At 60.9% G+C, this 56,603-nt stretch carries 54 protein-coding genes (1 of these 54 only partly in view); 29 read left to right on the top strand and 25 right to left on the bottom strand.

Annotated features, from left to right (window positions below; genetic code table 11):
* Together AC1Z24_RS10970 and AC1Z24_RS10965 are read left to right on the top strand one after the other, a co-directional pair.
* On the top strand, window positions 1–834 hold the 3' portion of the coding sequence (locus AC1Z24_RS10970; RefSeq protein ID WP_483745658.1) for an HlyD family secretion protein. The gene continues 222 nt to the left of window position 1, outside the view; only the last 834 of its 1,056 coding nucleotides appear in the window; its start codon lies off the left edge, out of view; the stop codon is at window positions 832–834.
* The gene (locus AC1Z24_RS10965) at window positions 824–2,374 is read left to right on the top strand and encodes an MDR family MFS transporter (protein ID WP_483745657.1); all 1,551 of its coding nucleotides are present in this window, start codon (window positions 824–826) and stop codon (window positions 2,372–2,374) included. Before AC1Z24_RS10970 ends, AC1Z24_RS10965 begins: the two co-directional genes overlap by 11 nt.
* Before the next feature lie 162 nt (window positions 2,375–2,536).
* Here the strand turns inward: AC1Z24_RS10965 and uvrB are convergent, their stop codons facing one another.
* Window positions 2,537–4,552: an excinuclease ABC subunit UvrB gene (gene uvrB, locus AC1Z24_RS10960; RefSeq protein ID WP_483745656.1), complete on the bottom strand. Its 2,016-nt coding sequence runs from the start codon at window positions 4,550–4,552 to the stop codon at window positions 2,537–2,539.
* Between the two features lie 356 nt (window positions 4,553–4,908).
* On the opposite strand from uvrB, the gene AC1Z24_RS10955 reads away from it, so the two are divergent.
* The 4 genes from AC1Z24_RS10955 (at window position 4,909) to AC1Z24_RS10940 (ending at window position 8,420) form a co-directional block, all read left to right on the top strand.
* Entirely contained in the window at window positions 4,909–6,105 is a 1,197-nt protein-coding gene (locus AC1Z24_RS10955) for an amino acid aminotransferase (protein ID WP_483745655.1), read from the top strand.
* Window positions 6,106–6,523: 418 nt separating this feature from the next.
* Complete coding sequence (locus AC1Z24_RS10950; RefSeq protein WP_483745654.1) at window positions 6,524–6,769, top strand: helix-turn-helix domain-containing protein; 246 nt, start codon at window positions 6,524–6,526, stop codon at window positions 6,767–6,769.
* A 191-nt stretch (window positions 6,770–6,960) separates the two neighbouring features.
* A complete protein-coding gene (locus AC1Z24_RS10945; RefSeq protein ID WP_483745653.1) occupies window positions 6,961–7,311 on the top strand; it encodes a hypothetical protein in 351 nt (116 codons plus the stop codon).
* A gap of 263 nt (window positions 7,312–7,574) precedes the next feature.
* The gene (locus tag AC1Z24_RS10940; RefSeq protein WP_483745652.1) at window positions 7,575–8,420 is read left to right on the top strand and encodes a hypothetical protein; all 846 of its coding nucleotides are present in this window, start codon (window positions 7,575–7,577) and stop codon (window positions 8,418–8,420) included.
* Between the two features lie 36 nt (window positions 8,421–8,456).
* Here AC1Z24_RS10940 and AC1Z24_RS10935 read toward each other — a convergent pair whose 3' ends face one another.
* On the bottom strand, window positions 8,457–9,419 hold the full coding sequence (locus AC1Z24_RS10935; RefSeq protein WP_483745651.1) for an isopenicillin N synthase family dioxygenase: 963 nt from the start codon (window positions 9,417–9,419) through the stop codon (window positions 8,457–8,459).
* 225 nt (window positions 9,420–9,644) lie between these two features.
* Between AC1Z24_RS10935 and AC1Z24_RS10930 the strand changes: the two genes are divergently transcribed.
* From AC1Z24_RS10930 to AC1Z24_RS10890, 9 genes are all read left to right on the top strand, one after another.
* Complete coding sequence (locus AC1Z24_RS10930) at window positions 9,645–10,826, top strand: alpha-hydroxy acid oxidase (RefSeq protein WP_483745650.1); 1,182 nt, start codon at window positions 9,645–9,647, stop codon at window positions 10,824–10,826.
* Between the two features lie 4 nt (window positions 10,827–10,830).
* Window positions 10,831–12,207, top strand: a complete 1,377-nt coding sequence (locus tag AC1Z24_RS10925) for an FAD-binding oxidoreductase (RefSeq protein WP_483745649.1) — start codon at window positions 10,831–10,833, stop codon at window positions 12,205–12,207.
* Between the two features lie 146 nt (window positions 12,208–12,353).
* Complete coding sequence (locus AC1Z24_RS10920) at window positions 12,354–13,193, top strand: transporter substrate-binding domain-containing protein (RefSeq protein ID WP_259100442.1); 840 nt, start codon at window positions 12,354–12,356, stop codon at window positions 13,191–13,193.
* A 68-nt stretch (window positions 13,194–13,261) separates the two neighbouring features.
* Complete coding sequence (locus AC1Z24_RS10915; RefSeq protein WP_483745648.1) at window positions 13,262–13,921, top strand: amino acid ABC transporter permease; 660 nt, start codon at window positions 13,262–13,264, stop codon at window positions 13,919–13,921.
* On the top strand, window positions 13,918–14,589 hold the full coding sequence (locus tag AC1Z24_RS10910) for an amino acid ABC transporter permease (protein ID WP_483745647.1): 672 nt from the start codon (window positions 13,918–13,920) through the stop codon (window positions 14,587–14,589). The genes AC1Z24_RS10915 and AC1Z24_RS10910 overlap by 4 nt, the downstream gene beginning before the upstream one ends.
* Window positions 14,590–14,695: 106 nt before the next feature.
* A complete protein-coding gene (locus AC1Z24_RS10905) occupies window positions 14,696–15,496 on the top strand; it encodes an amino acid ABC transporter ATP-binding protein (RefSeq protein WP_259100827.1) in 801 nt (266 codons plus the stop codon).
* On the top strand, window positions 15,493–16,248 hold the full coding sequence (gene hutC / locus AC1Z24_RS10900) for a histidine utilization repressor (protein WP_483745646.1): 756 nt from the start codon (window positions 15,493–15,495) through the stop codon (window positions 16,246–16,248). The genes AC1Z24_RS10905 and hutC overlap by 4 nt, the downstream gene beginning before the upstream one ends.
* 361 nt (window positions 16,249–16,609) lie before the next feature.
* Window positions 16,610–16,822 carry a DUF6124 family protein gene (locus AC1Z24_RS10895; protein WP_483745645.1) on the top strand — a complete coding sequence of 71 codons (213 nt, stop codon included), beginning with the start codon at window positions 16,610–16,612 and terminating at the stop codon, window positions 16,820–16,822.
* A gap of 596 nt (window positions 16,823–17,418) precedes the next feature.
* Window positions 17,419–18,732, top strand: coding sequence for an MFS transporter (locus AC1Z24_RS10890; protein WP_483746595.1), 1,314 nt, complete (start codon window positions 17,419–17,421; stop codon window positions 18,730–18,732).
* Window position 18,733: 1 nt separating this feature from the next.
* Here AC1Z24_RS10890 and AC1Z24_RS10885 read toward each other — a convergent pair whose 3' ends face one another.
* From AC1Z24_RS10885 to mqo, 3 genes are all read right to left on the bottom strand, one after another.
* The gene (locus tag AC1Z24_RS10885; RefSeq protein ID WP_483745644.1) at window positions 18,734–19,393 is read right to left on the bottom strand and encodes a hypothetical protein; all 660 of its coding nucleotides are present in this window, start codon (window positions 19,391–19,393) and stop codon (window positions 18,734–18,736) included.
* Between the two features lie 76 nt (window positions 19,394–19,469).
* Window positions 19,470–19,901 (bottom strand): universal stress protein, encoded by a 432-nt coding sequence (locus tag AC1Z24_RS10880; RefSeq protein ID WP_483745643.1) that lies wholly within the window; start codon window positions 19,899–19,901, stop codon window positions 19,470–19,472.
* Between the two features lie 146 nt (window positions 19,902–20,047).
* On the bottom strand, window positions 20,048–21,700 hold the full coding sequence (mqo, locus tag AC1Z24_RS10875) for a malate dehydrogenase (quinone) (RefSeq protein WP_483745642.1): 1,653 nt from the start codon (window positions 21,698–21,700) through the stop codon (window positions 20,048–20,050).
* Between the two features lie 488 nt (window positions 21,701–22,188).
* On the opposite strand from mqo, the gene AC1Z24_RS10870 reads away from it, so the two are divergent.
* Entirely contained in the window at window positions 22,189–23,313 is a 1,125-nt protein-coding gene (locus AC1Z24_RS10870) for an AIM24 family protein (RefSeq protein ID WP_483745641.1), read from the top strand.
* A 164-nt stretch (window positions 23,314–23,477) separates the two neighbouring features.
* Window positions 23,478–24,731, top strand: a complete 1,254-nt coding sequence (locus AC1Z24_RS10865) for a VWA domain-containing protein (protein ID WP_483745640.1) — start codon at window positions 23,478–23,480, stop codon at window positions 24,729–24,731.
* Between the two features lie 198 nt (window positions 24,732–24,929).
* On the opposite strand, the gene AC1Z24_RS10860 is transcribed toward AC1Z24_RS10865, so the two are convergent.
* From AC1Z24_RS10860 to AC1Z24_RS10770, 19 genes are all read right to left on the bottom strand, one after another.
* The gene (locus AC1Z24_RS10860; protein WP_259100460.1) at window positions 24,930–25,508 is read right to left on the bottom strand and encodes a TerD family protein; all 579 of its coding nucleotides are present in this window, start codon (window positions 25,506–25,508) and stop codon (window positions 24,930–24,932) included.
* Window positions 25,509–25,543: 35 nt separating this feature from the next.
* Complete coding sequence (locus tag AC1Z24_RS10855; protein ID WP_259100462.1) at window positions 25,544–26,119, bottom strand: TerD family protein; 576 nt, start codon at window positions 26,117–26,119, stop codon at window positions 25,544–25,546.
* Between the two features lie 31 nt (window positions 26,120–26,150).
* Window positions 26,151–27,149, bottom strand: a complete 999-nt coding sequence (locus AC1Z24_RS10850; RefSeq protein WP_483746594.1) for a TerC/Alx family metal homeostasis membrane protein — start codon at window positions 27,147–27,149, stop codon at window positions 26,151–26,153.
* Window positions 27,150–27,193: 44 nt separating this feature from the next.
* Window positions 27,194–27,643, bottom strand: a complete 450-nt coding sequence (locus tag AC1Z24_RS10845; protein WP_259100464.1) for a tellurite resistance TerB family protein — start codon at window positions 27,641–27,643, stop codon at window positions 27,194–27,196.
* A gap of 48 nt (window positions 27,644–27,691) precedes the next feature.
* On the bottom strand, window positions 27,692–28,852 hold the full coding sequence (locus tag AC1Z24_RS10840; RefSeq protein WP_483745639.1) for a TerD family protein: 1,161 nt from the start codon (window positions 28,850–28,852) through the stop codon (window positions 27,692–27,694).
* A complete protein-coding gene (locus AC1Z24_RS10835; RefSeq protein WP_259100468.1) occupies window positions 28,849–29,436 on the bottom strand; it encodes a TerD family protein in 588 nt (195 codons plus the stop codon). Before AC1Z24_RS10835 ends, AC1Z24_RS10840 begins: the two co-directional genes overlap by 4 nt.
* 2 nt (window positions 29,437–29,438) lie before the next feature.
* Window positions 29,439–30,194, bottom strand: a complete 756-nt coding sequence (locus AC1Z24_RS10830; protein ID WP_483745638.1) for an HAD family hydrolase — start codon at window positions 30,192–30,194, stop codon at window positions 29,439–29,441.
* The gene (locus AC1Z24_RS10825; protein WP_483745637.1) at window positions 30,191–31,138 is read right to left on the bottom strand and encodes an HpcH/HpaI aldolase/citrate lyase family protein; all 948 of its coding nucleotides are present in this window, start codon (window positions 31,136–31,138) and stop codon (window positions 30,191–30,193) included. Before AC1Z24_RS10825 ends, AC1Z24_RS10830 begins: the two co-directional genes overlap by 4 nt.
* Window positions 31,138–32,229 (bottom strand): cysteine protease StiP domain-containing protein, encoded by a 1,092-nt coding sequence (locus AC1Z24_RS10820; protein WP_483745636.1) that lies wholly within the window; start codon window positions 32,227–32,229, stop codon window positions 31,138–31,140. Before AC1Z24_RS10820 ends, AC1Z24_RS10825 begins: the two co-directional genes overlap by 1 nt.
* Window positions 32,222–32,980 carry an HAD family hydrolase gene (locus AC1Z24_RS10815; protein ID WP_483745635.1) on the bottom strand — a complete coding sequence of 253 codons (759 nt, stop codon included), beginning with the start codon at window positions 32,978–32,980 and terminating at the stop codon, window positions 32,222–32,224. Before AC1Z24_RS10815 ends, AC1Z24_RS10820 begins: the two co-directional genes overlap by 8 nt.
* Window positions 32,970–34,106 (bottom strand): phosphoribosyltransferase domain-containing protein, encoded by a 1,137-nt coding sequence (locus AC1Z24_RS10810; RefSeq protein WP_483745634.1) that lies wholly within the window; start codon window positions 34,104–34,106, stop codon window positions 32,970–32,972. The genes AC1Z24_RS10815 and AC1Z24_RS10810 overlap by 11 nt, the downstream gene beginning before the upstream one ends.
* 59 nt (window positions 34,107–34,165) lie before the next feature.
* The gene (locus AC1Z24_RS10805; protein ID WP_483745633.1) at window positions 34,166–35,311 is read right to left on the bottom strand and encodes a trypsin-like peptidase domain-containing protein; all 1,146 of its coding nucleotides are present in this window, start codon (window positions 35,309–35,311) and stop codon (window positions 34,166–34,168) included.
* Between the two features lie 67 nt (window positions 35,312–35,378).
* Window positions 35,379–36,380, bottom strand: a complete 1,002-nt coding sequence (locus AC1Z24_RS10800; protein ID WP_483745632.1) for an ATP-grasp domain-containing protein — start codon at window positions 36,378–36,380, stop codon at window positions 35,379–35,381.
* 257 nt (window positions 36,381–36,637) lie between these two features.
* Window positions 36,638–37,825, bottom strand: a complete 1,188-nt coding sequence (locus AC1Z24_RS10795) for an MFS transporter (protein WP_483745631.1) — start codon at window positions 37,823–37,825, stop codon at window positions 36,638–36,640.
* Between the two features lie 308 nt (window positions 37,826–38,133).
* Window positions 38,134–38,880: a class II aldolase and adducin N-terminal domain-containing protein gene (locus tag AC1Z24_RS10790; protein ID WP_483745630.1), complete on the bottom strand. Its 747-nt coding sequence runs from the start codon at window positions 38,878–38,880 to the stop codon at window positions 38,134–38,136.
* A 58-nt stretch (window positions 38,881–38,938) separates the two neighbouring features.
* The gene (locus AC1Z24_RS10785) at window positions 38,939–39,772 is read right to left on the bottom strand and encodes an ABC transporter substrate-binding protein (protein WP_483745629.1); all 834 of its coding nucleotides are present in this window, start codon (window positions 39,770–39,772) and stop codon (window positions 38,939–38,941) included.
* A 27-nt stretch (window positions 39,773–39,799) separates the two neighbouring features.
* Window positions 39,800–40,672: a phytanoyl-CoA dioxygenase family protein gene (locus tag AC1Z24_RS10780; protein WP_483745628.1), complete on the bottom strand. Its 873-nt coding sequence runs from the start codon at window positions 40,670–40,672 to the stop codon at window positions 39,800–39,802.
* A 34-nt stretch (window positions 40,673–40,706) separates the two neighbouring features.
* On the bottom strand, window positions 40,707–42,230 hold the full coding sequence (locus tag AC1Z24_RS10775) for an amino acid ABC transporter permease/ATP-binding protein (RefSeq protein WP_483745627.1): 1,524 nt from the start codon (window positions 42,228–42,230) through the stop codon (window positions 40,707–40,709).
* Between the two features lie 417 nt (window positions 42,231–42,647).
* A complete protein-coding gene (locus AC1Z24_RS10770; RefSeq protein ID WP_483745626.1) occupies window positions 42,648–43,622 on the bottom strand; it encodes a LysR family transcriptional regulator in 975 nt (324 codons plus the stop codon).
* A gap of 319 nt (window positions 43,623–43,941) precedes the next feature.
* Here AC1Z24_RS10770 and AC1Z24_RS10765 point away from each other — a divergent pair, with 319 nt between their 5' ends.
* The 8 genes from AC1Z24_RS10765 (at window position 43,942) to argE (ending at window position 51,040) form a co-directional block, all read left to right on the top strand.
* Window positions 43,942–45,192, top strand: coding sequence for a flavin-containing monooxygenase (locus AC1Z24_RS10765; protein ID WP_483745625.1), 1,251 nt, complete (start codon window positions 43,942–43,944; stop codon window positions 45,190–45,192).
* Between the two features lie 135 nt (window positions 45,193–45,327).
* Window positions 45,328–45,753 (top strand): RidA family protein, encoded by a 426-nt coding sequence (locus AC1Z24_RS10760; RefSeq protein WP_259100488.1) that lies wholly within the window; start codon window positions 45,328–45,330, stop codon window positions 45,751–45,753.
* Between the two features lie 28 nt (window positions 45,754–45,781).
* Entirely contained in the window at window positions 45,782–46,906 is a 1,125-nt protein-coding gene (locus AC1Z24_RS10755; protein WP_483745624.1) for an ABC transporter ATP-binding protein, read from the top strand.
* 13 nt (window positions 46,907–46,919) lie between these two features.
* The gene (locus AC1Z24_RS10750; RefSeq protein WP_483745623.1) at window positions 46,920–47,951 is read left to right on the top strand and encodes an NAD(P)H-quinone oxidoreductase; all 1,032 of its coding nucleotides are present in this window, start codon (window positions 46,920–46,922) and stop codon (window positions 47,949–47,951) included.
* A 27-nt stretch (window positions 47,952–47,978) separates the two neighbouring features.
* A complete protein-coding gene (locus AC1Z24_RS10745; protein ID WP_483745622.1) occupies window positions 47,979–48,593 on the top strand; it encodes a glutathione S-transferase in 615 nt (204 codons plus the stop codon).
* Window positions 48,594–48,608: 15 nt separating this feature from the next.
* Entirely contained in the window at window positions 48,609–49,055 is a 447-nt protein-coding gene (locus tag AC1Z24_RS10740; protein ID WP_483745621.1) for a type II 3-dehydroquinate dehydratase, read from the top strand.
* A gap of 164 nt (window positions 49,056–49,219) precedes the next feature.
* Window positions 49,220–49,894 carry a DUF1028 domain-containing protein gene (locus AC1Z24_RS10735; protein ID WP_483745620.1) on the top strand — a complete coding sequence of 225 codons (675 nt, stop codon included), beginning with the start codon at window positions 49,220–49,222 and terminating at the stop codon, window positions 49,892–49,894.
* Window positions 49,895–51,040, top strand: coding sequence for an acetylornithine deacetylase (gene argE / locus AC1Z24_RS10730; protein ID WP_483745619.1), 1,146 nt, complete (start codon window positions 49,895–49,897; stop codon window positions 51,038–51,040).
* Between the two features lie 221 nt (window positions 51,041–51,261).
* On the opposite strand, the gene AC1Z24_RS10725 is transcribed toward argE, so the two are convergent.
* A complete protein-coding gene (locus tag AC1Z24_RS10725; protein WP_259100502.1) occupies window positions 51,262–52,176 on the bottom strand; it encodes a LysR family transcriptional regulator in 915 nt (304 codons plus the stop codon).
* Window positions 52,177–52,376: 200 nt separating this feature from the next.
* Here AC1Z24_RS10725 and AC1Z24_RS10720 point away from each other — a divergent pair, with 200 nt between their 5' ends.
* From AC1Z24_RS10720 to AC1Z24_RS10705, 4 genes are all read left to right on the top strand, one after another.
* A complete protein-coding gene (locus AC1Z24_RS10720) occupies window positions 52,377–53,552 on the top strand; it encodes a M20 aminoacylase family protein (RefSeq protein WP_483745618.1) in 1,176 nt (391 codons plus the stop codon).
* A gap of 37 nt (window positions 53,553–53,589) precedes the next feature.
* The gene (locus AC1Z24_RS10715; RefSeq protein ID WP_483745617.1) at window positions 53,590–54,369 is read left to right on the top strand and encodes an ABC transporter substrate-binding protein; all 780 of its coding nucleotides are present in this window, start codon (window positions 53,590–53,592) and stop codon (window positions 54,367–54,369) included.
* Between the two features lie 5 nt (window positions 54,370–54,374).
* A complete protein-coding gene (locus AC1Z24_RS10710) occupies window positions 54,375–55,214 on the top strand; it encodes a phytanoyl-CoA dioxygenase family protein (protein WP_483745616.1) in 840 nt (279 codons plus the stop codon).
* A gap of 69 nt (window positions 55,215–55,283) precedes the next feature.
* The gene (locus AC1Z24_RS10705) at window positions 55,284–56,387 is read left to right on the top strand and encodes a DUF2817 domain-containing protein (protein ID WP_483745615.1); all 1,104 of its coding nucleotides are present in this window, start codon (window positions 55,284–55,286) and stop codon (window positions 56,385–56,387) included.
* Window positions 56,388–56,603: the final 216 nt, after the last annotated feature.

The following is a 56,603-nucleotide window of genomic DNA, read 5'->3' as shown; positions in this document are numbered from 1 at the left end:
GTGCGGCTTGAGCCCGATGATTTTCGCCTGACCCTGGAACGGGCCCAGGCCGCTCTGGCGACTCGCGAGGCTGAGCGCCTGCAAGCCCAGAGCAAGCTGGAGCAGCAGGCCAGCCTGATTACTTCGGCCCAGGCCCAGGTGGCGGCCAGCCAGGCGACATTGGGTCGCACGCAACTGGACCTGTCCCGGGTCGAGGCCCTGCGCAAGCCGGGCTTCGTCTCCGAAGAGCGGGTCAGCACGCTCTCCGCGGACAGCCATATCGCCCGCTCGCAAGTGACCAAGGCCCAGGCCGATGCGCAAAGCCAGCGCCTGCAGGTCAATATCCTCAGCGCCGACGTCAAGCGCCTGGACACCCTGGTCGCCAGTGCCAAGGTGGACGTGGCCCAGGCCGAACTGAACCTTACACGCAGTGAAATCCGTGCGCCCATCAGCGGCCTTATCGGCCAGCGCGCAGCCCGTACCGGGCAATACATCGCAGCCGGTGCCTACCTGCTGTCCATCGTCCCCGATGAGGACATCTGGATTCAGGCCAACTTCAAGGAAACCCAGATCGACCATATGCAGATCGGACAAAGCGCCGAGCTGACCTTCGACGCCTACTCCGATACACCGATCCAGGGCCGTATCGACAGCCTGTTCGCCGCTTCCGGTGCGCAGTTCAGCCTGCTGCCACCGGACAACGCCACCGGCAACTTCACCAAGGTGGTGCAGCGCATTCCGGTCAAGCTGACCTTTGCCGCCGATAACCCCCTGCGCGGGCGCATTCGCCCCGGCATGTCGGTGACCGCGAAGATCAATATCAAGTCTGATCGCGACGCTGCCAGTGGCCGGTGACGAACTGATCCGGCCGGTCGACGAGCCGAGCCGACGCGACTGGATCGCCGTGATGAGCGCCATGCTCGGCGCCTTCATGGCGGTGCTGGATATCCAGATCACCAACTCGTCGCTCAAGGATATCCAGGGCGCGCTGTCGGCCACTCTGGAAGAAGGCTCGTGGATTTCCACTTCCTACCTGGTGGCGGAAATCATCATGATCCCCCTCACCGCCTGGCTGGTGCAGCTGCTGTCGGCGCGGCGCCTGGCGGTGTGGGTGTCCCTGGGATTCCTCGCCGCCTCCCTGCTCTGCTCCATGGCCTGGAGCCTGGAAAGCATGATTGTGTTCCGCGCCTTGCAGGGGTTTACCGGCGGTGCACTGATCCCGCTGGCCTTCACCATGACCCTGATCAAGCTGCCGGACCGCCACCGCGCCAAGGGCATGGCGCTGTTCGCCATGACCGCCACCTTCGCACCCTCCATCGGTCCCACTCTCGGCGGCTGGCTGACGGAAAACTTCGGCTGGGAATACATCTTCTATATCAACGTACCGCCCGGCCTGTTGATGATTGCCGGGTTGCTCTACGGCCTGGAGAAAAAGGCGCCGCACTGGGAGCTACTGAAAAGCACCGACTACGCGGGGATCGTCACCCTCGGCGTGGGCCTGGGCTGCCTGCAAGTGTTTCTCGAAGAAGGTCACCGCAAGGACTGGCTGGAATCCGACCTGATCGTCACCCTGGGCAGCACCGCCCTGCTCTGCCTGATCGCCTTCGTGATCATCCAGCTGTCCAAGGACAAGCCGCTGATCAACCTGCGCATCCTCGGCACGCGCAACTTCGGTCTGTCGAGCATCGCCAGTGTCGGCATGGGCGTGGGCCTGTATGGCTCGATCTATCTGCTGCCGCTGTACCTGGCGCAGATTCAGGGCTACAACGCCCAGCAGATCGGCGAAGTGATCATGTGGATGGGCGTGCCGCAGCTATTCCTGATCCCTCTGGTGCCGCAACTGATGAAATTCGTGCCGCCCAAACTGCTGTGCGCCCTGGGTTTTGCCCTGTTCGGCTTTGCCAGCTTCGCCTCGGGGGTGCTCAACCTGGATTTCGCCGGACCACAGTTCAACCATATCCAGCTGGTCCGGGCGCTGGGCCAGCCGTTGATCATGGTGACCATCTCGCTGATCGCCACCACCTATATCCAGGCCCAGGACGCCGGCTCCGCCTCGAGCCTGTTCAACATCCTGCGCAACCTCGGCGGCGCCATCGGCATCGCCCTGTTGGCGACGCTACTGGATGCCCGGACCAAGACCTATTTCGACTACTTGCGCGAATCCATCGTGCCGTCCAACCCTCAAGTGGCCGAACGCCTGTCTCAGCTCGGCGAGCGCTTGGGCAATGACACGGCGGCTTTGGGCAGATTGAGCCAGATCGTCCACGAACAGGCATCGATCATGGCCTATAACGATGCGTTTCATTTTGTTGGACTGACGCTGGGGATCAGCATGCTTGCGGTGTTGCTGACCAAGGCGTTGCCGTCAGGCGCCAAAGGCACCGCCGGGCATTGATGCAAATGCACATAGGGGAGCGGTTTGTGGGACCGGCTTTAGCCGGGAAGAGGCCGGTGAAGTAGATACATCGCTATCGTCTGTACCTGCGCCTTCCCGGCTAAAGCCGGTCCCACAAAATCCGCACATTGGATATCACCGCGCCAGATGGCAGGTAATCCGCTACACAGCCAACAACCGCTCGCGCAATTTGCTGATCTCGTCCCTCGTCTGCGCCGCCGCTTCGAACTCCAGGTCCCGGGCCAGTTGGTACATCTTCTCTTCCAGCTGGCGGATACGCTTGCTGATCTCGCTCGGTGAACGCAGTTCGTTTTCGTAGCGTGCCTGTTCCTCGGCGGCCTTGGCCATGCCTTTGCGCTTGCGGCTGTTGGAGCCGGGGACGGTGGCGCCTTCCATGATGTCGGCAACGTCCTTGAACACCCCCTTGGGGATGATGCCGTTAGCGGTGTTGAAGGCGATCTGCTTGTCACGACGGCGTTCGGTTTCGCCAATCGCCCGCTCCATGGAGCCGGTGATGCGGTCGGCGTACAGGATCGCCCGGCCATTGAGGTTACGCGCCGCGCGGCCAATGGTCTGGATCAGCGAGCGCTCGGAACGCAGAAAGCCTTCCTTGTCGGCATCGAGAATCGCCACCAGGGACACTTCGGGCATATCCAGGCCTTCGCGCAGCAGGTTGATCCCCACCAGCACATCAAAAGTGCCCAGACGCAGGTCGCGGATGATTTCCACCCGTTCCACGGTGTCGATATCCGAGTGCAGGTAGCGCACGCGCACGTCGTGGTCGGCCAGGTAATCGGTGAGGTCTTCGGACATGCGCTTGGTCAGGGTGGTAACCAGCACACGCTCTTCCAGGGCCACGCGCTTGCGGATCTCCGACAGCAGGTCATCGACCTGGGTCAGGGCCGGGCGGATCTCGATCTGCGGGTCGACCAGGCCGGTAGGCCGCACCACTTGTTCCACCGTGCGCCCGGCATGTTCGGCTTCGTAGTTGCCGGGGGTTGCCGAGACAAAAATGGTCTGCGGGCTGACCGACTCCCACTCATCGAAACGCATAGGCCGGTTATCCAGTGCCGACGGCAGGCGGAAGCCGTACTCCACCAGGGTTTCCTTGCGCGAGCGGTCGCCCTTATACATGGCGCCGACCTGGGGCACGCTGACGTGGGATTCGTCGATGACCAGCAAGGCATCTGGCGGCAGGTAATCGTAAAGCGTTGGCGGCGGCGCCCCGGCCGGGCGGCCAGACAGGTAGCGCGAGTAGTTTTCGATGCCGTTGCAGTAGCCCAGCTCGAGGATCATTTCCAGATCGAAGCGGGTGCGCTGCTCCAGGCGTTGAGCCTCGACCAGTTTGTTCTGCCCGCGCAGGTACTCCAGGCGCTCCTGCAACTCGACCTTGATCCCCTCCATGGCGTCGAGCAGGGTTTCCCGCGGCGTCACGTAGTGGCTCTTGGGGTAGAAGGTAAAGCGCGGCAGCTTGCGGATGACCTCCCCGGTCAGCGGGTCGAAGGCCGAGAGGCTTTCCACTTCGTCGTCGAACAGCTCAATGCGGATGGCTTCCAGATCCGATTCCGCCGGGTAGATATCAATGACATCGCCACGCACACGGAAGGTTGCCCGGGCAAAATCCATGTCGTTGCGGGTGTATTGCAGGTCCGCCAGACGGCGCAGCAGCGCCCGCTGGTCGAGCTTGTCGCCGCGATCGACGTGCAGGACCATCTTCAGATAGGTTTCGGGGCTGCCCAGACCGTAGATGCACGACACCGTGGTGACGATGATGGCGTCCTTGCGCTCCAGCAGCGCCTTGGTCGCCGACAGGCGCATCTGCTCGATATGGTCGTTGATCGAGGCATCCTTCTCAATGAAGGTGTCCGACGACGGCACATAGGCTTCGGGCTGGTAGTAGTCGTAATAAGAGACGAAGTATTCGACGGCGTTGTTGGGGAAGAACGCCTTGAACTCGCCGTACAACTGAGCAGCCAGGGTTTTGTTCGGCGCCAGTACCAGGGTCGGGCGCTGCACCTGGGCAATGACGTTGGCGATGCTGAAGGTCTTGCCCGAGCCGGTCACGCCGAGCAGGGTCTGGTGCGACAACCCGGCCTCGATCCCCTCGACCATCAGGCGAATGGCTTCCGGCTGATCACCGGCAGGCTGGAAACGGGTTACCAGTTGAAACTCGGACATAACGGACCTCTTTTTTCGTCGCCGTAAACGCCGTCGAAGGACGTAGGAAAACGAGATGACCACTCCGTCGCCTCGGCTCCTCATGGGGAGCAGGCTTACAAGATGGGAGTGTGGTGGACTACAAATGGTGCCGTCATGTTCACCTTTCAAGCGACGCATTGCACCCGTTGATCGAAAGCTGCGGCGCAATCTGCCCAGTGATCGACAAATAAACCGAAAAACCCGGAAAAAACGCCCTCTGCCCTGTCGCCCCCACCGCCGATGCTCTCTATACTAGGTCCCCGTTTGCGCACCGCTCTAGTGCATTCGGCCGGAGCGTTGCCCCCCTTCACTCCCCCACTCAGAGCCGCCGCAAAATGAGCCTGTTCTCCGCTGTCGAAATGGCACCTCGCGATCCTATCCTTGGCCTTAACGAAGCATTCAACGCTGACACCCGAACAACCAAGGTCAACCTTGGCGTTGGCGTTTACTGTGACGAAGCCGGGAAAATCCCGCTGCTGCGCGCCGTTGCCGAAGCCGAGAAGATTCGCGTCGCTCAACACGCACCCCGTGGCTACCTGCCGATCGACGGCATCGCTGCCTACGATCTGGCTGTACAAAAACTGCTGCTGGGTGCTGATTCGCCGCTGATCGCTGCCGGTCGTGTGCTGACCACCCAGGCGGTGGGCGGTACTGGCGCACTGAAGATCGGTGCCGACTTCCTCAAGCAACTGCGTCCTGATGCCGTCGTCGCCATCAGCGACCCAAGCTGGGAAAACCATCGCGCACTGTTCGAAACCGCCGGTTTCCCGGTGCAGAACTACCGCTACTACGATGCCGCCAGCCACGATGTGGACCGCGCCGGCATGCTCGCCGACCTGCAGAACCTGCCGGACGGCTCCATCGTCGTACTGCACGCCTGCTGCCATAACCCGACCGGCGTCGACCTGACCGCCTCAGACTGGAAAAAAGTCCTGGAAGTGGTCAAGGCCAAGGGCCATGTGCCGTTCCTCGACATGGCTTACCAGGGCTTTGGCGATGGCATCGACGAAGACGCCGCAGCCGTGCGCCTGTTCGCCGACTCCGGCCTGACCTTCTTCGCCTCCAGCTCGTTCTCCAAATCCTTCTCGCTGTACGGCGAACGTGTCGGCGCCCTGTCGATCATCACCGCCTCGAAGGAAGAGACCGGCCGCGTGCTGTCCCAGGTCAAGCGCGTGATCCGTACCAACTACTCCAACCCACCGACCCACGGTGCAACCATCGTCGCCGCCGTGCTCAACAACCCTGAGCTACGTGCCACCTGGGAAGCCGAGCTGGGCGAGATGCGCACCCGCATCAAAGCCATGCGTGAAGCCATGGTAGAGCGCCTGGCGAACAACCCGAAAGGCCAGGACTTCAGCTTTGTCGGCCGTCAGTGCGGCATGTTCTCCTACTCCGGCCTGACCACCGCCCAGGTCCACCGCCTGCGTGACGAGTTCGGCATCTACGCACTCGACACCGGCCGTATCTGCGTTGCCGCGCTGAACAACAGCAATATCGACGTCGTGACCAAGGCGATCATTCAGGTGATCTAATCGGTACTTGCTGGACGAGAGGGGAAGCCGATGGCAATCGGCTTCCCCTTTTTATTAGTGTGGGATTTATCAGGCGTAACTAGAGCATGCCGAAACTGGATCCAATATTACCTCCCTGCCTATACAAACCTTATACGAACCCCACCCGCTCAGGGTGCATACCCCGCTGTTGCAACTAACAATCATTATCCCATTGAAATACCTGAAAAAAACAAATCCGGCAATTGTCGACTCAGCTATAAACAGATACCAAGCCTACCTTGAAATTTCAGATTTATTTGACCATTTTCACCGGCAATGGCAGATTAATAAACCGTTGGCATACCAGTCACGACTATCACACAGTAACGCTTCGCCGTTGCTTTAGTTATAGGTGCGACTATCGGCATCTAATAAATGAACACAGGTAAGATTGATCATGGCGACGCTGGGTGCTCGTTTAAAATCTGAACGGTGCAGGCTCGGTCTATCCCAGCGTGCACTGGCGGAAATAGGAGGCGTCAAACCCAATGCCCAAGGACACTACGAACAGGGCCTGCGAGTGCCCCGTGCCGACTACCTGGCGAGGGTACATAGAGTGGGGATAGACATAGTTTATGTACTGGTGGGCATAAACGCTGCGGTCCGCACGGGAGAAAGCCTGCTGCACCGCTGGCACCCTTAGCCAGCCTCCTTCTGCCGCTCGTGCGCGACAAAAATTCACCCAATCGAATATCACCCGCAAAACAGTGCATCCATTCGAATTGATTCGTATTTGTGCAATCTGACGAGCGACCGCCTCCCTCGCTGAACTAAAAGCGGGCGCCTGGCTTCAAACAAAAACAACAACCAGCCGTACCGTTGTCGGGAGAAGAAATGAAGTATGTATTATTTCCCAAGGAGCTCATTGAAAGGATTCTAAAAGAAGACATCACGTCATTTAATCCATCGACGCTGGAGGAACTGCAAAGAACAATTATAAAATCGCCAAACATGGAACTGACCAACGACCTCAGATTTATTCTGGGCAGGCCAAGTTATGAGTGCATGAGCACCGCACAGGTGTTGCGCCACATGGGCTATGAAATTGCCGAAAGAGCCGAAGACGAACAGGCCGCCAGCCTATTCTGGATGCTCAATCATTACATCAATGACCCCAAAAACTGGAGAGCCAACTCTCTCGACGAATTCACCAAGGCGGCCCAATCAGACAAACCATATACTTGATAACGACGCATGGACTTTCAGGGCCGACGCTTTTCACACGCCTCGCCCAATGCTTCTTTCTTGACGCCAGGAAAACAGTACGCTTTATCTCCCCTATAGAAAAACATCAACTTCCTCATCATTGAAACACCCTTCGCCCACTCGTCTAATACTGTATATTTTGATCATTACCGATTGACGCCATGCGCTCTATCAATAACCCTTCGAAGAAATACTCACAGTCAGTTTCTTGATGGATTACCCCTACTATTGAGGTTCGAGACATGGAAGACTTGGCAACCAATTATTCAGCCATCGCCCTGGCGCAACACAACGAGTTATCTGAAAGAGCGTTCTTTGCTGCCTCCGGCAAGGGCGAACTCAAACTGGTCAAGGTAATCAAGGATATCGATACGCGCGGCTTCGCCTGCCTGGAAGATGTCATTACAGCGGCTGAGTTGAGTGAACTGGTGTCGTTTGCCGATATCAGTGCCCAGCGATACCAGGGTGAGTATTTTGCCCTGCATGGCAAGGAACTGCTGAACACAAGCCTGCTGGCAAAGCTCTGGGACAACCCGCACCTTGTGCAAGTGCTCTGCGGGCTGTATGAACATGCCGCAGGCCGTAAGCCAACCAGCGATACGATCTGGCCCGTACTCAGGTGTGTGCAAGGCAATCAGGGCGAGCGTGAGTCTGGCTGCTTTCACTACGACGCAAGCCTGGTGACCTTATTGATTCCGATCATTATTCCTGCTGAGGGCGAAGAACGCGGCGACTTGATGGTCTTTCCCAATATAAGAAAGACGCGCCGCCTGGTAGTGATCAACCTGCTTGAAAAAATGCTTTTGCAAAACGCCTTCAGCCGCAAACTGATTAACTTCGCGATCAAACACAGACTCCTTGCGCCCAAACAACTTCAGCTGAAGCCCGGCAATTTATATATTTTCTGGGGCTATCGTTCATTGCATGCCAATAAGCCGTGCAGTCCGGATATAAAAAGAGCCACCGCGATCTTTCACTTCGGCGACCCCCATGAAGGCAGTACGGTGACCAAACTCATCTTGAAGTTCAATCAACGGCGAGCGCGGCGCACCAGCAACAAGGCCATGAACATTCCAAAAACCAATTAAACCCGACAGGAGCCCGCATCGCGAGCCCCTTCGATCCTAGGCTTTTTTCCGATAGGCCATCGAGTCATCTATCCGTTTGAGGATGTAGTCCCCTGCCGCTACCGCCGGATATTGGCTGTCGGCGGCGTCTATCCCCAGATCACAGGGATCTACGACCGCACCATAGGTCGGGTCATAAAAGGTCGCAATGGAATAGCGCGCGTGCCCGGACTTGTTGATCACCCGGTGCAGGGTCGAACGAAAACGATCGTTGGACCAGCGCGCCAGCAGGTCGCCGACATTGACCACCAGGCTGCCAGGGATGGGCGTCGCGTCAATCCAGCGGTTACTGGCCAGTTCGCGCACCTGTAAACCGCCGCTGTCGTCCTGATAGAGCAGGGTGATGCAGCCGTAGTCGGTATGGGGCGCGACTCCGAACTGGTCGGCTTCGGCAGTCGGCGGGTGCGGCGGGTAATAGACCATCTGCGTGCGCTGCAGGCGCTTGGTGTATTTACTGACGAAGAAATCCTGCTCGATACCCAGGCCCACCGCTACCGCTTGCAGCAGGTCAGCACCGGCCTTGCCTATTTCGCTGTAGTAAAGCTCCAGTGCCTCACGCAGTTCGGGCATGAAGTCCGGCCACTGATTCGGCCCGCGCAGTGCCTCGCCTGCCAATACGGCCGGATCGTCTTCGGGCAGCTCCAGGCCCATGCTGAAGAACTCTTTGTGATCGGGCTTGGTCGCTTCATACATCAGCGCACCGCCCAAAGCATGCCAGCCACGATGACGCTTGTTCACCGCCACCTGACGCTTGGTTTCAACAGGGTGCGCGAAAAAGCGCCTGGCCGCCGCCATGGCCCGATCTATCACCGCCTGAGGCACGCCGTGATTGACGATATAGAAGAAGCCGGTCTCGCAGCAGGCAAGGCGGATGGCCTCGCCAACTCGCTGGATACTGGCCGGATCACCCTCCCGGACACCGGTCATATCAATCAAGGGCAGATTTGCGCTGGCAGTCATGCTGACTCCTGAAGGGCTGAAGCAAGTGGTCTATACAGGCACAAGCATTTCCTGTGCCGTGCTGTTTTTACGGCATGCTGCTTGCTGGGTGTGGAAGTATTATCGCCTAGTCCTGTTGGAGCGAGGCTTGCCCGCGAAAGATTCAACGCGTGCATCTGACATACCCCATCGTCTGCGCCGCCCGCTCGCTCCAACAGCTCACCTCAATCCATTCAAGGACACTCAATGCGCCGCTACCACCCAGGCCCCGACTTTCGCCACGCCCACAGCATCGCTGAACTGGCGGCGATGGCGCAGCGGCGGTTGCCGAATTTCGCCTGGGAATACCTGGCCGGTGGCGCCGAAGAAGAAATCACCCTCACGCGCAATCGCCAGGCCTTTGCCGATATCAGCCTGCTGCCGCGCACTTTGGTGCCCTGTACCGGCGTGGATACCCGCCGCACCCTGCTCGGTCAGGATCTGCCGCTGCCCATGGCCATCGGCCCCACCGGCTACAACGCCATGCTCCATCGCGACGCCGACGTTCATCTGGCCCGGGCTGCCACCGAGAGGGGCCTGCCGTTTACCTTGAGCACGGTGTCCACCAGCTCCCTGGAACAAGTGGTCGCTGCGGTGCCCGAGGTCAATCTGTGGTTCCAGTTGTATTGCCTGCGCGACCCCAAGGTTCAGGAAGACCTGTTGCAACGCGCCAGCGCCGTGGGCTGCACGACGCTGCTGCTGACCAGTGACGCGGTGTTGCTGGGCAATCGCGAGTGGGACAGGCGCAACTTCGTCCGCCCCCGACAGTTGAGCCTGCGCAACAAGCTCGATGTGCTGTGCCATCCGCGCTGGCTGCGGCAGGCGCTGTGGCCTCAGGGCATGCCGGGGGTGGCCAATGTCGAGCGTTACCTGCCAAAGGATCAACGCAATGCTGCGGGCGCCGCGCACTTTATTGGTGCGCAAATGGACACCGCGCTGGATTGGGACGCACTGGCCCGCTTGCGTGAGCGTTGGCCGCATAAACTGTTGCTCAAGGGCGTGCTGCACCCGGCGGACGCGGAAAAGGCCGTGGGCCTGGGCCTGGACGGCATCGTGATCAGCAACCATGGCGGCCGCCAACTCGACGGGGTTCCGGCCACTGTCGACTGCCTGCCCGCCATCGCTGCCGTGGCCAAAGGCAAGCTGAGCCTGCTTTTGGATGGCGGTATCCGTCGCGGTACGGATATCCTCAAGGCTTGCGCATTGGGCGCCGACGGCGTGTTGCTTGGCCGGGCGACCCTGTATGGCGTCGCCGTCGGTGGCGAGGCCGGAGCCGGGCATGCCCTGGACCTGTTGACCAACGAGTTGCGCCTGGCGCTGTCCTTGCTCGGCCAGCCGCAGCTGGATGCCTTGCGTGCCGACTTTTCTACTTCTTTGACCGTGAGCTGAATCGATGAGCGATTTGCAACAGACCCTCGACCAATTGCGCGCAGCCCTGGGTGACGCCCAGGTGCTGACCGGCGAGGCCATCGGCCAACGGCATTACAGCGACTGGACCGGCCACGCCCCGGCCTGCCCCGCCGCCCTGTTGCTGCCCCGCAGCACCGAGCAGGTCAGCATCGCCCTGGGTATCTGCCACGATGCCGGGCAATCGGTGGTGCCGCAAGGCGGGATGACTGGGCTGGCCGGGGGTGCCATTCCCACGACAGCGGATATCGCCTTGTCCGTGGAACGCCTGCGCGGCATCGAGGAAATCGACGCCGCCGCCGCGACCATCAGTGTCTGGGCCGGTACTACGTTGCAGGAGATTCAACAGGCCGCCAGTGACGCAGGCTTTCTCTTTCCTCTGGACCTGGGCGCCCGGGGTTCCTGTCAGATCGGCGGCAATATCGCCACCAATGCCGGTGGCAACGCGGTAATTCGCTACGGCATGACCCGCGAGCTGGTGCTGGGCCTGGAAGTGGTCCTGGCCGATGGCCGCGTGCTGAACCTGATGAACAAGATGATCAAGAACAACTGCGGCTATGACCTGAAACAGTGCTTCATCGGCAGCGAAGGCACTCTTGGGGTGATTACCCGCGCCGTTTTGAAGCTCGCCCCGCAACCCGGCGAGACCACTACCCTGCTCTGCGCCCTGCCCGACTACCCCAGCGCGGTAAGCCTGCTGCGCCGGGTGCAGCGCGACGTTGGCACGCCCCAGGCCTACGAGCTGATGTGGCAGGACTTCTTCCGCATGGGCGTGTCCTGGCTGGAAACCCCCGTGGCACCGATGCCCGACGATTACCCACTGTATGTGCTGCTTGAGTGCGCCGGCAGCCGCCAGGCCCTGGAACAGACCCTGGAAGCCGCCATGCAGGCCGGGGAAGTGGCCGACGCCATCCTCGCCGCCTCCCATACCCAGGCCCGGGCCCTGTGGAAAATCCGCGAAGCCACCGGCGAGTTCCCGGTGCGCCTGGCCCCGCTGAACTTCGATATCAGCCTGCCCATCGGCCAGATCGGTGATTTCGCGCAGATGTGTCGCCAGCGCCTGGATCAGCGCTGGCCGGGCAACCACAGTGTGTATTTCGGCCACATCGGTGACAGCAACCTGCACCTGACCGTGGACTGCAACAGCCTGCCGCAACCGGCACCGATCCTGGAAATCGAAGAACTGGTCTATACCGCCGTAGGTGAACTGGGCGGTGCGGTGTCGGCTGAACATGGCATCGGCCTGCTCAAACGCGAGTTCCTGCACCATTCGGTGAGCGCCGAGGCCCTGGCGGTGATGCGTCAACTCAAGGCCAGCTTCGACCCCAAGGGCATTCTCAATCCGGGGAAAATCCTCGGTTGATGGCAAAAGCCCAGCTTGTATATACCGGTATGGCACGCTAACTGCTTCATATCACCCGCCAGAAGAATCCTTGCGAGTCAGATCCAGCTTCAACAGGCATGACCCCACACAATTTGAGCCTCACTGAGACGAAGGAGTTACCGCATATGCAACTCGATTCCCTGTTCAGTACCAAAGCTGTCAAAAGCCTGAGTATCGCCGTGGCCATGGCCATCCTGCCGCTGGCGGCCCACGCCGATCAGTTGGCCGATGTGAAGAAAGCCGGTGAGCTGGTGGTGGGCACTGAAATGCAGTTCGCGCCGTTCGACTACCTTGAAGCAGGCAAGCAAAAGGGTCTGAACGCCGAGCTGTTCGAACAGCTGGGCAAGGAACTGGGGGTCAAGATCAAGTTCCTCGACCTGCCATGGCCGAGCGTGCTGCCGGGCCTGGAAGCGAAGAAATTCGACGTGGTCGCCGGCCCGATCATCGAAACCAAGGCGCGTCAGGAACGCTACCACTTCGTCCTGCCTGTAGCCGAAGCCACCGTCTCGCTGATGGTCGGCGCCAAGGACGACAGCATCAAGAAACCTGAAGACATCTCCGGCAAGACCGTCGGCGCAGGCAAAGGCTCGGCGCAACTGGAAGAGCTCAAAGCCTTCGCCAAGACCCTGCCCAAAGAAGTCACTATCAAGGAATACGTCGACAACAACCAGGCCTACGCCGACCTCGCGGCCAAGCGCATCGTCGCCGTGGCAAACTCGCTGCCGAACATCTCCTTCGTCGCCAGCCAGAAGAGCAACCTGTACCGCGTGGTCGAGCCGCCATTCGGCAAGAAATCCTACTTCGCCTACCTGGGCCGCAAGGACGCCGATGCCGACAGCCTGATCGCCGCCCTGGACGCCGCCATGCTGAAAATGCACGCCGACGGCCGCCTCGCCGCCCTGCAGAAGAAATACCTGGGCGCCGAAATGGACGTACCGAAAGCTGACTTCACCCCGACCTGGTAAGCAAGCCTTGACCCGCGATCGGCAGCGCCTGGCCCTGGGCCGCTGCCGGTCGATGCTGGAGTAACCCCATGTTCGATTGGCCCTTGCTGCTGCAAAACCTGCCGCTGTTGGTCGACGCCTTGCTGGTGACCCTCAAGGTCTCGGTGGCGGCCCTGGCCTGCGGTTTTGTCATCGGCATACTGGTGGGCAGCCTGCGGCTGTCGCCTTCGCCACTGCTCAGACGTCTGGGCGGGGCCTACATTTTCGTGTTCCGCGGCATTCCGCTGCTGGTGCAACTGCTGTTGATCTACTACTTCCTGCCGCGTATCGGCCTGCCCAACGTGTCCCCGGAAGTGGCGGCCATTACCGGCCTGTCCCTGGCGGCCGGGGCCTATATCGCCGAGATCATGCGCGGCGGCTTCCTCGCCATCCCCGGCGGGCAACTGGAAGCGGCCGGCCTGCTGGGCCTGAGCGCCGGGCAGATGCTGCTGCGCATCCGCGTGCCCCAGGCCGTGCGCCTGACCCTGCCCGCGCTGATCAATGAAATGATCCTGCTGATCAAGGCCTCGTCCCTGGTCTCGGTGGTAGGTCTGGCCGACCTGACCCGTACCGCGCAGAACCTGGCGGCCAGTGACTACATGTTCGTACAGGACTACCTCATGCTCGCGGGCTTCTACTGCCTGATCAATATCCCTCTGGCCTTCTTCGGTGGCGTGCTGGAACGACGCATGAAGGAGAAAAGCGCATGATCTTCGACCCGAAAATCATCACCGACCACCTTGGCGATATCGGCTCGGGCTTTCTCGTCACCCTCGGCACCTGGAGCAGCGGCGTGGCGTTGGGCCTGGCGCTGGGCATGTTGATCGCCGTCGCCCAGTTTTTCGGTAACAGCTTCATTCGCGCGCCGTTGCGGGTATTTATCGAGGTGATCCGCAGTACGCCGTTTCTGGTCCAGCTGTTTTTGCTCTACTACGGCGGCCCGTCCTTTGGACTGAGCCTGGAGCCGATTCCCGCCGGGATTCTCGGCCTGGGCGTGTATGGCAGCGTGTATTTCGCCGAAATCTTCCGCGGCGGCTTCGAGTCGATCCCCCGTGGCCAGCTGGAAGCCGCGCAATGCCTGGGCATCACGCCGATGCAGGCGATCCTGCGCATTCAGGTGCCGCAGATGCTGGTGCTGATCCTGCCCGCCCTGGTCAACATGGTGACCGTGCTGTGCAAGGAAACCGCCGTGCTGTCGATCATCACCATCCCGGAACTGACCATGGTCATGACCGGCATCGGCTCGGAAACCTTTGCCTTCGTCGAAACCCTGCTGGCCCTGTGCGTTGGCTATCTGCTGCTGGTCGAGGCGTGCTCGCGGCTGGGCATGTTCCTGGAAAAACGCGTCGGCCGCTTCATGAACCGGCAGGCGCACTGAGATGAGCAGTATCCAAACCATTTCCCGGCCGGTGCCTGTGAGCGCCGCCGTGCAACAAGGTGAAGCGATGAAAACTGGCGAGCAACTTCCCGCTGACCGTGCGCCCATGCTGACGCTGAACAAGGTCGGTAAAAGCTTCGGCACCGTGCGCGTGCTCAAGGGCATCGACCTTGAGGTGCATCCGGGCGAAGTCATGTGCCTGATCGGCCCGTCCGGCTCGGGCAAATCCACCCTGCTGCGCAGCATGGCCTTTCTCGAAGAGTACGACGAAGGCGAAATCCTGATCGAAGGCCAACTGCTGGGCTGGCTGGCGCAAGCCGGCAAAGGCCGCAAGCGCGCGCCGCAGTCGCGGATCAACCAGGTGCGGCGCAATATCGGCATGGTCTTTCAGCAGTTCAACCTGTGGCCGCACATGACCGCCCTGGGCAACGTCTGCGAGGCCCTGCGCCGGGTGCGCAAGCTGTCCGCCGCCGACGCCACGGCCAAGGGCATGGCGATGCTGGACAAGGTTGGCCTGGCGCACAAGGCGGCGTCCTACCCGGCGCAGATGTCCGGCGGCCAGCAACAGCGTGTGGCCATTGCCCGCGCCCTGGCCATGGAGCCGCACATCATGCTGTTCGATGAGCCGACCTCGGCGCTGGACCCGGAATTGGTCGGCGAAGTGCTGCAGGTCATGAAAACTCTGGCCAAAGAAGGCATGACCATGGTCGTGGTCACCCACGAAATGGGCTTTGCCGCCCAGGTTGCCGACTCGGTGGTGTTTCTCGATCAGGGCCAGATCGTCGCCCGTGGCACGCCCCAGGCGATCTTCCACAACAACGAGCACCCGCGCTTGCAGCAATTCCTGCAGAACTATCTGGACCGCAACGCGTTCTGGACCGACGCCCCCGAGGCAAGCCTGACATGAGCAGCCCGCCCGGCCTGAACAAACCCGCCCCGCAAGCCCTGTACCGGCGCGCCAAGGACTTTGTGCAGGACAAGCTGGGCCGTGGCGAATGGAAGCCGGGCGACCTGATCCCCTCGGAAAACCGCCTGGTGCAGGAGTTGGGCATGTCACGCATGACCGTCAACCGCGCCCTGCGCGAGCTGACTGACGAAGGCCAACTGGTGCGGGTGGCCGGGGTCGGCACCTTTGTCGCCGCGAGCAAGCCGCAGTCCAACCTGCTGCGCATCACCAATATTGCCGATGAAATCCTCGCCCGGGGTCATCGCTACAACTGTCAGGTGCTGCACCTGGGCCGCGAGTCGGCGTCCATGCCCATCGCCGCCGCCCTGGCCCTGCCCACCGGCGCTTCGGTGTTTCATCTGCTGTGCGTGCATTACGAAGAAGACGTGCCGGTGCAACTGGAAGACCGTTACGTCAATCCGGAACTGGTCCCGGACTTTCTCACCCAGTCGTTCGGCGACCGGCTGCAGGCCGCCAAGTACCTGCTGCAAGTCATCCGCCCGGATGAAATGGAACATATCGTCGAAGCCAGCCACCCCAATGGCGACGAAAGCCGGCAGATGCAGATCGACAGCAACGAGCCCTGCCTGGTCTTGCTGCGCCGCACCTGGAACAGCGGCAAAGTGGTGACCTACGTACGCCTGCTGCATCCCTCCTCGCGCTATCGGTTGGGCAGTCGTTTGCCGGTGACCGGGGCACATCGCGATAGCTGACTGCTCCCACAAAAGCCTATCAATTGAGCTGCCAGCCGTTACTTGAGGTCACGAAAAGGCCAATTTTCGCAGGACCTTTCTCTTTCTGCTGCGTGAAGTTTCCGAGACAATCCCGAGCGTATTGCGCTGACCCAATCACCTCTCTAGTCTGCGCCGGTCGCTGAAACTCAGTGACCGGGTTTAGCAGCCTGGATGGTTTTGACATGCAGCGTAATACCGCCTTTATGGCGGCTTTGCGTGGGGCATCTTCGGGTGCGCCGGGATATTGCATGTCTCCACCGGTCTGCTAACCCGCGACAAAGCCGCCACCCCCGATTCGATTAGCAGCGAGTTTCCGGTGGCCTAACCATTGGAGCATGTAATGACTATCGACAAAACAGCGCCAACCCTGGCCGAAATTGAAAAAGAGCTGCTGGAAATCTCCGACCTGATGCGCTACGCCTCAGCCACCGTCTATGAAAGCGGCGACAGCCTCAACGGCCCCCACCGCGACCTGGCCTTCAGCGGCGTGCACCTGATCGGCGAAGCGCGGGGCAAGGTGGATCGGTTATTGAGCCGGGTTGAGGGGGGTTAACCTGCAACACAGCCATCTGAGTTGAAATGCCCTCTGCGGGACCGGCTTTAGCCGGGAAGGCGAAGGCAGGATCACTGCATCATCATCTGCAATACAGTCTTCCCGGCTAAAGCCGGTCCCACATGAGTACGCCATCTGCAGAGTTAGCATTTCCATGGATAGCAGTATGTCTACCAAACCGACCGCGATTTACTCCATACAGGATCTAAAAGGCCTGACACATAAACCGGTCAAAACGGTGAGCATCAAGGAGATGAACCAAGCCATCGCGGCGCGAGGATTTTGTGGGAGCGAGGCTTGCCCGCGAAGAGGCCGATGCATCCGCCGCATTCTCTGGGGTTGAAAACCCGCGTTCGCGGGCAAGCCTCGCTCCAACGATCAACAACCCCCATAGGCCCGGCCAAAAATCCCGCACGGCTCGCGGCAATGGGAAATATGATTGCATCCCCCCAATCGAACCGGCACGATCGCTCTGCCACCTGCGTTTGCAGGCCACTGCCCGCGTTACATGCCCCGGAGTGTTGTCGGCCATGGCTCAACCCGCCTCACCAACCCCTATCGCCTCGCAGAAACTGACCCCACGCGAATTTCGCGGGATGGTCGCAATTCTGTTATCCATCGCCCTAGCCACCCTGGATACCGCCATCGCCAACACGGCGCTGCCGGCCATCGCTGCGGATTTGAATTCGTCCCCGGCGGCGTCGGTCTGGGTGATCAACGCCTATCAACTGGCGGCGGTCGCAACCCTGTTGCCCTTCGCCGCTTTAGGTGGAGTTGTCGGACATCGTAAGGTTTACCTTGGCGGCCTGATGCTGTTCGTGGTCTCGTCGCTGCTGTGTACCCTGTCCTGGTCGCTGCCGACCCTGACCATCGCCCGCGTACTGCAAGGCATCGGCGCCAGCGCCATCATGAGCGTGAACGCGGCGCTGATCAGTTCGATCTTTTCCCACGAACGCCTGGGTCGTGGCCTGGGCATGAATGCCCTGGTGGTCGGCACTTCCTTCGCCGCCGGGCCGACTATCGCCTCACTGGTGCTGTCGGTGGCGAACTGGCCGTGGCTGTTTGCGATCAACCTGCCCATCGGCCTGTTCGCTCTGGTCTTCGGCTGGAACTCGCTGCCTGTGACCAAACCCGGCACCCTGACCTTTGACCGACTGACGGCGGTGCTCAATGTCATCACCTTTGGCGCGCTGATCTTCGGCCTCAGTCAGGCCGCGCAACTGGGCTCCCTGAGCAGCGTGCTGATTGCCATGGCGGTGTTTCTCGTCGCGGGCGCATTGATGCTGCGACGCGAGGTTGGTCATCCGGCGCCGATGTTCCCGCTGGATCTGTTGAAGCGGCCGATGTTTGCCCTCTCCGCCCTCACCGCGTTCTGCTCCTTCGCCACCCAGGGCCTGGCATTCGTGTCGTTGCCGTTTTTCTTTGAAACCGTGCTGGGTCGCGATCCGGTACAGACCGGCTTCCTGATGACCCCTTGGTCAGTGGTAGTGGCCCTGATCGCACCGCTGGCCGGGCGTTTGTCCGACCGCTATCCGGCGGGAATCCTGGCCGGGATCGGCCTGGCGATGCTCAGTGGCGGCATGGTCTCCCTGGCACTGATGCCGGCCGACCCCAGTGCCCTGGAAATCTGCATTCGCACGATTTTCTGCGGCCTGGGCTTCGGTTTTTTCCAGGCGCCCAATCAGAAAGCCATCATGACCAGCGCCCCGCGCCATCGCGCCAGTGGCGCCAGCGGCACGGTGGCCACGGCGCGGCTGATCGGCCAGGCCACCGGGGCTGCACTGGTGGCCTTGAGCTTTGGCATTTCCGGCGAGCACGGGCCGGTACTGGCCCTGAGCATCGGCGCCTGTTTCGCCGCCGTGGGCAGTGTGGCCAGCGGCCTGCGCCTGCTGACCAAACCGGTGGTCTGAGTCAGCGTTTCTTGAGGATCTCGATGGCCTTGTTGGCATCGAGCTTGGGAAAGGAGAAGCGGATCAGCAGCGGCGTTTCCTTGGTCAGGCCAATCACCAGCAGTTCTACGGCGCGGAAATTGGCCGGGGCATCGGCAAAGAAGGCGTCCATGTCGCGGTAGCTCTTTTTCTTGTCGGCGGTGGCCAGGTCAATGTCGACAAAGCTGTAGGTCAATGAGCCCGACTTGATCGCCGTGTCTTCGAACTCCTTGAACTTGCTCGCATACACCGCGCCCGAGGTCGAGGCGGCCAGCTTGAACATGTCCAGCTGGTTGCTGGCATCGCTCAGGGCCGAGAGCCGGTAAGTCTTGCCCAGCTCGTCGAGGGTGTGGGCGTAGAGGTCCTTGTCGAAGATGCTGATCAGCGACACCATGTTCAGCTTGTCGCTGATAAAGGTCAGGGCCGCGCTGAATTTGTGGCCGACGAACTCGACGTTATCCAGGCACAGGGCCTTGATGCCCATCTGCTCGGAGCAGTCGTAATAGCCTTTGACCGACTTGAAGCTGTCGTAAGGCGCGTCATAGGCATAGTTCTGGAACAGCATGTCGGCCGCCTGGGCAGCAGGCGCGCTGAACAGCGCGCTTACACTGACGATGAGCGCCGGGATCAGTTTATTGAGCATGAATGCGGGCTTCCTGAGCGATCGAATATCGCTAATAGCCCAATGCTACCAATGAAAAACCCCGGCTGTCTCAGGATTACTTGATCAACACCACCGGCACCGAGACATCGTGAATCACCCGGTTGGCCACCGAGCCCAGCAGCAAGCCGCCGATACTGCCCAGGCCTCGGGTGCCCATGACCACGGTATCGCAGCTCAACTGGCGTATCGCCAACTCGATCTGCTCCGGCACGTTGCCAATGGCCGGGTGCAATTCATAGCTGACATTGGCCGCTTTCAGACGCGCACCCGCTTCATCGAGGGCACGCTGCGCCGTTGCCAGCAGGCCATCGTTGATCTGCTCGATGAGGTTGCCGGTAATGTAGTCGCCATAGATCACCGGGCCGTTCTGCACGTTGACCACATGGACTTCCAATGGGCGAGCCAGGCAGGCGGTGAAGTCGATGACGTACTGCAAGGCACGTTTCGAGGCTTCGGAACCGTCGTAGGCAATCAGGACTTTGCGCATGTCGCTTCTCCATAAGGGCTATGGAGTCAACATAGGGCGCTGACCAACGGTGAACTTGACCGGGATCAATTGAAGCGAGGATTTATCGAGGGGTACAGCCAATACGCCAACGCCGGGCATGAAGCCTCCGGCGTTGGCGTTACTGCTTACAGCGCCATGTCGGCCGCTGGGTTGCTTTCAGCTTTCTTGACGGGTGCGGCCGGCGCTGCACCGGCAGCCGGGTAGGCCGCTGGGTCGATCACCGGAGGCTTGCTCAGCAGCAAGACGTCAGCGGTGTAGTCCCACTCTTGCTGAACGCGTGCTGGCGAGCCATTGAGCTTGGTACCGTAGCTCGGCACGATCTGGCGCATCTTCTCCTGCCAGGCAGGCGTCGCGACTTCTTTCTTGAAGACCTTCTCCAGCACATCGATCATGATCGGTGGCGCGGTCGAAGCACCTGGAGAGGCACCCAGCAGACCTGCGATAGTGCGGTCCTCGGAGTACACAACCTCGGTACCCAGCTTCAACACACCGCCTTTCTCAGGATCACGCTTGATGATCTGCACGCGCTGACCGGCCTGCCACAAGCGCCAGTCTTCTTTCTTGGCGTGGGGGAAGTACTCTTTCAGCGCGTTGAAGCGGTCGTCATCCGACATCATCAACTGGCCTGCCAGGTACTCGATCAGCGGGTACTGCTCAACGCCTACCTGAGTCATCGGCCACACGTTATGGGTCGTGGTGGTCGACAGCAGGTCCAGGTAAGAGCCTTGCTTGAGGAACTTGGTGGAGAACGTCGCGAATGGCCCGAACAGGATCATGCGCTTGCCGTCCAGCACGCGAGTGTCCAGGTGCGGTACGGACATGGGCGGAGCGCCGGTCGACGCGATACCGTAAGCCTTGGCCATGTGTTGCATGGCGATGTCCTGATTATCGGTCACCAGGAACGAGCCACCGACCGGGAAGCCTGCGTATTCGCGGGCTTCAGGAATGTCCGACTTCTGCAGCAGCTTCAACGCGCCGCCGCCAGCGCCGACGAACACGAATTTCGCGTCTGTGGCGTGAGTGGTGCCGTCTTTCAGGTTTTTGTATTCGACGTGCCAGCCGCCGTCTTTGTTGCGGGTGAGCTCTTCGACTTCGCTCGACAGCTTCAGGGTGAAGTTAGGCTTGGTCTGCAGGGCGGCAACGTACTGGCGAGTGACTTCACCCCAGTTCGCGTCGGTGCCGAGCGGTGTCCAGGTCGCGGCGATTTTCTGGTTGGGATCACGCCCTTCCATCATCAGCGGGACCCACTGCTTGATCTGCGCCTGATCTTCGCTGTACTGCATGCCAGCGAACAATGGGCTGCGCTGCAATGCCTCGTAACGCTCTTTGAGGAACTTGACGTTATCGTCACCCCACATGAAGCTCATGTGCGGGGTGGAATTGATGAAGGAATGCGGGTTCTTCAACACGCCCGAGCGGACCTGCCAGGACAGGAACTGACGAGTGACCTGGAAGGCCTCGTTGATCTCGATCGCCTTGGCGATTTCGATCTTGCCGTCTTTACCGTAAGGGGTGTAGTTGGACTCGGCCAGAGCCGAGTGACCAGTACCGGCGTTGTTCCAGCCGTTGGAACTTTCTTCGGCGACAGCGTCGAGGCGCTCGACCATTTCCATGGTCCAGCCCGGCTCCAGCTCATTGAGCCAGACGCCCAGGGTGGCGCTCATGATCCCGCCGCCGATCAGCAGCACATCGACTTTCTTGGTTTCGGCAGCCTGCAACGGCGTAAGTGCCATCGACATCGCCAGGCCCAGCAGGGCCGTGTTCACTGTTTTAAACATGCTTGTTCCATATGATAAATCGCCATCCGCCCGCCATCAGCAGGGGCAGGAACCGTGCTGCCGGTAATCGCTACCGCCGACACATCTCCCACGCCAGCGTGGACCAAAGGATGGACATACAAGGCCGATTGGGGTTTTTTGACCTCACGGTGATGTTCCCCTGCGCTGACTTCTTATTAATCATTGGCTTCAGCTGCTTGAGTGACACTACATCGTTCTATCCCGCACGAGTGCGGCCGTGGAGTGTATAGAACCCGCCGCGGAAACGGAAACTACAGCAGAAAGCTTTCAGCAAACCTTCGATGACCGGATCTGGAAGCGGATTTGCAGTGTTGTCGGCTGTGCTCTCTATAAAGACGAACGAATGGGGGGCTTCTACACTTCCCGTCAAAGGCTGCGGTGATAAGGTGCTGAAGCAGAGAAATAGCCGATCCTTGCGAACCCGACGCCTTGCGCCGGTTCGAAAGGCAATTGCATGGAGTTGAAACATGTCTGTCTGGACCATCGTTGCTGGCAACACCGTACTCAATTCACTGGATCTGGAGAAAGCCAGGCTCGCTGCCAGGGAGAATCCGGGTGGCTGGTGCTGGCGGCCGGGCATGGCCGACTGGCAGCCGATCTACGAGAACACCGAGATTCGGCCGATGAAAAAGGATGGCATCACGCCGTTGCCCACGCCGCCGCAATCAATGATCTATCCCAAGCCCGGCGCCCTGCCCGCTGGCGCGACCAATCTTCCTGCAGCACCGCCAGTGCCCTCTGCTGCGCCAGCGGTAAGGGCCAGCAGTGACGTCGCGTCGACCGGTTTTGGCTCCGGTCAATGGACCGAAGGCCTCGACTTCAAGATCCACGGCATGGAAACCCAGTTTGTCGAGGTGGAGCTGGATCAGGGCGAAAGCGCCATCGCCGAGGCCGGGGCAATGATGTACAAGACCTCGGATGTCGAGATGGAAACCATTTTCGGCGACGGCAGCGCCAGCGCGTCAGGCTTCATGGGCAAGCTGATGAGCGCGGGCAAGCGCCTGGTCACCGGCGAAAGCCTGTTCACCACGGTGTTCACCCAACAGGCGCCGGGCAAAGGCATAGTCGCCTTCGCCGCGCCGTTCTCCGGCACCATCCTGCCCCTGCACCTGAGTGACTACAACGGCAAGCTGATCTGCCAGAAAGACAGCTTCCTGGCCGGGTCCAAGGGCGTGTCCATCGGTATGCATTTGCAGCGCAAAATCCTCACCGGCCTGTTTGGCGGCGAAGGCTTCATCCTGCAAAAGCTCGAGGGTGACGGGTTGGTCTTCGTACATATGGGCGGCACCATCCGCAAGATCAACCTGGCTCCGGGCGAGCGCCTTGATGTCGACACCGGCTGCCTCGCGGCGATGACGGCCGAAGTGGATTTCGATATCCGTAAGGCCGGCGGCCTCAAAAGCATGCTGTTCGGCGGTGAAGGCGTGTTCTTCGCCACCGTGACCGGGCCGGGCACCGTATGGCTGCAGAGCCTGCCCTTCTCGCGCCTGGCCGGCCGGATGCTGGCCGCCGCGCCGCAGGGTGGCGGACAGCGTCAGGGTGAGGGCTCGGTGCTGGGCGGGCTGGGGGACATTATTGGCGGGCGGAACTGAACATATGGGAGTACATAGGCTCTCATCAAACACAACATAACGCTCTATTTTGTGGGACCGGCTTTAGCCGGGAAGACGGTATTTCAGACCGTATCAGTGCATCGTCTGTACTAATGTCTTCCCGGCTAAAGCCGGTCCCACAATCCTGACCAAAAGGACGACCCATGCAGATTACCCAAGGACAAAGGTTGCCTCTGTCGAGCATCCTTCCGGGCGACCAGTTGAGCTTCACCCTCGCCATCACCCTGAATTCGCCCCATGTGATCGACTACGTGTGCTTTGGCGTCGATGCCGCCGGCAAGCTGTCCGATGATCGCTATATGGTCTTTTTCAATCAGCCCACCAGCCCCTGCAACAGCGTGCGACTGAGCAATGGCGGCGAGTTCGGGCTGAACCTGGCGACCTTGCCCAAGACCATCGAGCGCCTGGTATTTACCGCCTCGATTGATGGCAACGGCGCGATGAAGGATCTGGCCGCCAGCCGCTTTGCGATCAAAGGCGCCAATGGCAGCGAGCTGGCGACCTGCGAGTTCCGCGGTCAGGACTTTGCTGGCGAGAAAGCTATCATGGTCACCGATATCTATCGCAAGGACGGCGTCTGGCGCGTGCAGGCCAACCTGCAAGGCTTCAACGAAGGCCTCGATGCGCTGGTCCGGCATTTCGGCGGCGAAGTCGCTGAAGCCGCGCCTGTAGCGGCCCCTGCCCCGGCAAAGATTTCCCTGGAAAAGAAAATCGCCGCAGCCGCCCCACATCTGGTCAGCCTGGCCAAGAAGGCCCAGGTCAGTCTGGAGAAAAATCAGCTGGCGGACGTAAAGGCCCGAGTCGCTCTGGTGCTGGACGCCTCCGGCTCCATGAACGGCCAGTATTCCCGTGGCCGGGTGCAGGAAGTGGTAAACCGTCTGCTGCCCATGGCCGTGCATTTCGATGACGATGGCGAACTCGATTGCTGGGCCTTCGGTGCCAAGTCCTGCCAGTTGTCCGCAGTGTCCCTGGGCAACCATCAGGACTACATCAACACCGAGGACGGCGGCTGGCGCAACTGGAACGTCGGCCAACGGATCAATGACGAACCCAAGGTCATTCGTCAGGTCATTGACTACTACAAGCAATCAGGTGATCGCACGCCGGTGTACGTGATGTTCATCAGCGACGGTGGGGTTCACGAAAACAGGGCCATTACCAAACTGATCGTCGAAGCGGCAGCGCTGCCGGTGTTCTGGCAGTTCGTCGGCATCGGCGGCAACAGCTACGGCATCCTGGAGAAGCTCGACACCATGGAGGGCCGGGTGGTCGATAACTGTGGATTTTTTGCCCTCGACGACCTGCACGACATCAGCGAAGAAGCGCTGTATGACAAGCTGATGGCGGAGTTTCCGGGATGGCTCAAAGAGGCCAGGGCCAAGGGAATTATTTTCTAGACGCAATTCGGCAAGACACATTACAACCTGTGGGACCGGCTTTAGCCGGGAAGGCATCGGCACATTCGACACTGGGTCATCGCTTGAAATACCACCTTCCCGGCTAAAGCCGGTCCCACCAGTGCCCTCATTTCCAATCAAAAATAGTGTCACAAAAAAGCCCCTGACATGCAGGGGCTTTTTCGTCGCAGCTCGGGTTTAGCCGATTGCCACACCATGAGCTTCAGCCAGTGGCTTCAGGCCGCCGGCAAAGCCTTGGCCGATGGCCTTGAACTTGAACTCTTCGCCGTTGCGATACAGCTCGCCGAAGATCATCGCAGTTTCGGTGGAGGCGTCTTCGCTGAGGTCGTAGCGCGCCAGTTCCTTACCGTCAGCCTTGTTCACCACACGGATGTAGGCGTTGCCGACCTGACCGAAGCTCTGCTTGCGGCCTTCGGCATCGTGGATGGTCACGGCGAATACCAGCTTCTTCACCAGGGGAGCGAGGCCGGTCAGCTTGACGTTGACCTGCTCGTCGTCGCCGTCGCCAGCGCCCGAACGGTTGTCGCCCAGGTGCTCGATGGAACCGTCAGCGGATTTTTTGTTGTTGTAGAAAATGAAGCTGGCATCGTCGAGGACCTTGCCGCTTTCACCAACAACGAACACCGAGGCGTCGAGGTCGAATTCCTGACCGTCGGTAACGCGGGCATCCCAGCCCAGGCCGACAGTGACTTCAGAAAGGCCTGGTGCTTCTTTGGACAGCGAGACGTTGCCGCCTTTGGACAGACTTACAGCCATGGTCTTATTCCTTGATCGTGGGTTGGAAAGTGTGTTTAGAAATTCATGCCAAACGAGTTGGCTACTGCTTTCAGGCCGCCGGCATAGCCCTGGCCGATCGCGCGGAATTTCCATTCGCCGTTATTGCGGTAAAGCTCGGCGAAAATCATTGCGGTTTCGGTGGACGCATCCTCTGCCAGGTCGTAACGCACGACCTCGGCACCGGTTACTTCATTGACGATGCGAATGAAGGCGCCACCGACCTGACCAAAGTTCTGCTTGCGCGCATCGGCTTCGTGAATGGTCACGGTGAACACGACTTTGTCGATATCGGCCGGAACGCGGCTGAGGTCGACCTTGAGCAGTTCATCGTCGCCATCGCCGGCACCGGTACGGTTGTCACCGGTATGCTCGATGGAGCCGTCAGCACTTTTGAGCTGATTGTAGAAGATGAAGTCTGCGTCGCTGCGCACCTTGCCGCTGCTGCTCAGCAGGAATGCGCTGGCGTCGAGGTCGAACTCGGTACCGTCAGTCGCCCGTGGATCCCAGCCCAGGCCGATCAGCAGCTTGGACAGGGACGGGTCGGTTTTCGACAGGGAGAGGTTTGCACCTTTCTGAAGAGACAATGCCATTTTCAACAACTCCTTTACTTGTGATTAAGGATCAGTTCGCTTCGGTCTCTGAGTCTTCCTTGGCCGGGAAGATCAGACTGGCAACGATGCCAATGACCAGTACCACCATGACAATGAGCAGGCTGGTATTGGCACTGATGCTGTAACCATGATGGAACAAATGGTCAGTCGCATTCAGGCCCAGCTTGATGGCGATGAAGAACAGCAGCGCGATCACTGCTTTTTCCAGGTGGACCAGGTAGCGCTTGAGCGCCTCGAGAACGAAGTACATGGTGCGCAGGCCGAGGATGGCGAAGAGCATGGCCGAGTAAACGATCAGTGGCTCACGGCTCACGGCGATGACGGCGGGGACCGAGTCAAAGGCGAACAGTACGTCCGAGACTTCGGCGACCACCAGACACAGGAACAGCGGAGTGGCGAAGATCGCGCCCTTGGTTGCCAGGCTCATGCCGGCGTTTTCCGGTTTGGTGATTTCACCTTCCAGGGTCTTGCGGCTGACGAAGAACTGGTTACCGTGCAGCTTCGGCCAGACCGGGAACAACTTGGAGGCGAAGCGATAGGCCAGGTGAGTGGAATAGTCTTCCTCTTCCTCGTCATCACCACCGGCCCTGAGCATCATGATGGCGGTCCAGGCCACGATAACGGCGAATATCACCTCGACCCACGGGCCGAAGGCCAGCAGGCCGGTGCCGATGGCGACGAACACGCCTCGGAACACGATGGCGCCGATGATGCCCCAGTACAGCACGCGGTGGCGCAGGCCGTCAGGCACTTTGAACCAGGCGAAAATGGCCATGAAGACAAACAGGTTGTCGACGCTCAGGACCTTTTCCAGGGCATAACCGGTGACGAACAGGCTGGCCACTTCCGGGCCGTGCTGGACGTAGAGGAAGCCGGCGAAGGCCAGGGACAGGGCGATCCAGAAGATCGACCAGATCGAGGCCTTGGCCAGGGACACCGGCTTGTCGCCACGGTGCGTGATCATATCCAGCAACATGGCGCCAACGGCCATCCCGACGAAAACCGCCATCGTCAGAGGGGGAAAACCAATCTGCGTATCCAAGACTAAGTACCTTAAAGTTCGAAATCAGCCGGGTTCAGACCCAGCTCGAGGCATATCTGGCGGCAGGCCGCCTTTTCTTTCTGGTCGAAATTGCCATCGGATGCACCGATGGCGCAGGCGACCCGAACCAACAGACGCGCAGCGCCGTCGTTGCCTTTGATCTTGTTGATGACCTTCAACGCTTCGGCCTGACCGATCTGGTAGTCGAACTCGAACTTGCTGACTGAGTCGTTGAACGCCTTGATCACGTCGCTCAGGTTGAACACCTTGAGCTCAGGCGAATTGTTGATGAAACCGGTCATCTTCATTTTCTCGGACGAAGAGACTTCACCGTCGGCCGCCGCGATCATCGCGCAGGCCGCGGCAGTGGCTTCCATGAAGTTCTTGTTCTTGAACTTCGAGACTTCGGTGGTGAGCGCTTCACGCGCCTTTGCGGCATTGGTTTTGAGCCATTCCAACATGATGCAATCCTCGGAAAGCGAGGCAGTCTGCCTCGCGAAATCAACGGTTTATTTGGAGCCGGCAGACCAGCGCATGCCCCAGTTGTAAGCCTGGTCCATGGGCGAATGACTCTTGTGGAAATCGACCCGGCGGGTAACCTTCACGGCACCGTTGTCGTTTTCCAGCAACGCGATGGCGCACATTCCCAGACGCCCGCCCTCCTCGTTCAGACGTACTTCGATTTCCGGTTGCCCTGGCACGAAGATGGTTGCCACACCGTCGGTTTCCCGCCAGTTCGGCGCACCGTCGTAGATGAAGGCAAAGACCAGGATGCGGCGGATCTCGCTCCATTTCTGGCCGTTGATATGCAGCCACTCACCGTCGGACACCGAGCCGGTGCGGTCGTCACCCATCAACTGAATGTAGGGCTCGTTCTTCAGATCGCCGAAGGCATTGCCCAGGGCCTGCACCGCGCCCTTGTAGCCGTCCTGCAACTCGAACAGGCAACCGACGTCGAGGTCGATGGACTTGCTCTTGGAGAAGAAGCCACCGCCGGACTTGCCCCGGTTCCAGTTCAGGTTGACCTTGATTTCGCCGAAACCGGCAGCGGTCTTGGCCAGACTGATGGAGGAACGGGTCTTGTCCAGGGTGACCTTGCTCAGGCTGACCGTGGCCTTGGGTGCCACGGGTGCGGATTGCGGCGCGGCGACCGGCGTTGGCGCCGTGGCCGCGATTTCGACGCCAAAGTGCTTGGCCAATGGCTCCAGGCCACCGGCAAAGCCCTGGCCGACGCAGCGAAACTTCCAGGCGCCCTGGCGGCGATAGAACTCGCCAAGAATCAGCGCCGTTTCCTGCATGCCACTGGTAGGAATCTGCGCGTCGATATCACCGGCCACGGCGATGCTCAGGGTCGAGACACCGGCAAAACTGGCTTTGTTTTCGTGGATCGTCGCCGTCAGCGCGACACGCTCGACAGCCGCGTCGAGGCGGCTCAGGTCAACGTTGAAGGTGGCACGCCCGGCAGCAGCGTCGGTCAGCTGCACAGCCCCACCCAGCACATTGGGCTGACCGTAGAAGCACATGTCCTGATCGCCGCGAACCTTGCCGTCGGCATTCAGGGCAAACGCGGAAACGTCGATATCGGCCCCTGCAAGCGGGCTGTAGGCCACATCGACGCGCAATGAACCGGTCGCTACCGGCGCATTGCCACCCGGTACCAGGGAGGTCATGAGCGCACGGCCTCGACCGCCAGGCTGACCAGATCGTCGGCGGTACGGCCATTGGTGGTCACACCGACGGCCTTGAAGTCCCAGCCGCCCGCGCCACGGCTCAGGCTGGCCATGACGATACCGGTATGACCACCCTTCTCGGACAGGTTGAAACGGGCCAGTTCCTTGCGCGCAGCGGTATCGGAAATACGGCAGTAGGCGTTCTCGACTTTTTCGAAGTTCTGCCCGGTGAAGCTATTGACGGTGAATACCAGGTATTTGACGCTGGCCGGCAAGCGGCTCAGGTCAACGGCGATGGATTCGTCGTCGCCATCACCTTCGCCTGTGCGGTTGTCGCCGGAGTGCTGGATCGAGCCGTCCTTGGACTGCAACTGGCGGAACCAGACCAGATCCACCGGCTTGAGCTGTTCGTCGAACAGAATGCAGGATGCATCCAGATCGATTTCGCCACCGTTGCCCATCAGCTTGCCGAAGAAACCGCTTTTTGCGGCGTCCCAGCCCAGGCCGAGGGAGATTTTGCTCAGGCTGCTGCCTGCGGTTTTCTCCAGGGAAATCGTCTGGTTCTTGGTGAGTGTCAATGCCATTGTTACGCTCCTTGTTGATCATTCGGCCCCTGGCCAACGCCAGGGACACCTGTTACCGAATTCTGTGTGGCTTCCCCCGGTTTGACCCGGCTGCCGATCTTGGCGATGCGCAGGCGGCCGCGCTGCCAGGCCGGATGGAAGTGCCGCCAGTGGGCATCCTGGGCGGCGGCCAGCAGTTCGTGGTCACCGCGGGTGTCACCCCAGGCCCGCAGGCGGTACTGCGTGAGGGGGCCGTAGACCGCCTCCAGGCGCAGCACCTTGGCTTCGCAGCGGCAGTTGTTGCCGCTCAGGCGCCCGGTCAGATAGCCATCGACCACCTCCAGTTCAGTGGCGATCAGCTTGATCCCCAGGTGCTCGGCAAAGGGCTTGAGGACCAGGCTGGGCGAGGCCGAGCAAATGGTCACCTGAGCCCCTGAAGCCAACTCCCCGGCCACGGACTGCACACCCGCCGGGCGCATGAGCCGCGACCAGAAGCGTGCGCGGAACTCCACGGCTTTTTGCTCGACCCAATCGACTTTTATGCCGGTAAGGAAGTTGGCGATCAAGTTCGCTTTTAATTCATCTCGTGTCAGACCTTTCCCCAGGTAGCGTAGGGCGGAGGGCAACATGCGCACCATCCGCCAGGCAAACGCGCGATTGCCGAAGGCAAACTTGAGGAACGGGACGAAGCTGTCCCGGGTGGTCAGGGTGCCGTCGAAGTCGAACACCGACAGCACCTTCGCCCCATCGGGGCCTGCTTCAAGCATTTCTTGTGTCATCGACCTACCTCGGCCAGGCGAATGGGTTCCATAAGACTGACATCGGTTTGTTTCACCCCATGCCACTGCGCCCGTTCGATAATTTTCGTCGCCCAATTGAAATGGGTGGCTGGCTCGCACATCGCGTCGTTGTGCTTGAAAACCGCCGGGGCAGACTCATTGAGAATCAAGCGGGCGCAATTGAGTTCCTCAATGCCGACACGAAGGGCTTCGTGGATCAGCTGTATCTGCGCCGGATGGATGGCGGTCTTGCCCACCAGACCGTGGGAAAGGTCCAGTTCCAGCTCTTCCATCAACAGCGCCGGCGAAGCGATGGACTCGAACACCGGCGCCGTCAGGGCAAATCCCTGGGCGCCGAGAATCCCGGCGAGCATGGGAATCACGTAGCCCATGGGCGTTTGATACAACGTCACGTTGGGAGTGCGGCGCAGGCCCAGGCAACCCATCAGGTCGTTGCCGCCGATGCGCAAGGCGATGATTCGCTCGCCCAGGGTCTGGGCCAATGCCTGACCCAGTTCGACCATGGCGTTGGGGCTGTAGACCTCGCGTGTCTCTAAAGTCGGCATCAGCGCCAGGCGTGGGTCCGACACCGCGCTGGCCCAGGCGGGCAACGAGGCCAGGGTCAACTTGGGCACCACGAAGCCGTCGATCAGGTACATCAGTGGCCAGTCGTTCAGCACTGCGGCCATCTCGACATCCCGAGGCCGTACGAACACCAGAGGCCCGTTGGTCGGACGCCCGCCCCATGCTTCGATGCGCAACAACAGGTCGCGCAGGTTCTGCAAGGCCGTGTCGACATCGGTGAAGGCCACGGCGTCTTCCAGGCAGATCACCAGTGAGCGCAGTTCGGGCAACTTCTGGCCCAGGACGATATCGAGGATGTCTTCCCGGGTGGCGGGCATGTACAGCGTCGCGCCCAGGGCGTAGGGAGAAATTCGCTTCATCAGCTCACACTCCGGATGATGGTCACTGCACGGTAAGGGCCGAGTGCAACACCGGCCTCTTCCACGTCGATACCGGCCAGACCTGTCAGATGCATCAGCAACTGCACGTCCGGGTCGGCGCGATCACGCACCAGTACCCGATCAGGAACGCGGCGCAGCACCGCGCGGGTAGCCTCGGCAATGCCCGGTTTGACCCGATTGAGATTGGCAATCTGGAATCGATCGGCCAGGCCCGCCACCACACTCAAGGCCGAGGCTTGCAGGGCCAGGGCCTGTTCTTGGTTCCATGGTCGGGCTGGCGCCACATCCACCGTCAGGCGCGCCGCCTCAATGCGCTCGATAAAGTCGACGGTGACGTCATGCTCCTGCAGGTGTTTGTATATGACGCAGCCATGCAGGCCGCCTGCGGCAGGCCAGATCGAGCGCGAGACCAGACCGGATACGGTAGCGCCGAGAATCCCCGACGGAATGATCCAGTCGTCGGACGATGCCGCGAGCCATGCGCGACCGCATGGATCGGCCAGCACAACCAGACGCGGTGTCGAGGGAAAACGCGGGTCGCCCGCGAGGCTGCGCTGGATTTCCCCGGCGATGGCGCCCTTGCCGGTCCAGCCATCGACGAAGACGATGTTCTCGGCGCCATGACGGGCAATGATCAATTCCAGGGCGACCGTATCGATACCGCGATCACGCACGATGCTGATGCCGTAGTGCTGGGCATCGCGGCCGCGCTCGACCAAGGCCCGACGCAACAGCACGCCCAGGGGCAGCCCGGCGCGCACGAACGACACCAGAGCAATGCCCGGCCCCCGATATTCAGCATCCAGCGCCAACGCCAGCGCTTGCACATCGGCCGCCATGCGCGCAGCGTTCTGGGTCATGGCCCGCTCATAGAGGGCCATATGGGTAGCCGACGGCGCCGACTCTTCACTGATCATCTCGGAGTAATGCTTCTGCCTGCTCTGGATCAGCCGCTCTTTTTCAAGCACATCGGTCATGACCATATCGACCGGCTGCAGCAGGAAATGCACATCGGCAGGCAGGTAGCTGCCGCTGCCCACGGTATTGAGTTGCGCCAGTGAGTTATCCATGGAGAGCGTCCTTGACCATGGCGGCCAGTTGGCTGCGCGCCGGGGTCGACCAGAACGTGCACAAATCCATGAAGCCCAGGTCGGTGATGCTGTCGCCGAAGCCCAGCACCGGCCGCGTGCCATTGACGGCGCGATCCAGTTCCAGCAGATGCTCAACGGCAACGCGCTTGGCCAGGCCATCGGGCAGCAGCGCCAGGTTGTTGCCGTTGCTGTGCACATGCATGCCGCCGAGCAGGCCACGCCCGCGAATGTGTTCGAGTACCCGCAGCAGGTCGGTATCACTGCCATCGTTGTGCTTGATCACCACGTAATGCTGCTGCCCGGCCTCCTCGACCACCCAGCCACGCAGGGACATACCCAGCGCTTCGCCGAGCTGCAAGGCATCGGCGCACAGTGCGGGCAGACGCTGCTGATAGGGTTCGAGGCGTTCGCCCATCAGCGCGTGCCAATCGCCATTCACCGAGCCGTCCGGGTTGAGAATCACCGCACCGTGGGAACATACCGCACCGCGATTGAAGCCCAGGTGTACCCGGCCAAACGCCTCGGCACTGCGGGCGGTAACGGGTACGACGTCGGTGGTCGCCAGCAGCCACTCGACGAAGCTTTTCTGCACATCGCTCATATAGCCGCTGACGCCACCGTTGACGTCGAACGACGCTGGGTGGCGCGGGCTGCCTTCGGCCATCTTGCGCCCGGTCTGGAACAGGGTATCGTCGAGATCGACCAAAGCGAGGGGGCGATTAACGGCCATCGACGATCACCTCGGCGTTCAGTGCTTCGATCAGCGCAGGCGGCACCGCCAGGGCATCGGTTTCGCTGCAGATCAGCACCCGGTCGAACTGGCCGGGGGCGACGTTATAAAGGAAGTTGACGATGCCCAGACCATAGTTGTCCGAAAAGGACAGCGCATGGTGAATCGCATGACCGATGGCGATGGGCGAGCGGGTGGTGGAGCTGAAATGCACGTCGGCGCCGGCCCGTTCAAGGCGTTCGGCGAGGAGAAACGGCTTCCAGACAAACTCGCCGGTGCCGAGTACGATAATCCGCTCGCCCGGCTTGACCTGAAGATCCGGCGCCAGGGTATCGGCCACCGAACGCACGCCCAGGCGCCCCCAGTCATTGCGCGGATCGATGGGCCACTCGCCCACGGCGACGGTGCCGGTCTCGGGCATTTCCGGCAGCAGCGCGTCCGGGTCCTCGATGAAGTGATAGGCCCCACGCAACAGCGAGACCTGATCGGCACTCGCGCCAATGGAGCTGGACACCGCCCCTGCGGACCAGTCGGTCAGCACACAGGTGACGACCCGCTCGACCTGGCTCAGGCCCGCGTCGGCCAGGGCCCGGTGCAGGTTGATAAAGGTCTTGCCGGTGGAGGCTTCGTCGTCGACCAATACCAGCGAGCGGGCATTGAGCATCATTTCGCGGATAGCAGGATCCACCGGCATATGAATCAGGTGCGCGCTGGCATGGCTGTGTTCTTCCTCAAAGCGGGCAAACATCTGCTCGCCCACGGGATGGCGGGTACTGACGATATACAGGCTGTCGGGCCGGGTGGCGCTATAGGCGCGATGCACGCCGGCACCCAGACCCACGGCGGTTTCGGCCATGCCGATGACCAGCACCGGGCCGGGTAGATCGTCGGGGATCTTGGCCGCCAGCTTCTCGTAGCTGGCCTGCATCACCGTCGGTTTGACCGGGATGTGCTTGCCCAGCACGCGTGAAACAAAAAGAAATGCGCGTTTGGGGTTACGCCGCTCTGCAAAGCCAAACAGGCTTTCGGGTGCAATCGAAGATGGATCTACGTCGACGTGAAGCGATCCACGCAACAGCGAGACGCTCAGCTTGGTCGACTTCTGGCTCGTGATAGTGAGCTCCATACTGATTCCCTGTGGCCGATGGTGATGTAACTGAGGTGCGCGATAAACAGTGAACGGTTCTAGTGACTGCGCGCCTCGACCTTCCAAAGCGACGGCTGGACCCGACGAGCAATATCGGCGGCATTGAGTGACGGTTTCTCCAAGTCTTTGCTGGCTGTTATGTGGCAGGCATCAAGAAACGACAGCAGCAGGTTGGACTTCACCGCGAAGTTCATGTTCTGCGCATCCGGCACTGACGAGGTGACCATGCCGATCACCGCGCCGGCGGAGTCGAACAATGGACTGCCGCTGGACCCCGGCTGAATCGCCGCCGTGAACTGCAACAGGCTCGAATCGTTATGCAGCCCGAACAGCGCAGACACACCGCCCTGAGTCACGTGGGTGCCCCCCCCGGCAAGGCCGGACAACGGGTAGCCAATGGCGACGACGGAGTCGCCCAGCGAGCAGCCCGGCCCGCCGGAAAAACGCACCGGCTCAAGATTGACACCCTGGACCCTGAGCAGTGCCATGTCATTTCGGCTGTCGACCATCACAGCCTCTGCCGCATAGCGACCGTTGAACGAGCTGATATGGATGTTCTGCATACCCTCGATCACATGGGCGCAGGTCAGGACCACGCCGCTTGCAACGGCGAAACCGGTGCCTGTTGCGCCGCCTGAACCATCGCCAGGCCGGGCGCGATCATGGCCGGGGCCGCGGCGCTCAGGGTTGCCATCATCGATGGTGATGCCCAGGCGCCGTGCCATGGCCGCCAGGCCGTAGGCCGAGCCTTCCGCCAGCGCGCGAAACTTCCATTGCCCACCGCGCAGGTAGAACTCGCCAACGATGATTGCCGCCTCGCCGTTGTTGCGCAGATCGAGGTGGTGCTCAATGGTCCCGTCCACTTGCAGGCGCAGGCCGCCCAATTCACTGACCGGTCCAATCGCAGCAAAGCTGTAGACCACCAGCAGGACGCGGTCGCTGCCAGTCGGCAGATTCGCCAACTTGAGCTGGCAACCGATTTTCGCCGGTTCCCCGCTCCACTCCATCCACTCGGCTTGCGGGGTATGGAACAGCGCAGGCGTACCTTTGGGCTGGCGCTTGTCATCCATCGGCAACAAGGCAATGGCCGCAGAAGCACCGAATGCCGCCGCTTGATCGACCTCCAGCGTCCAGCCGGTGTCGGCTGACGCTAAAACCGCATTGGCGCCTGTTGCCAGAAGCATGCTCTCACTCCATGAGTATGAATGTGCGCGTCAATACTGCGCTGCGTCGTTGATCTACCGATGGCCATCATGAGGCCGGGACCGTTACTGCAACAGTGATCGGCTTGACCCGCACGCCATCGATCCAGGCACTGACCGGCTCAGCGTAGCCCAGGCGGCGCGTGGCGAAGATGCCCGGCAGGTTGATGCCGGTCGCGCGCGTGTAGCCGATGCCGCCGGAATAGCGCGGATTGATTTCGAGAAGATGCGGCACCCCTTCGGCATCGTCACGGGTCTGCACATTGACAATGCCGTCGCAACCAAAATGTTCTGCCGCCTTGAGTGCCAGCCTGACCGCCGCGCTGTCGCGCTCGAAGGTCTGGTGCACGCCCTGCTTGCGGCGGCCGACGAACCCGACCACCTGCCCCGCCTCACAGACCATATCGACGGAGCACTCCAGCCCCTCCATATAAGGCATTACCAGCATCGCCGGGCGATCTGCCTGGGTCTGGTAAAGCTGCAGGTAGGCGGCGAAATCGACCTCACGGGCATCCGGGTTGGCAAAGCAGCGGAATGAATCGATTCCATCCTTGAAACGCCAGAACCCCTGGCCATAGATACCTACGGCGGGCTTGATGCAGACCTCGCCAAGGGCCGCCAGGCTCTCATAGGCCCGGGTCAGCTCCTGGGCATTGGTCACGGTAATCGCCGGGACGCAGGCCAGACCGACCCGCTCTGCCTCGGCGGTGAACTGGCTCTTGTCGTCTACCAGCTCGAAAGTGCGCGCAGAGCTACCGCCGGTCACCAGCGCCAGGCCAGCTGCTTCGAAGTCGGCGCGATGGGCTTCGTAGGAACCGCCAATCCGCCCGGCGACTACTACTTTTACTGAATGGGCTCGCGCCGTTTCGATCACCCAGGCCAGGCGTTCTTCACGGTCCTCGGGCTCCTGCAATGCCAGATCGGCCTCGCCGGTGATCTCCGGTCGATCACGTCGATGAGACGCAACAATCCGCGTTCCCGCAGGCAAAGCATCGCGGGCGCCAATAATGACGTCGCGCTGAGAGGCCTGCCCTTCGAGAAACCAGATCATTGAAAAACACCTTTCAGGCATGCGAATGGATGAAGACGAGGTCAAGGCGGGCCCCGAAAACAGTGGGCATCTCTTGAAGGATGGCGGACGGGCACGCTAAAGGGCGCCATTATGCCTAAGGCAAAGTCCAACCAGTGGCGTGTATTAGTACACGGCGGGTAAACAATAGTTTCAAAACGTAACCCGAACGAAAGAGAACGGGCGCACAGTTTTTATAGCCGGGAGCGGCTTTATCAAGATGGCATATAGCCACAATCTCAACGAGTCTGTAGCACCGCGCGCACCCAACGTCCGACACTCAAAACCCACACCAGCACGGCGATCGCCCCCACCCCCAGCAACATTCCGTGCACGCCACTGTCGGCAATCACCTTCCCTGCAATGAAAGGAAAGCCAAATACACCAATGAAATAGCCAAGGCTGAACAGCAACAGTGCCTGTGCGGTCAGGCCCGCAGGCGCTTCATTGGCAGCCAGGCCATTGATCACCGAGTAGTTCAAGCCGTATCCCACGCCAAGCAAGGCTGCGGTCAATACATAACTGAGACTGTCGTGGACCCAGATATCAAAACCGCTGACGGCGATCAGCATGAAGGTGGTCAAAACCGCCGAGGCGGCGAAGGGATTGCGCTTGACCAGCCATCCGGACACAAACAGGCGACAACCGATAGCCGCGCCCATGAAGCCGGTGAAGAACAGCGAGTAGTCCAGGCCGAGGGTGGCGCAATAACTGGTCTGGAAACTGCAGAGGCCACCAAAGATCGCGCCGCCCAGACCCACCATCACAATGGAAAAGGCCGAGCGCGAACGCAGTACCAGAGCGGCAGATGCAAAACTGATATGCACCGGGGTCGTGGGCCTGTGCGCCGACTCGCCACCGCGCGCGTCCAGCCAGCAGAAATAAGCGCCACCCAAAATCGCAGCCATAGCCGCGCAGAAAAAAGCGGCCTGCACCGGCAGCCCGAAATACCCGGCCAACTTGCCCGCCAATGGACCGCTGCCAATACCCGTCAACATGCTGCCCGACAGCAATGCAAAGCAGTGAGTGCGACGGGCGGGCTCGACCATCCCGGCCACCATGATCGGCCCGACGGTATAAAACAGCCCCCAGCCAATACCCAGCAGCAAGCCACACATCAATAGGGCAACGCCCAAGCCCGGCACCAGGGCAAACCCCAGCGACGCAACGACCAGACACAACGCCCCCAACGCAATGCAACGCGGGGCACCCAAACGCTGCAAGACATGACCGGAGCACAGCACCGTGACCAGCGTACTGAGCATTGCCACGGCAAAGACTTGCCCGGCATTGCGTTCATTGCCACCAAAGGAACTCACCAGCAACGACAAGAGAAAGGTCGAGCCGTAAGCAATCGACAGCAGAAAACTGGCTATACAGAACGCGCCGAAGTGAGTGTCGCGTTTAGCCGGGGGCAAACTGTCCATTGAAAGCCATCCATGGGAGGGGATGGCTTTTTTAGCATGACCATGGACAGGGTTGGTTAGTGCAGTTCAGGAGTAAGGATTAGCAAAACTGCATCTATCCGGCCTTTCGCAAAGAGGCACCACGCCATCATCTGAACTGGAATGAGAGGCTGGCCCAGCCCTTTATCAAGCGATGTGCAACCAGGCGGATCAGCTGAACCCCGTGGGATTTATCCGCAAAAGCGGGATTTCAGACGATACTAATAAGTCGGATGTACGGGTCTATTCGCGAATGAATTGGCTCCCACCTGATTGGTTCCAGCCCCCTGTCAGTCAAGAACCGAAGGATCGGCGTCGATCATCAGCTGTTTCATTTCTTCGAAATGACGACGAGAGAAGTCGGTGATTTTTTCCCAACCCTTGGCGGTTTTTTCGGCGACGTCGTCTGATAGCACACGCAACGGCTGACCGGTCGACCATGCCGTGACAAGCATCTGGCAGGCCCGTTCCAGGGTCCAGATATCGTCGAAGGCTTCGCCGATGTTCGGCGCAATCACCATGACCCCGTGGTTACCCATCAGCAACCGGCTCTTGCCGTCCAGCAGCCCGGCCAGGCGCTCGCCTTCGGCCTCGGTATCGGCCATGCCGCCATACATTTCGTCCACGGCAATACGGTTGAAATAGCGCGCGGTGTTCTGGTCAATCGGCAGCACCTGGGGCTTGGCCAGGCAGGCCACCGCAGTGGTGTAGACCGGGTGCAGATGCAACACTGCGCGAGCTTGCGGCAGACGCTGATGAATCTGCCCGTGAATGGCCCAGGCGGTGGAGTCAACGTCCGGGTGCTCGGCACTGGCCGGATCATCGGCATCCAGCAGCAACAGGTCACTGGCGCGGATCCGCGAGAAGTGTTTCCACTTCGGGTTGATCAGGAATTTTTTACCGTCCGCCGAGACTGCGGCGCTGAAGTGGTTGGCCACCGCTTCATGCATGCCCAGGTGGGCAACGATACGGAAGGTCGCCGCAAGATCGACGCGAGCCTGCTTTTCGACGGCCTGCTCTTCCAAAGTTAACGACATGAATCTTTCTCCGCAGGACGTGGCCGCACCGCAGTGCGGCACACGCTATAAGCGCTGATCAGGGTTTAGGCATCAGGGTCGCGATGTCTTCATCGGTCGGTGCCTGGAAGTTGTACTTCTTCAGCAGCGCCGCGTATTCAGGCGTGGTGCGGTATTTGCCCAGGGCCTCGACCAGAGCCTTCTTGACCTCGTCGTTGCCCTTCTTCACGCCAAAGCCGTTGAGCACCGGATAGATCAGGCTGTCAGAGGAAATCACCACGCGACCGCCGAGCTTGTCGACCACGCCACGGGCCACGGCGGCGTCGGTGATTTGCGCTTCAACGGCGTGAGCGAGCATGGCCTGGGTGGTTTGCGGGTCGGTGGCGTACTCACTGATCGCGATGGGCTTGAGGCCATTCTTGACGCAGTACTCAGCCGAGAGCGTGTTCATCTGCGCCAGCCAGGAAGTGGCGGCCATGGAACCAATCTTATGGCCGCAGAAGTCTTCCGGACGCTTGGGCTGGAACTCGCCACCCTTGAGCGCAAGGATGGATTCGCCGCTCTTGAGGTAAGGGATCATGTCGATGACTTTCACTCGCTCGGCGGTGATGTACATCGACGAGTTGGTGACGTCGAAGCGGCCACCCTGCAGGCCGGTGATCAGGTTGGGGAAGCGTGTATCGACAGTTTCCACCTTACGCCCCATGACCTTGCCCAGACCGTCGAGAAACTCGATATCGAAGCCGGCCGGGCGATTGTTGTCCATGTACTCGTAGGGGAAGAAGGTTACGTCGGAACCGGCGACGATCTTGCCATCCTGCTGGAAGGCCGAGGCCGCCAATGAGGTCATCGCCACCGCAGCGCCAATCAGGCTCAGGGCAATAGGACGAACCAACTTATGCATCGCTGTCATTATGAATACCCGCAAGGTTGAGAGAAATTAGGCAGTGGCTTGGTCCTGGCCAGCCTGTTGCACAAAGAAAGAGGCACCGCGAGGCTTCTGCGGCAAGCGCATCTGATTGCTCGTAGAGCGCACGAGGCCACTTTCTTCACCGGCCACCATCAGGCCGGAGTGCTGACTGGGCAGAGGGTTTTCGCCGAATGGCAGCGCGTCTTCAGCGGCATAGACGCTGATGAACAGAGTGCGCGGCAGCTCGGTCTCGTTAGGGCTTGAAGCGTGCAACAAACGTGTGTGCATGAAGCACACGGAACCGGCCGGGCCGAAGCAGGCAACCGGCTCCTGGCAATGCTCTTCGACAACTTGATCGTCCACCGCACCGGTGAAGCGCTGCTCATGCCAGTGCGACCACAGCGGGCCTTTATGACTGCCGGGGATCACGTTCAGCGGGCCGTTCTGCGGGGTCACTTCGCTGACCATTAACAGCGCGGTGACGATGTCGTCGTTACTGTGGGGCGTGAACAGGAAGTCCTGGTGCCACTTCACCTGGGTCGCGGTGTGGGGCAGCTTGGAGTTGATCTTGCTGTGATGGAAACGTGTGCCGCCAGCGCCGATCAACTGCGCAGCAATCGCGGCCATGCGCGACTGCAACGCGACCTGCCGGTAGGCCGGGGAAATTTCGGTCGGCGAACTGACCCGACGCAACGACGGATGATCAGCGCGGTGATCGCCTTCCAGATCGAAGCGCGTACGACCGTCGATGGTTTCGCCCCAGCCTTGCTGATGGCCGCGACTCTCTTCTACCCACTGGTCGAAGTCGTGTTGCAGCGCTGCCACTTCCTCAGCCGTCAGGACCCCTTCCACCACCAGAACGCCATCCCGGTGAAATTGCTCAACCTGCCATTGCTCGATCATGTTCTGCTCTTCCTGCAACCTGAAAAATTAAGGGTCATGCCAGCGATACATCCTTGAGGAACGCTTCGACGCGAGGGTTGTGGCCACTGCGCAACAACTCGGGTTTGTCATCGCAAACCACGCGGCCCTTCTCCATGAAGACGATCCGGTCGGAAACCTTGAAAGCGAAATTCATCTCGTGAGTGACGATCACCATGGTGATGCCCTCCTTTGCCAGAGCCTCGATGACTTGCAACACCTCGTTGACCTTCTCCGGGTCCAGGGCCGAGGTCGGCTCATCGAACAACATGATCTGCGGACGCATCATCAGGGCCCGGGCAATCGCCACGCGCTGCTGCTGACCACCGGACAGTTGATGCGGGTACTTCCAGGCGTGGTCGAGCATTCCCACTTTGTGCAGCAGGGCGTAGGCTTGTTGCTTGAGTTCTTCGATACGGCCCAGGCGGTGGTAACGCGGCGCCATCAGCAAGTTGTCGAGCACAGTCAGGTGGGGGAACAGGTTGAAGCTCTGGAATACCATGCCGATGTTCAGGCGATGCTCGGCGTGCTCCACATATTGCGGTATCGAAGCGCCCTGTTTGCTCAGGTGAATGAACGGCTGACCATTGATCTTGATGTCGCCGTTGTCGATCTGCTCAAGGCCATTGAGCAGGCGAATCAGGGTGGTCTTGCCCGAGCCGGACGGGCCAATCACCGAGACCACTTCACCGGGCTGAATCTGCAGGCTGACCGCGCCGAGCACCTCGACATTGTTATAAGCCTTATGCAGACGGCTGGCCTGTAGCGCCGGGACCTGTGGCTCGCTGCTCGGCGCCCGCTGCGCCACCGCACGTTGCTGGGTGGCCAGGGCCAGGACTTCGGCATCGGGTACGCGAGAAACGTTGCGCTGATTGACGTCGAGAAACTTCTCCAGACGCTTGAGCAGGTAGTCGAACACTGTAACGATCAGCACGTAATAGAACGCCACCGCCGCCATGGTCTCCATGACCAGGAAGTTCTGCGAATACAGGCGCTGGCCGACCATGAGGATTTCCGTCAGGGAGATCACCGAGACCAGGGAGCTGAGCTTGACGATAGAGATGTATTCGTTGGCCAGGGACGGCAGCGCCACCCGTAGGGCCTGGGGAATCACCACGCGCCACTGGGTGCCGAGAAACTTCAGGCCCAGAGCACGCGCCGCCTCGGCCTGGCCCTTGTGAATCGACAGCAGACCGCCGCGATGGATCTCTGCCACATAAGCCGTTTCACACAGGACCATGGCCAGCAGACCGGCCCAGAACGGGTCGCCCAGCACCGCCGACGCGGCAGGAAATGCCTGGGGAATGTTGTAGACGAAGATCAGCAGCACCAGCAGCGGCAGGCTGCGAAACAGCCAGATATAGGCGCGGGCCGGACCGTTCAGCAGCGCACGTTTCGACTGCTTGGCCAGGGCCACGAAAAAGCCCAGGCCGATACTCAGTACCCAGGTCACGAAGCTCAGCTTGATAACGGTCCAGGTCGCTCGCCAGAACTCGGCATCGGCCAGCAAACCAAACATGTAATTCCAGTCGAATGTCATCGTCGCCGCGCTCAACAAAAAAATCAGAAAGTGCAACCGGACGCCCCACTCGAACACGTCTGACGGTATGCACCGTTGAAACGAGGTTCGGGGACAGAAGCATTCACGGTCAATTAGGATTAACTGGACCAGTGCGTAGGCAGAACCGATGCAGCGGCATGACATTTTTATGTGTCGTGCTGCGCGCCTGACCGGCCCACCGGAAAATCGCCCCATAAGGGAGCGCCAACCATTCCACGCTCCGCGCGGACGCCACACAGTGGTGCGGCGCGTCCATGGTCGTCCTTGGGCTTATCTCTTGCTGAAAGTCTGCAGGCTCGGGGCCGTTGCTTAAATTCGTTTCTGATTTACAACTGGGGCGAGAAAATCCGAAGCAGAGGTTGTTACGAGGGATGATCGACAGTGGTGCAAGGCGGTTCAGCCGATATCGGCGCTCGCCCGTACGGTATGGGGATCAAAGAAGCTCGGCGCGGCCATGCCGGGGATGTACTGGTCGGATACGAACATGCGGCAACGCTCGGTAAAGGCCGAGACCACCCTAGACAACTGGGCGTTGTTGGCCGTGGCATACCCGAGCTGCAAGGGCCGCAGGTCGCCGGACAGACGAATGCGGATCAGGCGCTTGCCGTCCTGGGAGATGCTGCCCTTGGGCCGTGCGTTGGCAATGGTAAAGCCCACGCCGTTACCGACCATGGCCCGTACGGTTTCCAGATTGCTGGAGCGCATGACCACGTTCGGCGTGGTGCCGGTCTGGGTAAACAGGCCGAGGAAATATTCCCGACTCCAGGGGATGTCCAGCAGCACCATGGGATAGTTTTCCAGGTCCTGGGTGGTCACTGCGGGCATATTGGCCAGGGGATGATAGTCACCGACCATGACATACGCAGGCAGCTTGGCCAGCGGCTGGAAGTCGATATCGGCGCTGCTGACAAGGTCGTAAGTCAGGGCAATATCGATCTCGGAACTGCGCAGTTTTTCCAGCAACTGCTCGTGATCGCCTTCCACCTGAGTGATGCGTACCCCCGGAAAGGCGCGTCCGAACCCGAATACCAGCTCGGGGGTGATCATCGGTGCCAGGGAGTGCAGGCAACCCACGCGCAATGGCCCACGCACAGTGTTGAGCGACTCGGAAGCAATCGTATAGAGGTTGCTCATCTGCTCCAGGATCAACTTGGCTTCCTGCATGACCTGACGCCCCACCGCCGTCAGGGAGATCCCTTGGGCGTGGTGCCTGATGAACAACTGAATGCCCAGTTCGGCCTCCATATGGGTGATCGCCGCCGATATAGAAGGTGACGACACATGAATGCGTTCCGACGCCGCGCTGATGCTGCCGGCCTCCCCGGAAGCGACGAAATATTCCAGCTGGCGCTGAGTAATACGACTGAGCATGAAGCCCTCCACATCTGAACGGGTTGACGAACAACTGTGCCAGCCCTGAATTGACCACGTTGCAGAGTTCATGCCGGGAAGTCCGCGCACGCCGCTGCACGCGACGAGATGCAATCATCCCGTTCCACAGGCTTAAGCGGGGTTCGGTTTTTCCTAAGCTCTACGTTCAAAAAGCAGAATTCCTATCAGAACCACCCTTGATCACACTGGCCGCCGTGGATGAATGAAGTCTGCAAGGCTCCTGTGCCTTCTCGACGTGCTGTCGGTGCCCACGGCATCGGCGAAACCGATCAAGGTCGCTTCTCTTTAGGAAATTCAAATGTCAGTTGAAACAATTAACACCTTGGTGGTCGGCGCAGGCCAGGCGGGTGTCGCGATGAGCGAGCATCTTTCACTCATGGGTGTGCCGCACATTGTTCTGGAGCGCAGCCGCATCGCCGAACGCTGGCGTTCGGAGCGCTGGGACTCGCTGGTCGCCAACGGCCCGGCCTGGCACGATCGTTTTCCGAGCATGAAATTCAGCAATATTTCCCCGGAGGTCTTCCCGCCGAAAGAGCGCATGGCTGACTATTTTGAAGCCTACGCCGCCATGCTCAAGGCGCCGATCCGCACGGGCGTCGAAGTGCTCAAGGTCGAGCGCCACGTGGGTCGCCCCGGCTTCAAGGTAACCACGTCGGACGGCATCATCGAAGCAGCCAACGTGGTCGCGGCGACCGGCCCGTTCCAGCGCCCGGCCATGCCGAACATCGTCTGCGAGCAGGTCAAGGTCCAACAACTACACTCCTGCACCTACAAGAATCCGGGCCAACTGGCCGAGGGCGCGGTACTGGTGGTGGGCGCTGGTGCGTCCGGTTCGCAGATCGCCGAAGAGCTGCAAAAGGCCGGTAAGACCGTATACCTGTCGGTGGGTGAACACTATCGCCCTCCTCGCTCGTATCGCGGTCGCGACTACTGCTGGTGGCTGGGTGCCCTGGGCCTGTGGGACGAAGTGCGCATCACGCCGAAAAAGAAGCATGTGGCCTTTGCCGTCAGCGGTTATGAGGGCGGCAAGACCGTGGACTTCCGTCGCCTGGCTCATCAAGGCATCACTCTGGTTGGCCTGACCAAATCCTGCAACAACGGAGTCATGGAATTCGAACCGGGCCTGGCCGCCAACGTCGCTGAAGGCGACAAGGCGTACTTCGACGTGCTGCGCGACGCCGATGCCTATATCGAGCAAAACGGCCTGCCATTCCCGCAAGAACCCGACGCCTGGGAGCTGTTGCCTGATCCAGACTGCCTGACCAACCCGGTCCTGAGCCTGGATCTGGAGCAGGCCGGTATCACCACGATTCTCTGGGCCACCGGCTTCAAGTTCGATTTCAGCTGGCTGCAGGTCAACGCCTTCGACGACAAGGGCGAGCCCTTCCATAAGCGCGGGATCTGCGCCGAAAGCGGCATCTACTTCCTCGGCCTGCCCAACCTGGTCAACCGTGCGTCTTCGTTTATCTACGGTGTGTGGCATGACGCGAAATACATCGCCGACCACATCGTCCTGCAAAACGACTACATGGCTTACGAGCCGTCCTGATGCCTCGCCCGGTGGTACGACTGGCCAATCCCGGGCTTCGGTTTTTCCTAAGCATTGCCCTGCTCAAATGCTGGTTTCGGCAAAGCCGGGGCAATGTGAAGCTTGGCCCATTCACTTATTCGAGAGACTCACGGCATGCCAACCCACACGCGTATCCGCATGTTCAACACCAAGCAGACCTACCCCAACCAGAGCCTGGACAACGATCTGTGCCAGGCCGTACGCGCTGGCAACACGGTCTATGTGCGTGGCCAGATTGGCACTGACTTCGACGGCAATCTGGTCGGCCTCGGCGACCCGGCGGCCCAGGCCGAGCAGGCCATGAAAAACGTCAAGCAACTGCTTGAAGAGGCTGGCTCGGACCTGTCCCACATCGTCAAAACCACCACTTACATCATCGACCCGCGCTATCGCGAGCCGGTGTATCAGGTAGTCGGTAAATGGCTCAAGGGTGTATTCCCCATCTCCACCGGTCTAGTGATTTCCGGTCTCGGTCAACCGCAATGGTTGATGGAAATCGACGTGATCGCGGTGATTCCGGACGACTGGACCGGGGCCTGAAATCTTTCCCTCGAGCAAAGGAGCGCCCATGGCAACTGCCCAGATCAAGAACCCGGAACCTGCGATCGTAGCCGTGCAATTGAATAAGGTGCTCAAGCGCTTCGGGGACGCCATCGCCCTGCACGAGGTCTCGCTGAAAATTCACCAAGGTGAATTCATCACTGTGCTGGGGCCGTCCGGTTGCGGCAAAACCACCCTGCTCAAACTGATCGCCGGCATTGTCGAAGCCGACACCGGCGAGGTCTTTATCGACGGCCAGCGGGTCGGCGAGCTTGCCCCCCATGAGCGGGAAATCGGCCTAGTGTTGCAGAACGACGCGCTGCTGCCTCATATGAGCGTGGCGCAGAACCTCGCCCACGACTTGCAGCTGCGCGGCGTGGCCCAGGCCGAAATCGCCGACCGGGTCGAGCAGGCCCTGACCCTCGTCAAGTTGCCGGGCTTTGGCCAGCGTAACCCCCAGGAACTCTCCGGCGGCCAGCAACAGCGCGTGGCTCTGGCACGGGCTCTGGTAGTCCGGCCCAAGGTGTTACTGCTGGACGAGCCGTTCTCGACGCTGGACAAAACTCTGCGCCTGTCGATGCACAGCGAACTCAAGGACATCCAGCGCAGGCTGGGGGTGACCACGGTGTTCGTTACCCATGAACAGAATGAAGCCCTGGGCATGAGCGACCGGGTGGTGGTCATGTGCGCCGGGCATGTGCTGCAGATCAGTACTCCGGACACCCTCTATCGCCGCCCCCGGGACCCGTTCGTGGCCAGCTTCGTCGGCGACGTCAATATCCTCTCCGGGCGCTACCTGAGTCGCGACGACCAAGTGGTCCTGGCCATGGGTGACACCATCCTGCGCCTGCCGGCCGAGCAAGTTCATGCAGAGGTCGGCGCGCGCGTGAATATCTATGTGCGCCCGGAAAACATTCGTCTTGCCCCGTTGGGACCGGACACCCTGCTCAGTGCCACCGTGGTCACCCATGTGTTCCAGGGTGATCACGTCGACATTCATCTGGACGTCCCGGCCCTGGGCCAGAACCGCCTGTTCGTTCGTCAGTCCGGCCTCGCTGCCCTGACCCGCTGGCCGGTCGGTTCCGCCGCTGGCCTGAGCTTCAACAGCGACGGCATCTGCGCCTTTGCCGCCGCTGTCTTGCCTATCCCTTGAGTCTGAGTACCCCATGACCGCTATCCACCATTCTGTCAGCCACAGCCTGCTGCCTGAAACCATCAGCGCCGTTATTGCTCGCGAACCGGGAACAGCCGACGTGCTACAGAGCGCCGAGCGGCCGATGCCCCAACCCCAGGCGGGCGAAATACTGATTCGGGTGGCGGCGGCCGGCGTCAACCGTCCGGATTTGATGCAGCGCAGCGGCATGCCGGTCCCGCCGGGGACTACCGATGTGCTGGGCCTGGAGGCAGCGGGCACAGTCATGGCCGTGGGCAGTGGCGTCAGCGATTTCGTCCCTGGGGATCGGGTCATGGCCTTGCTTAATGGTGGCGGTTACGCCGAATATTGCGTGGCTTTGGCAACGCATTGCCTGCCCGTGCCCGCTGGCCTGCCCCTGGAAGATGCCGCTGGCGTGCCTGAAGCGGCCTTTACCGTGTGGCATAACCTGTTCGAGCTGGGCCGCCTGCGGGCGGGCGATACGGTGTTGATCCATGGCGCCGCCAGCGGTGTCGGCAGCTTTGCCGTGCAGTGCGCCCATGCCGCCGGGGCCAGGGTCATTGCCACTGCCGGTGGCGCAGAGAAAGTCGCCATGCTGACGGCACTTGGGGTCTGGCGCGCGGTTGATCGCCATGAGCAGGACTTCGTCGAAGTGATCGCCCAATGCACCGAAGGGCGCGGCGTCGATGTCGTGCTCGACAACGTCGGCGGTCCGTATGTGGCGCGTAACCTGGAAGCCATGGCTCCGGGTGGGCGTCACGTCAGCCTGTCGTTCCTGCAAGGGGCGAAGGTCGAACTGGACCTGCAACTGCTGATGCGCAAGAGCCTGAGCCTCACGTCCTCCACCCTGCGCCCCAAGAGCAGTGCGGAGAAGTCGCGCCTGGCAGCGTGCATCAGGGAAAACCTGCTGCCGTGGCTGGCGTCGGGTCAGGTGCGCCCGCTGATCCATAGCCGTCTGCCTCTGGAGAGTGCCGCCGACGCCCATCGCCTGCTGGAAAGCAATGCCAATCTCGGCAAAGTGCTGCTGATCAACCCGGCCCTGTAATCCGACACCCACGAGCGGAACGCGCCCATGTTCAAACTGTATTTCGCCCCGACCTCACCCTACGTGCGCAAGGTCATGGTCACCGCCCATTGCCTGGGCCTGAGCGAGCAGATCGAGAAGCTCGAATCGGCTGCCCATCCAGTCCGCCGCGATGAGCGCATCGCCGCCTTCAACCCCCTGGCCAAGGTTCCGGCCATGCAGACTGCCGATGGCCTGATGCTCTATGACAGTCGGGTAATCTGCGAATACCTCGACAGCCGGGCCGCTGGCTCATTGTTCCCACGCGAAGGCCAGCCACGCTGGCTGAGCCTGACCCGCCAGGCTCTCGGTGATGGCTTGCTGGATGCTGCCATGCTGGCCCGTTACGAAGCCGTCGCCAGGCCCGCCGACAAACAATGGGATGGCTGGCTCGACGGACAACTGGCCAAGGTCTGGGCCGCCCTCGCGGAAATCGAGAAACAGGCGCCGCACTTCAGCCATGTTCCCGATGATATCGGCCTGATCGCCCTTGGCTGCGGCCTGGGCTATCTGGACTTTCGCTTTGCCAGCCTGAACTGGCGCGCCGGGCACCCGGCCGCAGCCGCCTGGTTTGCTGAATTCGATCAGCACCCGGCGATGGTCGCCACCCGCCCTTTTGAGTAAGCCCTGGAGTCTGCCATGCCCCGCACCGTGTTTTTCCTCAACGGCCCCAACGCCAACCTCTACGGCCTGGACAAGAGCGGCACCTATGGCAGCGAAAGTTTTGCCAGCATCGAAGCGCGCTGCCAACGCCATGCCGCCGAGCTGAGCCTGCAACTGGAGTTTCGCCAGAGCAACCATGAAGGCGTGCTGGTGGACTGGATTCAGGAAGCACGCTTGAACGCCGACGCCGTGATCATCAATGCCGCCGGCCTGACCTACAGCTCGGTACCGATTCTCGATGCCCTGCTGGCCTATGACGGCCCCATCATCGAAGCGCACATGAGCAATATCTGGAAGCGCGAGAGCTTCCGTCATCACTCCTACGTGTCCAAGGCCGCCACCGGAGTGATCGCCGGGCTCGGTGCCCTGGGTTATCAATTGGCGCTGACAGCGGTGGCCGAGTTGCTGGGCCAGGAACCCTGACGTCGACGCTGGTCGGCAAACTCTCGAGCCTGATTCGCAGGTATTGAATTGACGGGGCGGGCACTGCATCGGAAATCCTGATGCAGAAGCCCGGCAAAGGCTGTTTTACCGGATCGGTCGTGCCATTCCATCATGGCGGTCAGTACCCGACAGGATCACAGACCATGACCTTTTCAATCATCGGCCGTTGCGCCGAAACCGGCCAACTGGGCATCGCCATCAGCTCATCGAGCATCGCCGTGGGCGCGCGCTGCCCCTGGTTGCGTCCCGGCGTAGGCGCGGTGTCGACGCAGAACATCACACTGCCAGCGTTGGGCAGTCATGTACTGGATCAACTGCAAAGCGGGCTGTCCCCGGAACAAGCCCTGGCCACAGTGCCGACATACGATAGCTATAGCCAGTTCCGCCAGGTCACCAGCATCGACAGCCAAGGCAACACCGCGTTCTTCAGCGGCAGCCAGACTCTGGGCTGCTACCACGCGGTCGCCGGAGAGCAATGCGTCGGCGCAGGCAATATGCTGGCTGACAGCAGCGTCATCGATGCCCTGGTCAAGACCTTTGAAACTACCGGCGGGCCATTGGCCGATCGCCTGATCGCCGCCATGCAGGCCGCGCTGGCCGCCGGTGGCGAAGCCGGCCCGGTGCACTCGGCAGCGCTGAAGGTGGTGGGCGATGTGAGCTGGCCGATCATCGACCTGCGCGTCGACTGGGCCGAGCAAGACCCGGTGGGCGTACTGGCCGGACTATGGACCGACTACAAGCCGCAGATGCAGGACTACCTCACCCGCGCCCTCGACCCGACCAAGGCACCAAGCTATGGCGTACCGGGAGACGAGTGAATGAACAGCAAAGAGATTCTGGCCGCACTGATCGGTTTCGATACCACCAGCCGCGAGTCCAACCTGCAACTGATCGACTTCGTGCGCAACTACCTGGCCCGTCATCAGGTGCCCTGCGAGCTGATCTTCAATGACGAACGAAGCAAGGCCAATCTCTTCGCCACTATCGGCAGCAATGATCGGCCCGGTGTGGTGCTGTCCGGGCATACCGATGTGGTGCCGGTGGATGGCCAGCCGTGGACGGTGCCGCCGTTCGAGATGAGCGAAAAGGACGGCAAGCTGTATGGCCGTGGCGCCGCCGACATGAAGGGTTACATCGCCTGCGTGCTTGCGGCCGTGCCGGCACTGCTGGCCCAGCCGCTGCGCATGCCCGTGCATATCGCCCTGTCCTATGACGAAGAAGTCGGCTGCCTGGGCGTGCGCAGCCTGCTCGCTGAACTGGCTCAGCACCCGCATAAACCGGCGTTGTGCATCATCGGCGAGCCCACCGAACTCAAGCCGGTGCTCGGCCACAAAGGCAAACTGGCGATGCGCTGCGACGTACACGGCGCCGCCTGCCATTCCGCCTACGCGCCGCAAGGGGTGAACGCTATCGAGTATGCCGCCGAGCTGATCGGCGAACTCGGCCGCATCGGCTCCAGCCTGCGCGCCGAGCACCTGCAGGACCCGCGCTTCGACCCACCCTTCTCCACCGTACAGACCGGCGTGATCGCGGGCGGCAAAGCGCTGAATATCGTCCCCGCCGACTGCCGCTTCGATTTCGAAATCCGCACCCTGCCCGACCAGAACGCCGAGGACGTCGCCCGGCAATTGCAGGATTACGCACAGCAACAGGTGGTGCCGAAAATGCAGGCGGTCAATGCTGCGAGCGGTATCCGTTTCTCCGAGCTGTCGTCCTATCCCGGCCTGGCTACTGATGCCCAGAGCGAAGCCGCCAAACTGATCGCCCAGTGCTGCGGCTCAAGCGAATTCACCACCGTGGCCTTCGGCACCGAAGGCGGCCTGTTTGACGCTGCCGGCATTGCGACTGTGGTGTGCGGGCCGGGGAGCATGGATCAGGGGCACAAGCCGGATGAGTTTGTCAGTCTCGAACAGCTTGAGGGTTGTGACCGGATGCTGGAGCGGTTGATTCTGGCGTTGCGGTAGATCCCGTAGGAGCCGGCTTGCTGGTGATCGAGTGCGAAACGCTCGCAATAATCAGGCGTTGTGCCGACGCCATCGCCAGCAAGCCGGCATCCCACAAAATGCGACAAACATAAATCCTGTGGGAGCGAGGCTTGCCCGCGAATAGGCCGGTACAGCCGACGCAGCTCCAGCGATCGGAATATTGCCTTCGCGGGCAAGCCTGGCGCCAACGACGATCACCTTCAACTCACCCACTCCACCGTCTGCAACATCCGCCGATAAGGCGACTGCGGTGCATTCATTTCCAGCTCGATGGTGTCGATCAGGCAGGCCAGGAATTTTTCCGCAGCCGGGCGCAAGGGCTGGCCGCTGCGGCTGATCGCGCCGACCAGGGCGCTGCCCACCGGATCACGCAGGGGTAGCGTGCACAGGCCTTCGCGCTGGGCGCAGACCTCCACCAATGGCCAGGGAAAGATGCTGAGCATGTCGGTATCGCGAAGCAGGCTGAGGGTAATCGACAGCGAGTGGGAAAAATGCACGTGGCCCGGGGCGACGAACTCGCCATCGTGGCGGGCGGACATGATCCAGTCGGCAAAGGCCAGTTCGTCCAGGGAGCGACAATCGGCCAAGGGATGTCCGCGCCGCGCCACTACGGCGCAATCTGCGGTGAACAACGGCACGTAGTTCAGATCGACGTTGGAGCACTGGCTGTCCAGGCGGCCGATAAACAGGTCCAGGCTGGCATCGCGCAGCCGTGGATAGGCAATCGAATGCAGGCCTTCGTGCAGCTCCAACTGCACATGGGGAAACTGCTGACGAAACTTCACCATCACCTGGGGCAACAGGGTCATGGCCAGCCAGGGCGTGACCGCCACCGACAGCCGCCCGGTCAGCTCACCCTTGCAATCGGCCACCACATGGGTGGCGCTGTCCATCTGTGCGACCAGCAAGCGCGCCTGGACCAGCAGGCGTTTTCCCGCTTCGGTGAAATCAATACCCGAAGTGTTGCGCACCAGCAGTTGCAGGGAAATCTCGCTTTCCAGCTTCTGCACGGCCTTGGTCACCGCCGCAGGCGAGGTGTCCAGACGCTTGGCCGCACCACGGATACTGCCTGCGTCGGCGACAGCCACCAGGGCGTTGAGTTGATAGAACTTCATGGATACCTGCCGTTGTTAACCCTGGGTTGCCGCGTTCAACGCCGATTGCCTTTTTGGCCCCGGCCCACGCGCCTATGCTGGGCCACGCGACGCCGCATTGACGCCCCAGAACAAAGCGCCTGCTCCGCCGTGGAGCGCGTGAATCAGCGGTTCAGGCCGCCAATCCACGACCAGGCCCAGACTATGGAAGAATCCTGCCAATGCCGCACCTCCAGCAAAAATTGCAGACCATCGACGGGCAGATGCGCGAATTGCGCCAGCGCATCCATGCTCACCCTGAACTCGGCTACGAGGAATACGCCACCAGCGACCTGGTGGCAGAGCGTCTTGAGCAATGGGGTTACGAGGTACATCGTGGAATAGCCGCAACAGCCGTTATCGGTACGTTGAAGAAGGGTAGCAGTTCCCGGATCCTGGGCCTGCGCGCAGACATGGACGCCCTGCCGCTCCTGGAAAAAACCGGCCTGCCCTACGCCAGCCAGATCCCCGGCAAAATGCACGCCTGCGGACATGACGGCCATACCACCATGCTCCTCGCCGCGGCCAGGGTGTTGGCCGACAATACTGAGTTCGATGGCACCCTGCGCCTGATCTTCCAGCCCGCCGAAGAGGGCCTGGCCGGCGCCCGGCGAATGATCCAGGAAGGTGTGCTCGAACAATTCCCCTGTGACGCCTTGTTCGCCATGCACAACATGCCCGGCTACCCTGCTGGCAAGCTGGGCTTTCGTGCCGGCGCGTTCATGGCCTCGGCCGATCAGATCAAAGTCACGGTGCACGGCCACGGCGGTCACGGCGCCATGCCCCATCAATGCGTCGATCCGGTGGTGGTCTGCGCAAGCATCATCATGGCCTTGCAGACCATTGTTTCGCGCAACGTCTCGCCTCAGGAAATGAGCGTGATTACTGTCGGCTCCATTACTGCCGGCAAGGCCTCCAATGTGATCCCCGACAACGCTGACATGCTGATCTCGGTGCGCTCCCTGAACAACGCCGTGCGCGACAGCCTGGAGGCCCGAATCAAACATCTTATCCATGCCCAGGCAGACGCCTTCGGGGCCCGCGCCGAGGTGCATTACAGCGCCGATTACCCGCTGCTGATCAATGACCCGGCCATGACCGAGTTCGCCACTCAAGTCGCGCGGGACTGGCTGGGCGATGAGCAAGTGCTGACCGATATTGCGCCGTTTAATGGCAGCGAAGATTTCGCCTGGTTCCTGCGCGAACGGCCCGGCTGCTACCTGATCATCGGCAATGGCGAGGGTGAGCAGAGCTGCATGATTCACGACCCTCGCTACGACTTTAACGACGACATCCTCATGCGCGGCGCCGGTTACTGGATCAAACTGACCCAGGCCTACCTGGCGCCACGCAGCTGATTTCCCCCAAACCCTGTCGACCTTCACGAGGCCTCAAATGCTGCGAATCAATCTGCAATACGCCGCTCTGATCAGCGGGCTGGTGCTGGCCTCCTCGGGCCATGCCGCAGAGGTCATCCGTTTCGGAGTGGACCCCAGCTACCCGCCCTTCGAACAGAAACAGCCGGACGGCTCGCTGGCCGGTTTCGATATCGACCTGGGCAACGCCCTGTGTGCGCAACTCAAGGCCCGCTGCGTGTGGGTCGAACAGACCTTTGACGGCATGATTCCGGGGCTGAAGGCGCGCAAGTTCGACGGCATTCTGTCGGCCTTCAGCGACACCCCTGCGCGTCGTCAGCAGGTCGATTTCAGCCGACACCTGTATGTGGCGCCGTCCTCGCTGATCGCCAGGAAAGGCTCCGGCCTGCTACCGGCCCCGGCGGCACTGAAGGGCAAGTCCATTGGCGTGGTGCAGGGCTCGTTACAGGAAAGCTATGCCAAGAGCGAATGGGCTCCGGCCGGCGCCACCATCCAGTCTTATCAGACCCAGGACCAGGTCTTTGCCGACCTGACCTCAGGGCGCCTGGATGCCTCGTTCCAGGCCTCGGCCCAGGGCGACAGCGGCCTGTTGCAAAAGCCCCAGGGCAAGGATTTCGCCTTTGCCGGTGAGCCGATCACCGACAAGAGCATCATCGGCAACGGCGTCGCCATTGGTATCCGCAAGGACGACGCAACTCTGCGCACGCAACTGGATAGCGCAATCGCTGCTCTGCATACCTCCGGCGAATACCAGCGTATCGCCAGTAAATACTTCAGCTACGACGTTTCGGGTGAATGACTGCGATGAACGGATTCGCACTGACCGATGGCGACTTTTCGACCAATGACCTGGGCAGCGATGCCCAGCGTTTCTTTCGCGAGCATGGCGCATTGTGCATTCGCAACGCCTTCACGGCCGCGCAAATCGCCGAGCTGCAGGCCGGCATCGAGCAGAACCTTGCCCAGCCAAGCCCGCGAGCCAAAGTCGCGAGCAGTGCGGATGACCCGGGCTGGTTTTTCGAGGACTTCTGCAACTGGCAGGACAATCCCCATTACAAGCGCTTCATTCATGATTCGGCGCTGGCATCCATCGCCCAGCGCCTGCTCGGCAGCCAGCAGATACGCCTCTACCACGATCATGTATTGGTCAAGGAGCCCAATACCCGCCAGCGCACGCCCTGGCATCAGGACCAGCCCTACTACAACATCAGCGGCGCCGACACCATCAGCTTCTGGATTCCGGTAGATCCGGTCAGCCGGGCCGCGACCCTTGAGTTTGTCGCGGGCTCCCATCTGGGGCCCTGGCTGATGCCGCGCTCGTTCATGGACAACCAGGCCAAGTGGTTTGCCGAAGGCAGCCTCGCTGACCTGCCAAAGATCGAAGAGCACCGCGAGGATTTCCCCATTCTCGGCTGGGCGCTGCAACCCGGCGACATGGTCTGTTTCAATATGCTGACCCTGCATGCCTCCGCCGGTGTGGACGGCAGCCACAGGCGCCGGGCATTCTCGGTGCGCCTGTTGGGTGACGATGTACGCCATGCGCCGCGACCCTGGGTAACCTCGCCGGAGTTTCCGGGGCTGCGTGAAACCCTGGCCGACGGCGCGGTGATGGACCATCCACTGTTTCCACTGCTGCTCGGTTGAGCCGGTGCATGGCCGTCACCTGTAACATCCCCAGGCGCCACTTTTTTTGCTTATCCGAGAGATCCCGCCATGCCCAGCCCGTTCCTTGCCAGTCCCAGCTATCGCATCCTGCGTGAGCGTTTTCTCCAGGCGGCCACGGCTGCAGGAGCCACCCTGACCCGCTATGCCCATCCCCTGGCCGGGCCGTTTGGCGAGGAGTTGAGCACCGATGTGGCACTGTTGGGCGACCCCAAGGCCAAACGGGTATTAGTGGCATTGAGCGGTACTCACGGCGTGGAGGGGTACTATGGCTCCGACTGCCAGAGCAGCTGGCTCGAAGCACTCAAGGGCCGCCCCTTGCCCGACGACGTCGCCGTCCTGATGATCCACCTGATCAACCCCTGGGGCACCGCCTGGATGCGGCGGGTCAACGAGGACAATATCGACCTCAACCGCAACTACCTCGACTTCAGCAAGGCGCTGCCCGCCAACCCGGCCTACGCGGCGGTGCATGACATCTATAGCTGCACCCAGCTCCAGGGCCGGCAGCGCGACCAGGCCGATGCACGCTTCGCCGCGCTTATTGATGAGCACGGCTGGCCGGGACTGATGTCGATCGTCGAAGCCGGACAATACCAGTTCGCCGATGGCCTGTTCTTCGGTGGTCTAGAACCAAGCTGGTCGAATCGCACCCTGCGCCAGATCATCGCCACGCACCTGGCCGATGCCCAAGTGGTCATGACCTTCGACTTGCATACCGGTGCCGGTGACTACGGCCACCCGATGCTGATGACCATCACCCAGGCCGCCTACCCCGCCCTGCCCGCCGCCCAGACCCTGTTCGGCCCCTGGCTCTACACCCTGATCACCGGCATCAACACCGTCAGCGATACCGGCGTCGCGGCCACCTCCACCGGCTACACCTCACAGGCGCTGATCGAAGCGATGCCGAATGTCCAACTGATGCCCTTCGTCATCGAATGCGGCACCTATCCCGGCCCCGAGGTGCACCGCCACCTGCGCGATGACCAGTGGCTGCACCTGCACGGCGACCCTTGTGATGACACCGGGAGCGCCATCAAGCGCGGCTTGCTGGAACAGTTCTACCCGGCCGACAGGGATTGGCAGGACGTCGTGTGGGTGCGTACGCGGCAGGTTTGGGAGCGGGCGTTGGGGGCGTTGGGCAAACGTTGATATGCCCACGCAGACCGCTGACCCGGCACCATCCTCGCGCCTATCGAACACGGCGCAACTATATGAATTGGAGAGAGCGATTCCGTACGAGCGGCTTTAGCCGGGAGGACGCCTGTGAGGCAAACGACGCTCTCCCGGCTAAAGCCGGTCCTACGGTCAAATGTTTGTGCGCGAAAGCGCTGTATCAAAGACACCGCGGGCGATAGCGTCGGATCA

It is taken from the genome of Pseudomonas sp. JL23, assembly GCF_056933585.1.
Note: the sequence above shows the minus strand (reverse complement) of the source record. Positions and strands in the feature narration are given on the sequence as shown.

Bases quoted from the DNA above. Each gene is read 5' to 3' on its own strand.
- AC1Z24_RS10720 (WP_483745618.1), top strand. From the start codon at position 52,377: ATGCCGCACCTCCAGCAAAAATTGCAGACCATCGACGGGCAGATGCGC.
- mqo (WP_483745642.1), bottom strand. From the start codon at position 21,700: ATGTTTAAAACAGTGAACACGGCCCTGCTGGGCCTGGCGATGTCGATG.
- AC1Z24_RS10775 (WP_483745627.1), bottom strand. From the start codon at position 42,230: ATGACATTCGACTGGAATTACATGTTTGGTTTGCTGGCCGATGCCGAG.
- AC1Z24_RS10815 (WP_483745635.1), bottom strand. From the start codon at position 32,980: ATGGCCGTTAATCGCCCCCTCGCTTTGGTCGATCTCGACGATACCCTG.
- AC1Z24_RS10830 (WP_483745638.1), bottom strand. From the start codon at position 30,194: ATGACACAAGAAATGCTTGAAGCAGGCCCCGATGGGGCGAAGGTGCTG.
- AC1Z24_RS10715 (WP_483745617.1), top strand. From the start codon at position 53,590: ATGCTGCGAATCAATCTGCAATACGCCGCTCTGATCAGCGGGCTGGTG.
- AC1Z24_RS10760 (WP_259100488.1), top strand. From the start codon at position 45,328: ATGCCAACCCACACGCGTATCCGCATGTTCAACACCAAGCAGACCTAC.
- AC1Z24_RS10895 (WP_483745645.1), top strand. From the start codon at position 16,610: ATGACTATCGACAAAACAGCGCCAACCCTGGCCGAAATTGAAAAAGAG.
- AC1Z24_RS10755 (WP_483745624.1), top strand. From the start codon at position 45,782: ATGGCAACTGCCCAGATCAAGAACCCGGAACCTGCGATCGTAGCCGTG.
- AC1Z24_RS10825 (WP_483745637.1), bottom strand. From the start codon at position 31,138: ATGAAGCGAATTTCTCCCTACGCCCTGGGCGCGACGCTGTACATGCCC.
- AC1Z24_RS10770 (WP_483745626.1), bottom strand. From the start codon at position 43,622: ATGCTCAGTCGTATTACTCAGCGCCAGCTGGAATATTTCGTCGCTTCC.
- argE (WP_483745619.1), top strand. From the start codon at position 49,895: ATGAACAGCAAAGAGATTCTGGCCGCACTGATCGGTTTCGATACCACC.
- AC1Z24_RS10865 (WP_483745640.1), top strand. From the start codon at position 23,478: ATGCAGATTACCCAAGGACAAAGGTTGCCTCTGTCGAGCATCCTTCCG.
- AC1Z24_RS10750 (WP_483745623.1), top strand. From the start codon at position 46,920: ATGACCGCTATCCACCATTCTGTCAGCCACAGCCTGCTGCCTGAAACC.
- AC1Z24_RS10845 (WP_259100464.1), bottom strand. From the start codon at position 27,643: ATGTTGGAATGGCTCAAAACCAATGCCGCAAAGGCGCGTGAAGCGCTC.
- AC1Z24_RS10855 (WP_259100462.1), bottom strand. From the start codon at position 26,119: ATGGCATTGTCTCTTCAGAAAGGTGCAAACCTCTCCCTGTCGAAAACC.
- AC1Z24_RS10885 (WP_483745644.1), bottom strand. From the start codon at position 19,393: ATGCTCAATAAACTGATCCCGGCGCTCATCGTCAGTGTAAGCGCGCTG.
- AC1Z24_RS10705 (WP_483745615.1), top strand. From the start codon at position 55,284: ATGCCCAGCCCGTTCCTTGCCAGTCCCAGCTATCGCATCCTGCGTGAG.
- AC1Z24_RS10745 (WP_483745622.1), top strand. From the start codon at position 47,979: ATGTTCAAACTGTATTTCGCCCCGACCTCACCCTACGTGCGCAAGGTC.
- AC1Z24_RS10915 (WP_483745648.1), top strand. From the start codon at position 13,262: ATGTTCGATTGGCCCTTGCTGCTGCAAAACCTGCCGCTGTTGGTCGAC.
- AC1Z24_RS10780 (WP_483745628.1), bottom strand. From the start codon at position 40,672: ATGATCGAGCAATGGCAGGTTGAGCAATTTCACCGGGATGGCGTTCTG.
- AC1Z24_RS10795 (WP_483745631.1), bottom strand. From the start codon at position 37,825: ATGGACAGTTTGCCCCCGGCTAAACGCGACACTCACTTCGGCGCGTTC.
- AC1Z24_RS10725 (WP_259100502.1), bottom strand. From the start codon at position 52,176: ATGAAGTTCTATCAACTCAACGCCCTGGTGGCTGTCGCCGACGCAGGC.
- AC1Z24_RS10710 (WP_483745616.1), top strand. From the start codon at position 54,375: ATGAACGGATTCGCACTGACCGATGGCGACTTTTCGACCAATGACCTG.
- AC1Z24_RS10880 (WP_483745643.1), bottom strand. From the start codon at position 19,901: ATGCGCAAAGTCCTGATTGCCTACGACGGTTCCGAAGCCTCGAAACGT.
- AC1Z24_RS10810 (WP_483745634.1), bottom strand. From the start codon at position 34,106: ATGGAGCTCACTATCACGAGCCAGAAGTCGACCAAGCTGAGCGTCTCG.
- AC1Z24_RS10870 (WP_483745641.1), top strand. From the start codon at position 22,189: ATGTCTGTCTGGACCATCGTTGCTGGCAACACCGTACTCAATTCACTG.
- AC1Z24_RS10890 (WP_483746595.1), top strand. From the start codon at position 17,419: ATGGTCGCAATTCTGTTATCCATCGCCCTAGCCACCCTGGATACCGCC.
- AC1Z24_RS10910 (WP_483745647.1), top strand. From the start codon at position 13,918: ATGATCTTCGACCCGAAAATCATCACCGACCACCTTGGCGATATCGGC.
- AC1Z24_RS10840 (WP_483745639.1), bottom strand. From the start codon at position 28,852: ATGACCTCCCTGGTACCGGGTGGCAATGCGCCGGTAGCGACCGGTTCA.
- AC1Z24_RS10740 (WP_483745621.1), top strand. From the start codon at position 48,609: ATGCCCCGCACCGTGTTTTTCCTCAACGGCCCCAACGCCAACCTCTAC.
- AC1Z24_RS10955 (WP_483745655.1), top strand. From the start codon at position 4,909: ATGAGCCTGTTCTCCGCTGTCGAAATGGCACCTCGCGATCCTATCCTT.
- AC1Z24_RS10925 (WP_483745649.1), top strand. From the start codon at position 10,831: ATGAGCGATTTGCAACAGACCCTCGACCAATTGCGCGCAGCCCTGGGT.
- AC1Z24_RS10785 (WP_483745629.1), bottom strand. From the start codon at position 39,772: ATGACAGCGATGCATAAGTTGGTTCGTCCTATTGCCCTGAGCCTGATT.
- AC1Z24_RS10850 (WP_483746594.1), bottom strand. From the start codon at position 27,149: ATGGCGGTTTTCGTCGGGATGGCCGTTGGCGCCATGTTGCTGGATATG.
- AC1Z24_RS10940 (WP_483745652.1), top strand. From the start codon at position 7,575: ATGGAAGACTTGGCAACCAATTATTCAGCCATCGCCCTGGCGCAACAC.
- AC1Z24_RS10805 (WP_483745633.1), bottom strand. From the start codon at position 35,311: ATGCTTCTGGCAACAGGCGCCAATGCGGTTTTAGCGTCAGCCGACACC.
- AC1Z24_RS10790 (WP_483745630.1), bottom strand. From the start codon at position 38,880: ATGTCGTTAACTTTGGAAGAGCAGGCCGTCGAAAAGCAGGCTCGCGTC.
- AC1Z24_RS10930 (WP_483745650.1), top strand. From the start codon at position 9,645: ATGCGCCGCTACCACCCAGGCCCCGACTTTCGCCACGCCCACAGCATC.
- AC1Z24_RS10860 (WP_259100460.1), bottom strand. From the start codon at position 25,508: ATGGCTGTAAGTCTGTCCAAAGGCGGCAACGTCTCGCTGTCCAAAGAA.
- AC1Z24_RS10935 (WP_483745651.1), bottom strand. From the start codon at position 9,419: ATGACTGCCAGCGCAAATCTGCCCTTGATTGATATGACCGGTGTCCGG.
- AC1Z24_RS10920 (WP_259100442.1), top strand. From the start codon at position 12,354: ATGCAACTCGATTCCCTGTTCAGTACCAAAGCTGTCAAAAGCCTGAGT.
- AC1Z24_RS10950 (WP_483745654.1), top strand. From the start codon at position 6,524: ATGGCGACGCTGGGTGCTCGTTTAAAATCTGAACGGTGCAGGCTCGGT.
- AC1Z24_RS10835 (WP_259100468.1), bottom strand. From the start codon at position 29,436: ATGGCATTGACACTCACCAAGAACCAGACGATTTCCCTGGAGAAAACC.
- AC1Z24_RS10820 (WP_483745636.1), bottom strand. From the start codon at position 32,229: ATGGATAACTCACTGGCGCAACTCAATACCGTGGGCAGCGGCAGCTAC.
- AC1Z24_RS10735 (WP_483745620.1), top strand. From the start codon at position 49,220: ATGACCTTTTCAATCATCGGCCGTTGCGCCGAAACCGGCCAACTGGGC.
- AC1Z24_RS10765 (WP_483745625.1), top strand. From the start codon at position 43,942: ATGTCAGTTGAAACAATTAACACCTTGGTGGTCGGCGCAGGCCAGGCG.
- AC1Z24_RS10945 (WP_483745653.1), top strand. From the start codon at position 6,961: ATGAAGTATGTATTATTTCCCAAGGAGCTCATTGAAAGGATTCTAAAA.
- AC1Z24_RS10905 (WP_259100827.1), top strand. From the start codon at position 14,696: ATGCTGACGCTGAACAAGGTCGGTAAAAGCTTCGGCACCGTGCGCGTG.
- uvrB (WP_483745656.1), bottom strand. From the start codon at position 4,552: ATGTCCGAGTTTCAACTGGTAACCCGTTTCCAGCCTGCCGGTGATCAG.
- AC1Z24_RS10800 (WP_483745632.1), bottom strand. From the start codon at position 36,380: ATGATCTGGTTTCTCGAAGGGCAGGCCTCTCAGCGCGACGTCATTATT.
- hutC (WP_483745646.1), top strand. From the start codon at position 15,493: ATGAGCAGCCCGCCCGGCCTGAACAAACCCGCCCCGCAAGCCCTGTAC.